We start from the raw sequence: 57,671 nt of genomic DNA on the forward strand, positions 1-57,671 counted from the left end.
TAACTTCTTCCAACTTAAAACCCATAACGCGTCGCACGGTCAGTGCAACCACGGCTTCATTGTGGGCACTTCGTACCCAACGAAGCCTTAGTTGTACCTTGTTTTTTTCTAAATCATTGACCCTACAAGCCTTTGCTTCAGTCCATCTTTGGTAAAAACCCATACGGCCTGATAAGCACCTGCCCCATCGCTGTTCCATTGGTACACGATGTATGAATCACCATTTTTATAGACCTTGAAGGTGTTCGTGCATTCGTAGATGTCGCTGTAGAGAGGCGTGTTTATTTCAACCTTTTTCCCTTCAACTACGGCGTTGACTCCTTTTACTTGTGTTCTTGGGAAGTTTCCGTCCGTTCCCCATACAGGTCTGCCTGCAATTGTTTTTACCCATTTCCCTTCATGCTTTTCAACAATTCGGTTATCGAGCTTAAAAGGCTCCAGAAGATATTCAAATTTAAAATCCGTTCCTTGGTAGGGCTGTAGCTTGTCTAGGGGTTGAAGCCTTGATTTGTGTATGAATCCTTCGATGTAGTCGGGCTGCGTAGAACTGAAGGAGAAAGCATTAATAGGTATAAAGACAGGGACCCATTCGTCCGTATCATGTCCTTCTTCATAGTCATACCAGAAGGCTTCGTTGCTATATAGTTTGTGGATGATTTGCGACTGTCCGTTCGGCTTCTCCCTGACATTGGTGTACCCGTCCTTATCTTGAATGATAGCTACCTGCGCTGTTGCCACAACAGTAATAAGAAACATTGCTATCAGTAATGTCAGGTTTTTCATGTTTTTAAATATGGTACAACGTTATTCGTGCATAGTGTGGGCAAGGCGGCGCCGAAGCATAAACTATGAACTTTGTTGGGTGAAGGTATTTTTATGCTTTGTATCTATCCAGAGAGTTCCAATACTCACCCATCTGACCTCTTTCTTCCATTGCTTTTCTATCTATTTTTTCTGGAAGCATGTCTGGCTTTGCATTTTCCACAAAGGCTTTCAGATTTACAAGTGTTTTGAACCTCTTAAACACGAAATCCCATGTAGCGTAGTAGTTAAGCATCCAATTTAACTCTGGTTCGACCGCATTGCTGCCTATCTTCCCGTCTAAGATGGTAAATACCTTAATTTCTGCTCGTTCATCAATAGTATCAATACCGCTCAAATAATTGGGCTCAGTTAGTGCATACCATTGAATGAAGCGTGCTCTTTTTAATGCTTCAATTTCCCTTTCAGCCATTTCGGAATATTGCTGATGTATTTGCTTGTATGAGGCAAACACTTCTCCAAGATTCTTAGCATTTTCTTCCGTCTGCTTTTGGCTGTACAGCTCAGTTACGATACTGCAAAGGTCCTTTTCTCTTTGAGCTAATTGTTCTAAATTCATAATGTTACTTGCACCCAACTAGCAGATAGCAGGAGTAGGTACTCCCACTATCTGCACTATGTGTGGAGTTGGATGTGTGGATTTATACCTAGTCCTTTCTTTCCAACACGATCAAATCAGCTGATGCCTTATTCAAAGCAATAGGAATGTTGTTGAGTACCGCCGTGCGGATCAGTGTTTGGATGTCGTGCTCGTGGCCGTGTGGGGTTTCTACGTCGATGAAGAAAATCACCTTTTGGATCTGACCCTGAAGTAGACGGGCGGCTAGCAGAATATCACCGCCACTTGGGCCGTGGCCGAAGGGTTCAATGTTCATGTCAAGCAGCTCATTGATCAGCTTGGAAGTGTTAGTCGTCCCAATCAGCTTGTATTGGCGCAGGGCCTGCTGGTTCTCTTTTACCCAGTTGAGTAGTTCCGTCTTCTTGTTGTTGTGGGCAATCAGTGCAATGGTTGTCATAAGGTATGATGTATAGCTAGTGTCAGTAAGGCCTCAGTGCTGTTGCTGTTGAGTTAGTGAAGATAAGCTTTTCACCTTTATAATCTAAATTCTAAACTGAAAGATCATGTCTCTCGTCAAAAGAGCGAGACATCCTACAGCGTCTGATTCAGAAGGAAAGAGAAAAACTACCCATGAAAGTAGATAAAAAGTACAGAAAGATTGCGCAGTGGCTGGCCCGTTACGGTTGTGTATCCATCGGTCTCGTGTATGTACTGCTGGGGGGCATGGCGATACTCTCGCTGTTTGGCAGGTCTGAGGACGATGCCGATGAAGAGCGTGCACTGGGTTATCTGCTTGAGTACACCTTGGGAGAAGTACTGGTCTGGGTAGTGCTGATAGGTATGGTCGGTTATATCGCCTGGCGGGTATTCGAAGCTTTAACGGATCCCTACGAGTTTGGGAAAGACCTGAAAGGTATAGGCAAAAGGGTAGGGGTTGCTCTGAGCGGCGTAGGCTATGGGCTTATTGCCTTCTCAGCATACGAAGTGCTGACCGGAGGCGGCGGAAACAGTGAAGAGGAGCAGCAACTGATGATCGCCAAAATACTGGCCTGGGATGCAGGTCCATGGCTGGTTGGCGCGGCTGGGGTGGTCACTATGTTGACTGGCCTGGTGCAGTTCCAATACGTCATACAGGGAGCCTATAACAAGCGCCTGGATCTGGGCGAACTAGAGCAGTTTAAAAAGCGCATTATTCACGCGCTGGCATGGGCAGGATATTTTGCACGTGGCATCATCCTGCTCGTGCTTGGTTACTTTCTGCTGCGCGGCGCTATCAAGCAAGACGAAAACGCGGTCGGAGATACCGATTCAGCTTTCGATTTTATAGGTGGAGGCACAGTGGGTGACACAGCCTTTTTCCTGGTGGCGCTGGGTACGATCTGCTATGGTTTTTTTATGTTTATCTTCAGTGTGTTTTACAAGTTTAGGAGAGACTGATGGCAAGTTTAGTCCTCCGCAAACACACCAGAAAGGTTCTCCATGTACTTCTGCCCGGAACCGGTGTTGAGCAGGAGAATCTTTTCATCGGGCGAGATACAACCCGTGTCGACCAGCTTGCGTGTGGCCATCCAAACGGCTGCCCCCTCGGGCGCTACAAAAAGCCCTTCGTGGGCGCCCAGTTCTTTCAGCCCTGATATCATTTCCTGCTCGCTGATGCTGATGGCTGTACCGCCGGATTCCTGCAGTGTCTGCAGCATCAGTTGCTCACCCAGTGGACGAGGCACGGCAAGTCCGTTGGCGATAGTTGGTTTGCCCATGTAGTTTTGCGCATTGGCTTGTCTGCCGTAAAAAGTCTCTACCAGCGGACGGCAGTTCTCGGCCTGTACTGCCACCATGCGCGGCAGTTTTATATCCTCCGGCAGCCAGCCAATTTTTTTCATTTCCCTAAACGCTTTCCAGATTCCGATCAGTCCGGTGCCACCGCCGGCAGGGTATAGGATCACGTCAGGCAGTTCCCAGTTCCCCTGTTCGGCAATCTCGTAACCCATCGTTTTTTTTCCTTCGATGCGGTAAGGCTCTTTCAGGGTCGACACGTCTAATAATTCACTTTTGCTGTTAAGCTCCTTCACTCTGGCGGCGCAGTCGTTGATCAGGCCATCCACCAGCACCACCTCAGCGCCATACCAGTAACATTCGTCCCGGAAAGCCTTTGGCGTATGGCGCGGCATCACCACCGTAGCACGCATTCCTGCTTTGGCACAGTAGGCAGCCATGGCAACGCCGGCATTGCCAGCTGTAGGTATAATGCAGCCTTCCACACCATGCTCTTTTGCTTTGGAGATCGCCATACTGAGTCCACGAGCTTTAAAAGAGCCGGTCGGGTTCTGGCCTTCCTCTTTCAGCTGCAGGGAGCGGAGCTCGTACTTTTTAGCGAGGTTGCTTAGCGCCAAGATCGGGGTATAGCCTTCACCGAGGCTCACGATGTTTTCTTCGTGCAGCACGGGTAGCATTTCGAGGTAGCGCCACATGGTGCCTTCCCGCTTTTGCAGTACCTCTTTGCTTAGTGACTCGACAAGATTATACCCAGCCAGCAAAGGTAGCTGGCAGCAAGTCGAAACTGTCTGTTTTTCGAAAGGAGAATATTGTTTGCCACAGCCTGAGCAGGATAATGTGCTGAGGTGGCTTACTAAGGATTGAAGCGTCGTTTCCATATTAGTATTTACGGCAATTAACACTCCTGATATGACCAAACAAAATAGCTTTAAGGAATAGGCTATTCCATTTTGGAATAATATCGCTTCGTAAACTGAATGAAATTTTTGTAAGGGAAATTGTTCTCGGTGCCTTTGCGCTGTATGAAATTGAAGCTCCGTTTTATGGTAAGTCCGTTGATTGGCACCTGCACCAGCTCGCCAGACTGCAGTTCTTTTATTACCGCCTGCCGGGGCAGGAAAGACAGGCAGGTATCCACCCGCACAAAGTTCTTTAGCGCTTCAGTTCCACCGAGTCGTATTTTAATGGGCAGCTCATTTAACTTCACCTGCTTCCGCTCCAGTGCCAGTTCCAGCACGGCCAGTGTGCCTGAACCCCGTTCCCGCAGCGCCAGCGGAATTTCATACAGGTCCCGGATCTCCAGTTGCTGTTTTTTGAGCGGATTGCGGGAAGAACAGACGGCTATCACTTCATCGGTCAGGAAAGGCGTATAAGTCACGTTGCTCACCTTGTTGATGCCCTCCACTATGCCCAGGTCTATTTCGTGGTCGAGCAGGGCTTTGAGGATATTCTCGCTGTTCCGGTTTTTCAGGTCGAGCTGCACATTGGGATTTTGCTGCAGGTAGGCCGAGAGCACCGGCGGAAGGATGTAGAGCGAGATAGTAGTACTCGCCCCCAGTACCATGTTAACCTGCGGAGAAAAGTTCTCACTCAGTTGCTTGAAATTCTGGTAAAGCTCGTGTTGCAGCTGTTTGGCAGACAGTAGTTTTTCATAAAGCAGCTTGCCGGCAGGGGTAAGCACAACGCTGTTACCGAGTCGCTCGAAAAGGCCTGTCTTGTAGAACTCTTCCAGCGCTTTGATGTGCTTGCTAATAGCTGACTGACTGATAAAAAGGGTCTGGCTGGCTTTGGTGAAACTCAGCAGCCGCGCCACTTCCATAAAAATCTCGTGTCGGTGAGAGAGCATGTTATACCTGTTTGTGTAAGTATAACGAAATCGTAACAAAAAAAGAGCTCCTGCCCGGATTTTGGCAGGAGCTCTTTTCTGAATTTGATGGACCTGTTACTGCACTCGGATCATACGCATGTGGTCGATCATGGCCTGGTTGATCTCGCCGTTCATGTTCTCGTTTTGTGGCTCAAAAGTAAGGGTGAGCTGGTTGGTGCCTTTCTCGAGCTGCACCCATACCTTGTTGGTATAGCCCCAGTCGCTCCACTCGCCAATGCCCCGCTGCGGCAGCACGATAGTGCCGGCCATTTCCTTGTCTTTGCGCAGCGTACGGATAGCCGCTTTGTTGTCGGTGTTGATCGGTCCGTTGCCGTTGGCATAGCGGAAGTCAATAGCGTACAAGCCTGCCTGTGGCGCGTTTACTTTGAAATTGATGGTTGTGTTTGTCTTTTTGCTCACTTCCACGAAACCTCTGCCGCTAAAACCTTTGTAGGGTTGCTTCGCTGGCGTAGTCGCTGCCTCAGCTTCGTATACCTGCTCCAGCGCGGCAGGATATACCGACACCGGCTCACTGGCAAAAGAGCCGTAGCCCGCAGCGTCCGTCGCGATCACCTGATACTCGGCATAGTCCTCTGGCTGTACCGCTATACCTGTCTCAGTGGTTTGCTGCAGCGGCTTGCCGTTTTTAAGCACGGTGTAGTTCACCGCGCCTTCTACAGACTGCCAGCTATACCTGCCGTTGGCAAACGTAGCTGTGGGCGAGACAGGCGTTACGTGGTGGGCTACTTTGTTCTGTGTTCCTTTTTCTGATGAGGCATCACCCAGCACGATCTTTACGGTATGGGGGCCTGTGAGCGACGCAGGTATAGCAGCGCCTTCCAGTGGCTGTCCGTCCATTGTGATGCTGCGGATGCTGTTACCGAAGCCCTCCATCTGGATATCAAGCACGGCATTTCTATACCTGAAATTGGTCAGGCTGCGATTGCCTTTATAACTCTCCGGTACGAATGGTTTGAACACTAGCTGATCTGCCTGAAAATCCATACCGAAAAGCAGTTTGTAGGTCATGCCCAGGTAGCCGGCCACGCTCCACAATTGGCGGTCGGAGTTAACCTGCGTGCCTGCGTAGTCACCGTTGCTGGCCACGAAGTTTTCCTTGTTGGTGAGGAACAGCGCAGCAGGTCGGTAGATGGCGTTGAGGCTCTCCTCAGTGGCGGTTTCGTTACCAGCCTTAGCGGCGGCCAGTGTCCAGTAGGCCTGCACAAAAGGCCAGATGCCGTTGTTGTGGTAAGGCGGAATGTTCGGGATCTGCGGGAAAATGCTTGGTACGCCGAAGTCATAAACCGGGGTGTTGGCCACAACTCTTTTTGCTCTGTCGGCATCTGCTATACCAAACAACACTGTGAGTGCCTCACCCAATGCCTCGGCTCTTGGTGACAGCGACAGGTAGTTGCGACCATACAGGTACTGTCCGTAATAGCCTTTGTCTTCCTGCCACAGCTGCTGGTTTATACCTTGCTTAATGCTGTCAGCTACGTATCTATACCTGTCGGACGCCTGTTTGTCGTTTAGCATCATCGCCATCTGGCTTAGCAGCACATTAGCCTGATAGTGCACAGCGTTCGTGCCCAGGTTTCGCGAGGTATAAATATCAGCAGGTTGCATCCATTTCGGGTAGGTCTGATCACGCCAATCGAGGAAAGAGGACTCGCCCCGCATCAGGTTTGTCTTCTGGTCGAAGGCGTTGAGCAGATCATCTTCCATCGAGTTGCGGATGATCTCGTAGGATTCGCGCAGCCAGTTCTGGTCGCCGGTTACGGTGTAGATCTCCCAGGCGGCAGTGGCCCACACAATGCGGTCGGTCGAAACCGGGTAGGCCCCGCCTGTGCCGGTATCCTGAATGATGCGCTTGTTCTTCACTTTGCGCATCAGGCTTTTGCGGGCTATCTCTGGCTCAATGGCAGCCAAACCCAGTATCAGACTATAGCTGATGTCGCGGGTCCAGACGCCAGCCCATTCTTTACCGGTACGGAAAGTACCATCCTCCTCGATGTTCTTCACCACTTCCTCCAGCGTCATGTTGTAGAGTGCATCGGTCAGCACGTAGTCGGATTTGTACTGCGGATATTTGTCGATCGGCAGGCTCAGTTTCCAGTGGGAAGCCGTGAGTTTTTCTTCGCGGTGGGCATTCATGTTGAGCGTCACTTCATAGATGCCATCGCCGTCCGGGTCTTCCAGTTCCATCCCTTCGCGACTCGCCAGATTATCGAAATCCCAGGTGAGGGGTGAGGAGTTGCCGGCAATATAAACGCCTTTGAAATCGTCTTTGTATACCTTGCTGCCATTGTAGGCGGTGTAAAATCCCTGCTTCTCAAAGGCATTCAGCACGTCGCGCATATCCACCCGCACGGTAAGCGGTGTGTTCGGTGGCAGAAATGCCTTGGCTGGTGCCGGCTCAGTAGCCTTCAGCTGCTGCCCGAATTTAATAACAGGTGTTTCGCAACTTCCTCCTTCCTCGGCGAGGCATACGAACTGGTGGTCCATGCCAGACGGCATTTCGTTGTCTTTGCTGTTGATGCTGAACTTGAAGAGCACCTCTGGGGACTGGAATTCATTGGCCGGGCTTTGGTAGCTGGAGGTGATCTCGGTAGGGGATAGTGCCTGTGCTACGTAGTCACCTTGTACGACGCGGTCAGGGTAAATGCTATAGGCTTGGGATTGCCAGATTGCCTGTTCTGTGCTGACTGTTTCGGTGGTTGTACCGGTGTCTGGTTGCGGCGTTTTGCAGGCAGTTGCAGTTAGTACTGCTGCTAAGCTTGCTGCTTTTATGTAAGTGTATTTGGTCATTGGTTAATGTTAATGTGTTTTAGTTTCGCCTGGCCGGCGGGGCCTTACTTTTTTCCTTGATGAAAAAATCGAGGGCCCCTACCCCCAGTAAGCAAAAAAATCAAGACGCTCCAAACTCGCTGAACGCTCGAACAGTGGAGCGTCAAAGGGTGCACCTGGCACCAGTGTTTGCTGCGTAGGCTGCTGAGAGTTACTCCGCAATGCGTGCCAGCGGTCCGTCTAGACTATAACAGAAGCGACATGGCTTATACTTGTGAACCATTAAGGGCAGAAGTCCACATTTGAAGGCAGGGCTATTGAGTTCTTCGAAAACTATCCCCTTGAGGGGATTATAGGGGTATAAATTCGGTGCTAAATTGCCATTAGCGGACTTATTTACGATTCATCCGCAGCCTCAACACCCCTCTGCGCTCCCCTCAAGGGGAGAATCTACTAGAACTTAACGGCCCTACCTCTTGGGAGGGGCAGGGGTGGTTTAATTCTGCAGAAACACATTATGCTTCAGCAACCCCATTGTACCTGCAAATTAATAGGTACCTAAAGTCCCCCTTGGAAGGGGGCAGGGGGATGTAATCATTCCCAAACACTTTTCCTATTTTAGGGGTAGGGGTCCTCGGAAAAAGGACGAGTTAGGAGAGGTCAATCCCCACTTAGAAGGGAGCAGTTGCATTATGCAAATGAATCCTCGCCATTCTTTATCACCTTAAATATTCTTCCTACTCCTTCACCCCAAACTTATACACCGTCGTTTCACTGTACTTTTCGCCGGGCCTGATAATCGTCGAAGGGAAGCTCTCCTGATTCGGGGAATCGGGGTAGTGCTGCGCTTCTAGGCAAAGGCCGGCGTAGCGGTTGTAGGTTGTGTTGTTGTGACCTGTCAGGGTGCCGTCCAGGTGATAGGCCGTGTAGAACTGAATGCCGGGCTGTGTCGTGTGTACTTCCATGACGCGGCCTGTACTTGGGTCTTCTACAGTGGCAGCGTGTACCAGTTTATTGCCTCCATTCCTTACAGCGTAGTTCAGGTCATATCCATAGCCTTGCAGATTCTCGATGCGGTCACCCACTCGCTGCGGTGTGGTAAAATCGTAAGGCGTTCCTTTCACAGAAGCCAGCTCTCCGGTAGGTATAAGCGTTTCGTCGGTGGCCGTAAACTGATCAGCATTGATCGTGACGATGTGGTTGAGAATGTCCTTTTCCTTGCCCGCGCTCAGGTTGAAATAGCTGTGGTTCGTCAGGTTGACTGGCGTGGCTTTGTCGGTGGTGGCTTCGTAATCGATCTTGAGGGCGTTGAAGCCTGTCAGAGTATAAGTGACCACTACCGTTAGATTGCCCGGATAGCCTTCTTCTCCGTCTGTGCTCACGTAGGTCAAGCGTATGGCATTTTGCTTCTGCAATGGCTCTGCCTGCCATACAACTCTGTCGAATCCGGTAATGCCGCCGTGCAGGTGGTTGGGGGCGTTGTTCACAGCCAGGGTGTACTCTTCGCCATCTAAAGTGAATCTGCCTTTGGCGATGCGGTTGGCGTAGCGGCCCACAATGCCACCGAAATGCGGATCGTTGGGCACATAGCCATCTACATTGTCAAACCCAAGCGCTACTTCACCCAGGTTGCCATCTCGATCAGGCGTTTGAATAGACGTCACGATTGCGCCATAATTGGTGATTTTCACGGTCATGCCACTGTCGTTGGTCAGGGTATAGAGCTGTACTTCCTGCCCATCGGGGGCGGTGCCGAAAGGTTCTGATTTTATTTCCATCATACTTGTCTGTTCTGTACTGTTGGTTTGCTCTGTCTGACTGTCGTTGCCCGAACAGCCCATCAGACAGGCGGTGCTCAGACTTCCGAAAAGAGTTAGCATCAGAAAGGTACGGCGGCCGTTATATTTTTGCATATTCTTTTTGCTGTTCGTCTTTTATTTGCTGAGAATGATAGAGCTATAAGCAGGCAGTTGTACTGTGCTGCCATTTAATTTCGCAGCATTGTGCTGATGTACCATTTTACTATGCTCCTGCAGACTGGCGGGTAGGGTAACACTCGTGGTTTTATCGGATAGGTTGTGCAGTACGAGCAGCGACTCATCGGGCATGGTACGGATAAACGCGCTCACGGCCCGGTTGTTCAGGCTCACCGGCTCCAGGTCGCCATGTGTGAGTGCTTTGCTGCTGTTGCGCAACTGGATGTAGGCTTTGTAGTGGTTCAGGAGCGAGTTTGGATCCTGCGCCTGCTGCGCCATTGGCCTAACGTTCTGCTCAGTGCTGTACTCGGGCGTCACCCAGGAAGCGCGGCAATCGTCGTTTGCTTTTGTGTCCCACAGGAACGGCTCCCGTATCTGCTCATCCGGCTTCTTGCCCTGCATCCCGATCTCCTCACCATAGTACACATAAGGAGCGCCCGGCAATGTAAATAGCAATGCAGCCGCTACCTTGGCTTTGTTCAGGTCACCGTTCACCTCACTCATAATGCGGTTCTGATCGTGGTTGCTCAGGATGGTAGCGTCTACAAAATTCGGATTCACCTGCTGATAGGTGTTGATGATGCGGTCATGGTGGATCGCCAGCGAGTCGCCGTTTCCTGTTTTCAGGGCGTCAAGTATTTTCCAGCTCATCTCGAAGTTGAAGAGAGCGGGAAGGCCTTTGGTATAAGGAGCCACGACATCAGCCTCGGCCCATACCTCACCTACCAGGTATACATCCGGTTTCACTTTCTGCATCTCGGCTCTGAACTCCTCCCAGAAAGCGTGATTATCGGCCGGTCTGTCATCCGGGAAAATGTGGCGCGCCGCATCGAGTCGGAAGCCATCCACACCCACTTCCTCCAGCCAGTAGCGACCGATCTTATACACTTCCTGGCGCACCTTCGGATTGTCGAAATTGAGGTCAGGCATACCACCCCAGAAGTAACCAAAGTATTTGTAATCGCTGCCTTTCACCTCATGCCACTGGTGCACGTTGTGCGAGTCATCGCCAGTGGTTTTGCCCTCGCCTTTGGTCTGCGGATCGTCTTTGTGCGCCCATACATAGTAGTCGCGGTAAGGACTGTTCTCGTCCTTGGCAGACTCTACAAACCAGGGATGCTGATTGCTCGAGTGGTTCACCACAAAGTCAATTACGACCTTAATGTTGCGCTTGTGCGCCTCCTCCAGAAAGGTTTTGAAATCTTCCATGGTCCCGTAATCGGGGTGAATGCCAGTATAGTCGGTTACGTCGTATTTGTGGTAGGTAGGCGATGGACTCATCGGCATCAGCCAAATGCCTTCTATACCTAGCTCAGCCAGATAATCTAGTTTGGAAGTCATGCCTTTGATATCGCCGATGCCGTCGTTGTCCGAGTCGCAGAAGGACTGCACAAAGATTTCGTAGCTCACACCATGAGGCCATTCATTGGCAGTAGCAACAGGCTGACTATCCGGTTGGTTTGTCGAGCTGCAGCCCGTCGCCAGGTATAGCGCAGGTATAAGCAGCAGGTGATGCAGGTTTAGTTTTTTCATGGTTGTTTGTTTTGAGGTAGAAAAAGGCCTCCACAGAACCGAGATGCTGAGGAGGCCAAATCAATTAAAAGCCGACTGTAAATCTCCCGTTATCATTCCGCACCACCATGCTGCGTACACCATACCCAATTCTTGGATTAGCAGTACCCTGCGGATCGAAGCGGGAAACCGGGTCGATGAACGAAGCAAAGTCTTCCTGCACCGTGGCACGCTTGCCGTTGAACTGGAATCTGGTCTTCGCATCGAAGCCATGCAGCATCACCTTCACGTGGTTGAACTTGGTTTTGAAATTTCCTTCCACATCGCCAAAGGTGATAGTCTTGCGGCGCGGATCGTAGGTGATGGTGCGTTTGTAAAAAGCACCTTTCTGGTAGTCGTAGCTCTCGCCGTCGTCTTCATAGTACACAAAGCTGTTGGCCACATCGCCGCGATACACATGTATGGTCAGGGTGTCGGTCGGGGTTTCGCCCATGTGCTGCACCAGCGACTGCATCGGGATGATGCTGCTTTCCTTCACATAGATCGGCAGTTTGTTGTACTGCACCCCGATCATCTCCTCTCGGTTGCCCTGCTTCACTTCGCCTGTCCAGAGGTCGTACCACTTACCGCGCGGGAAGTATACCTTGCCATAGTTCTTCGTGCTCTCAAACGGCATGATCAGGAAGGCTTTCCCGAACTGGTACTGCGATTCAAACTCACCGTTGTATACCTGCGGATCATGGGTATAGTCAATGGCCAACGTGCGCATCAGCGGCTGTCCGGACTGCGTAGATTCGTACATGTTGGAGTAGATGTACGGCATCAGGCGGTAGCGCAGGCTAATGAAGTTACGGGCAATCTCGGTTACCTCTTCGCCAAAAGCCCAGGGTTCGGCAGAGCGGGTGTTCACGCCGGTGTGGTTACGGAAGTAAGGGGTGAAGGCACCTAACTGAATCCAGCGGGCAAACAGACCAACCGGTGCATTGCCGGTAAAGCCACCAATATCCATGGCTGAGAAAGAAACGCCAGTTACACCGAGGCTGTTAAGCAGGCGTATACCTAGCAGCATGTGGCTGTCTTCGGCGCGATTGTCGCCTGTCCAGATGGCTGAGTAGCGTTGCGAACCCGAGTAGCCGGCACGTGACAGAATAAACGGACGCTTGTTGGGCATGTGCTGGCGGGCACCTTCGTAGCTGGCGCGGGCCATTTGCAGGCCGTATACGTTGCGACCTTCTTTGTGTGTGGTGATGTTGCCCTCAAAATTGAAGAGCACATTGTTAGGCATTTTCTGACCCCAGGTGGCGATCTCGTTCATGTCGTTCCAGAAACCATCCACATTGGTGTCGGCAAAGAACTTAATCTCCTTTTTCCACCACTCACGGCCTTTTTCGCCCGTGAAATCCGGGAAGTGCGTCCAGCCTGGCCATACCTCGCCGGCATAGTATTTTCCGTCCGGGTACTTCAGGAATACATCCTCTTTCACGCCACGTTCATAAGCACCGTAGCCTTCTTCGATCTTAATGCCCGGGTCCACGATCACAGTCGTTCTAAAGCCCATATCCTTGAGCTTTTTGTTCATAGCAGCAGGATCAGGAAAGCGTGACTTATCCCAGGTGAAAAGCTTGTAGGCATCCATGTAGTGAATATCCAGTGTGATGCCGTCGGCAGGTATACGCTTCTCGCGCAGGGTCTGGGCGATGCGGAAAACCTCCGTTTCCGGGTAGTAGGAGTAGCGGTTTTGCTGGTAGCCTAAGCTCCAAAGCGGCGGCAGCTCCATGCGGCCGGTCAGGAAGGTATAGCTACCAATGATGTCGGCCAATTTGGTGTGGTAAAAGAAGTAATAATCCATCTCGCCACCCTGCGCTCCAAAAGAAGAGAAGCGGTCGTTGCTGGCACCGAAGTTGAAATCACTCTGGTAACTGTTGTCGAAGAAAATGCCGTAGTTGAGACCGTTGTGAATGCCGATGTAAAAAGGGAAAGTGGTGTACAGCGGGTCCTGATTAGTGGTGTAAGCGTAGGCATCGGTGTTCCAGTTGGTATAGCCGCTGCCACGTCTGTCAAGGCCGCCGGTTTTCTCACCTAATCCGATGAAGCGCTCACCCTTCTGCATCTTTTTGTAGGTGGTCACTTCCTCTCCAATCCACGACGTAGTCAGTCCTTCTTCGTCCTGGTTGATCACCTTGCCGTCGCGGGTCAGGAAAGCTACCGAGAACGGGTTCTTGGTGATGCGGGCCTGCAGCGAGTCAGTCACGATCGACACTTCTTTATCGTTCTGCGTGATGTTCACTTTGGTTTGCTGCGGCTGCGTGACCACGGCATAGGAAAAGTCTTTGCCAAGTGGCTGCTTGTCCATGCGCACACGCACCACGGTTGGGGTATAGACCGTCACTTCCACGTGGTTGTTACGGTCGGTGGTCAGATTTACTTTCTGACCGGAGATGCTGACATTGTTCACGGAGCCGACTTCTCTGATCGGGCTGTTCTGCGCCTGAGATGGCAGGTACAGCACTGAAGTCAGCAGGAGGGAGGCTAGTGCTTTGTAGAAAATCTTCATGGAGGGAGATTTTTGCTGAAAGGTTGAAAACAAAAGGTCTGTATATAACAAACCCGGCCAAGCGGAGTAGCCTGCCGGGTTTGCTTAGTTTAAAGGTGCAGTTCGCAGCAGTATGCTTTGGTTAAGTCTGTGCGCGAGCTTCGCATCTTAAAGCTTGATCAAGGAGTAGGTATAGTTACCCGGATTAGCCAGATTCAAAACTACTTCATACTGTCCGGCCTCTTCCACCTGAATGTTGGCTCCGCCATACTCCAGACTGGCGTCGGCATTGTCATCACCAAAGTTGATGTCCCAGGCGTCATTGGCTCTGAACTTGATCTCACCCACTGAGAGGTTAAGCGTGGCTTTCCATACCTGCTCGGTAGCATCGTAGGTCATGTTCTGGTCATTATCCCAGCTGCCGGTCGCGTCACCTATTACACCCCATGTTGTACGGATGGCTTCCCAGGTCATCTGGTTAGTGTTTGCCTTAAGCAAATAATAGCCTGTGCCGTTCACAACTAAATTGTCTCCTTTTTCTGTCAGCGTGCCTTTGTTGCCGCTGCTGGTTCCTCCAAAGTCATTGTCCCAGTTAGGCTCCGGCGTAAACTTGAAGTTTGTCTCCGTCTCCGGGAAGTTCACAAACCCTTCATACACACCGTTATCATTCACAGACGATACCTTTGGTGCCTCGCCTGGGTTCCAGCCCTGATGACTGCCCGGCACCCAAAGCGACACGTACTCGATGATGTCGAGGAACGGGGTTACGTTGAAAGAAATTACGTTAGAATAAGCCGGTGTTACACTCTCTGCCACAGAAGATCGGACACGTGCCTGTATAGTGCCTTCGTTGTTTGGTGCCAGACCCAGCTGCGTGGCCAGGGTGTTCAGCTCCGCTACGGTCAAGGTTCTGCTTGTCGTACCTGGTGTTGCTTCTATTTCTCTGGCAGCCTCAAAGTCACCGCCTTCTGCAATAAACTGCAGGGTATAGGTAACAGCTGCCTGGTAGCCGTAATCAGCGGCTGTCCAGTTCATGGTAATCGCATCTTCCCCCTTTGTTTCTGCTGTCAGCTCCACGCTGCTTTCAGTGGCAGCAAGGGTAGGGACAGCACCAGGGCGCAGTACCAGCCGCTCTTCGTCTTTCTCGCAAGAGAACAGCACCAGCGACATAAGGCACAGGGTAAATAATTTATTTATCGCGCTTTTCATATTTGATGATTTCAAAATGTGATGTATCTATCCGGAAGCTGACCGCAGTAGAGATCAGCTTCCGGTCTGTTCAGATTATCGTGTATAGCCCGGGTTTTGTGTCAGGTTCGGGTTGGCGGTCAGGTCCGTGCTTGGGATTGGGTACAGTCTGCGGAATTCCTCCACGCCTCTGCCCTCCGGAACGGCACCTTTCCATGGCCACACATAAGTAGCAGAAGTGAATCTGTTGAAGCGGATCAGGTCTGTTCTGCGGTGACCTTCCCATTTCAGTTCACGGGCACGCTCGTTGATAATGAAGTCCAGCGTTAACTGTCCCTGGCTGATTGCACCACCATTGCCTCTCACATTGCCAGCTGCATCGGTATAAGCACGACGGCGCAGTTGGTTCACGTAGTCCAGCGCATCAGCAGCAGATCCGCCACCGCCACGCAGTACAGCCTCAGCATACATCAGGTATACATCTGCCAGACGGAACATCGGGAAGTCTGTATCCGGGTGGTTGCCGCTTGGGTCAGAACCTGCCTGGCCAGCTCTGTTCACGTTTTTGAATTTCGTGATCGGGTAGCCGTCAGTGAAAGTGAAAATGTCAGCGATCTCCAGGTTCTGTCCATCGGTATGGAACATGGCACGCTCATCCGGTGTGGCATTGGTGCTCGGGAAAAGCTCCACAATATTCTTAGTAGTGCGCAGACCGCCCCAGCCGCCGTTGATACCAAATGCAGCTGCGTTCATGTTGCCGCCCACTGGTGCGTGTACCAGGTAGGTCATACCGCCCCATGTCGTAGTGCGCAGACCGTCAAACGTGATCGGGAAAATGATCTCACTTGAGGTATTATTATCGGCCAGGAACAGGTGGTTATACTCTGCCTCCAATTGGTAACGTCCCGAATCAATCACGCGGCGGGAGTAGGTTACGGCATCGGCATAGCGGCCCTGGCCGGTGTATACCTCTGCATTCAGGTATAGCTTTGAAAGCAGCGTCCAGGCAGCGGCTTTGTCGGCTCTGCCGTATTCAAATCCGGGTTCGCCCAGTTCACTTTCTATGGCCAGCAGTTCGCTCTCCACATAGCTGAACAGATCGGCACGCGTGGTCTGCTCCGGGAAGAAAGAGCCTACGCGGTCCTGCTCTGTCACGAAAGGCACGTTGCCATACAGGTCAAGCGCATGCCAGTAGCTCAGGGCGCGCAGGAAGCGGGCCTCAGCACGGTAGCGTCTCGCTTCCTCAAGGTTAGCGCCCGTGATGCCACGCTCGCTCAACTGGGCATCCTGCGTTTCGCGGATGAACTCGTTTGTAAGCGATACCTGGTAGAAGATACGGTTATAAAGCGCACGCAGGAATTCGTTGGCAGGTGTCCAGTCCATATCATGGAGGTCACGCAGGTTGCCGTCGTTCCAGGCGATGATCGCCTCGTCAGTCGACAGTTCCTGTGCCTGCCAGTACTGACGCAGGTAGTTCGAGAAGCCCTCGTCGATACCGCTGATGTCAGGCCGGCCGGCAGGACCCTGCTGGCCTGTTACAGCATAACCGGCGTACATTTTAGCCAGGATGCTCTTGTAGTTAGCGAAGTCTCGGTACACGTTGGCCGACACTACATCGTACTTTGGCTCTATGTCCAGACTGTGGTCGCAGGAAGCAGCTGACAGGGAAAGGACGCCTGCCAGTGCTATGTTTCTTATGTTTCTGAAATTCAGAGTTTTCATGGTTGGATGAATTAAAGATTAACAGTCAGACCTAAGGTATAAACACGCGGCCTAGGGTAAAAGTTATTGTCTATACCGCTGGCAATCTCAGGATCAAGACCGTTGTATTTAGTGATCACAAACAGGTTCTGGATGTTGGCATTTACACGCAGATTTGCTTTCTCGTTGAAGATGCGGCCCACGTTGTAACCCAGGTTGATGTTCTCCATGCGCAGGAACGAGGCATTCTCCATGTAATAGTCAGAGAACAGCTGGTAGTTCATGAAGTTGGTCTCCAGTACGTTTGGTGACACGTTGGTCAGGTAGCCCGGGAACATGAAGGAACGGTAAGCGCCGTTGTTCGAATACACGTTGTTATACATGTAGTTGCCCACGCTGCCACGCATCACCATGCCGAAGTCAAAGTTACCGTAAGTCAGGTTAGTGTTGAAGCCCAGGAAGAAATCAGGCTCCGGCTTCTTGTAACGGTAGCGGTCCGCTTCGCTGATCACGCCGTCCTCGTTCAGGTCGGCATACAGACCTTCAATTGGGTTGCCCTGCTCGTCGTATACCTGCTTGTATACATAGAATACATCCGGTGCGTAACCTACCGTTCTGATCTGGATGTTGTTACCCACACCACCGGCAATACCACCTACAGGGTAGCCTTCAAAGTTAGGGTCTTCGATCATGCTCAGGTTCGTGATCTCACGCTTTTGGTAAGTACCGTTGATGCCGATGGTCCAGTTCAGTTTTTCGTTGTCGATCGCCACATAGTTCAAAGCAGCTTCCAGACCTCTTGTTTCCAGGTTACCCACGTTGGTGATCAGTTCGTTCACCAGGTTGGTGCCGGCCGGAATCGATACGAGGGCAAGCAGGTCACGCGTGTCTTTGAAGAAGTAGTCGAGGCTACCATTCACTCTGTTGTTAGCAAATCCGAAGTCTATACCTGCGTTGTAAGTGGTCGTTTCTTCCCACTTAATGTTCGCATCGTAGCCTTCCGGACGAAGCAGGTTGAGGAACTGGTTGCCGAACTGATACTGCGCTGTGTTGTCGCTTATGGTATAGCGTGCCAGGTATGGGAAGAAAGGACCAATGTCCTGCTGACCGGTCACACCCACGCCTAATCTCAGCTTCAGTTCAGACACAGCCGGAGAGTTTCTCAGGAAAGCCTCTTCGTTGATTCTCCAGGCCAGGGCCAGAGCAGGGAAGGTACCCCAACGCACATCATCGCTGAAGCGGGACGTACCGTCACGGCGCACTGTAGCTGTCAGGATATAGCGGTCGAGGAGCACATAGTTCAGTCGGCCGAAGTAAGATTTAAGACGGTAAATATCATTCACCGGAAGTCCTGGCTCCAGATCGTTGAGCGGTGTGCCTTCAGCATCTGTTGGGATAAACTGCGGGCTTTCGTTTTCAAACTCCTGGAACGAGTAACCGGCTGTCGCGTCGATGCGGCTGTTGATGCCAGTCAGGTCTTTCACATAGTTCAGGTAGAAGTCAACCAGGCTGTTTTTCTTCTCCTGCTCGTACTGCGTTCTTCTACCGTTGTTTGGAGCTTCCGGAGCAAAATCTGCTGGATAGAAAGTAGAGCCGTTGCTGTTAGAGCGGTCAAAGCCCAGGTTCAGGTTGGCTCGCAGGTCAGGCAGGAAGTGGAGTTTGTAGTCCAGCTGCACGTTACCGATGTGGCGTTTTACTTCGCCGCGGTCGTCGCGCTGCTCCAGCATACTTATCGGGTTGCGGGTAGCCAGTGGGTTATAGCGTCCGTTGGCATCCAGCCATTGGAAGTAACCGCCAAACTGGTCGCTGCCAGACATGATAGGCTGCGTCGGGTCCATGGCTACGGCTGCTCCAATGGCACCTTCGTCAGCAAATTTGCTCTGGGTCATGGCGCCCTTGTAGTTCAGGTTCACTGTCAGGTGGTCATCCAAAAAGCGTGGGCTTAAGTTCACGCCGATAGAGCCACGCTCAAAGTTACCGGTACGCAGCACACCATCCTGGTTCAGGTAACCCAAGGAAACACGGTAAGGCAGTACGCCTACTGCGCCACTTACGCTTAGGTTATTGTCTGTGGTATAGGCTGTTTGGTAAATCTGGTCCTGCCAGTCTGTGTTGGCATTGCCAAGCAGTGCGATCTGAGAAGGTGTACCCTGCTCGTTCACTACCCGGCGGAATTCATCAGCTGACAATACGTCCACCGTTTGGCCCACTTTGGAAAGGGAGTGCTGTGTTGTAAACGTAACACCTAGCTTCTGGCCGGCTGTGCCTTTCTTCGTGGTGATGATGATCACACCGTTCGAAGCGCGTGAACCGTAGATGGCCGTAGCCGAGGCATCTTTCAGGATGTTGAAGGTCTCAATATCATTTGGATTGAGGAAGCTAAGCGGATTAGCTGCTCCTGATACCCCGGAGTTATCAATCGGCACCCCGTCGATCACGATAAGCGGATCGTTGTTTGCATTGAGGGAGCCACCACCACGAATACGGATACGGCTACCGGAGCCTGGCGCACCGCCGTTTGGAGTGATCTGCACACCAGCTACTTTACCCTGTATCAATTGCTCAGGTGTCGTGATCTGGCCCTGCACAAAGTCCTCAGAAGTTACCTGTGTTACAGCACCCGAAATATCGGTTTTACGCTGGGTACCATAACCAACCACGACTACTTCCTGCAGCGCCTGCGCGTCGGTGCGCATGGTCACATTCACCGTAGACTGATTGTTGATGGCTACTTCCTGTGTGGTATAACCGATGAAGGAAAACACAAGCGAACCACCTGATGCCGGCACAGGCAGGGTGAACTCGCCGTTTGCGTTGGTAGAAGTGCCGCGGGTGGTACCTTTGAGCACAACGGTTACACCTGGCAGTGTATCGCCGTTTTCGTCCACTACGCGGCCACTCACAGTTACATCCTGTCGCACTTCAGTGCGGGGCTTGGCTACGACGGTAGTTGCGGTGGCTGCGGCAGGACGTGCTTTCGAGATGATGTACACGCCTTTTACTTTTTTATAAGCCAGGTTATTGCTAGCCAGGGTAGTGCCCAGGAACTCGTCCACGTTCTGTACGCCGTTCTTTTGCTCCGGCACGATCAGTTGCAGGTCGTCGGCCAGACTTGCCTGGTAAGAGAACTGTATACCGTGCGAATCTTTCAGCTCGCTGAGCAAATCCTTAAGTGACTTGCCCGTCAGGGCCTGTCCGGCGTTATGGTTCACTGCAAGGTTCGGACCTGGGCCCGGATAACCCTGAGCGGTCCCCGGTACCTGGAAGCAGCACAGCGCTACTGCCAGACCCAAGGATCGTAGTCTCTTGGTAGATTTATTTGACATAGATATGAGGTTAATTTATAGTGAGCTTATGTATATAGTTTTCTCTTTTTGGGTCACCTTCAGGTCAAAGGTCTCTGCCAGCGTGTTGACAATGTCTTCCGGGCCTTTTACTTCCAGGAAAGCAGTGACACGCTGCTCTGAGAGGGCCTGGCTGCTAAACTCCACTCTGTAGCCATACTGTTGCTCCACGAGTGTGCCTACTTCACGCAGGGTATAGTTGTCGAAGTATACCTTGTTATGCTGCCAGGCAGTGTACAGTTCCGGATCTACACGCCGATGGCTAAAGCCGTGCGCTGCAGATACTGTTATAAGATCGCCGGGTTGCATCTCCAGCTGTTTTGTTTCGCCATGTAGTGTGGTGCTCAGGTTCACTTTGCCGCTGGCCAGTACAACGCGGTCTTCCTGATCGCGGTCGTATACGTTAAATTCCGTTCCCAGTACATTTATTTCAGTGCCTTTGCTGGTTGTTACGATAAACTGCTGTCTGTTAGCCTGCTGTGTTACCGAGAAAAAAGCCTCGCCGCGCATCTGTACGGTTCGGGGTTCATCATCCTTCCATTTTTCAGGAATAGTTATACTTGAGTTTGCGTTAAGTACTATTACGGATTTGTCAGAAAGTTGGATAATTCGCTTCTCGCCATAGGTGGTGGCGTAAGTCACCGGTTCGGACCTTTGGAGGGTGAAAAACAGGGTGGTAACGGCCAGCAAAACGACGATAACAGCCGCTGCAGACAGCCAGGTTGCGCGGCTGTGGCCCCAGAGGGAGAACACGCGCCCGCTGTCATTTCCATTTTCCCGGTCCTGCTGCATGGCTTTCTGCAACTGCTCCCACACCAACGCTGCATCTTCATCACAGCTGTGGTCAGCGACCTGCTCCTGCGAGAGCAACAGCACCAAACGACGCGCCTCAGCCAGTTCCTGCGCCTTTTCAGGATACTGCTCCGCTACCTGTGTCCAGTGCAAGGTGCTTTTTTGCGTAGGGTATTTTACCCATTGTATAAAGTCATGGTCAGCTGCCAGTTCAGTTGCAGTAGCTGTTGCGTAGTTCATGTTAGGCGTTTATTTGATGCGGTTTCAGCGTTTAGGTGCGCTCTATATACAATAGCCTGCTACTCGTGATATTATCCCTTCCGTGAGCGAAAAAAAATAAAAATAAATTCTAAATGTTTGTGAGTAAGAGAGATAGCTTGTCTTAAAAGAAAAGTGTGAGGAGCAGGAAGGTGCTGTTCTGCAGCAGTTGCTGCAGGCGGGCTATGGCTTTATAGGTAGTCTTGTACACGGAGTCCTGCCCAATGTCCATGATAGCTGCAATCTCCTCGTACTTGAGGTTGGCGTAGTACTTCAGAAAGATGACTTCCCGCTGCCTGGCCGGGAGCTGTGAGAGCAGCTCTGAGATTCGCTCGCGTGTCAGTTCTGCCGTCTGCAGTTGGATCAGGGTCTGCTCGTGGGAGTCCTCAAGCTCGAAGTGGTAGTTTTCGGGTAGGGGGTCGTGCAGTCTGGCGCGGTTGTTTTTTTTGATGATCTCGTTGCGGATGGATTTGAGGAGGTAATGCTGCACATTGGCAGGGTTACCGATAGATTCACGGCTTTTCCAGAGCGAAAAAAACACCTGTTGCAGACAATCGCGTATAAGCTCCTTGTCAGGCGTGATCCGGTTGCCGTAGCGCAGCATGATGGGAGCAAAATGACGGTACAGCAGCGAAAAGTCGTCTTCGCTTCCTGCTTTAAACCTACTCCAAACTTCCTGCTCGTCCATGCGCGATTGCACCGTTTTTGAAACGGAGTACAACAATTATATTAGAATTTAATCGAAAATCATACCTTTAAGCTCTGAAAAATATACAAACTTATCTAGTGTTATAACACTAAAGCCAGGACTAAGGCATATTTTCAGGGAAATGTGAGAACTGTCTCTTGTGTCTCGTGTCTGCTGCTATACTTCTGAATTCCTTTTATCTATAATATCCCCTTTATGGCAAACCAATACCTCTACCGCTTTGTGGTGCTTTTTGTTTTCCTGTCCGGTATAGCCTGGCGGGTACAAGCGCAGGCCGTGCAAACTATACCTGAGTTTCCTAATGGCGACCAGGAGATCACCCTCATATTCGACGTGAAACAGTCCAAAGATGGCCGTGCCACCGGACTGCTGAACAAGATGGACGATGTATACCTGTGGTCAGGCGCAGGAACAGTAGGCTCGACGGATGCTTTTCAGTATCAGCCAGCCGGGCAAACGAATTTCAACCAGCCTTTCAATCCGGGCAAGATGACCTCACTCGGGAACGACCGCTGGCAGATCAAACTTACGCCCCGAACCTACTTTGGAGTGCCTGCTGGTCAGACCATCGATAAGCTGGGACTACTGCTTAAAAACGGCAACGGCACTGCTCAGACCGAAGACTTTATCATCCAGATCTATGACGGAAGCCTGCAGATAGCCTTGCGCGAACCTGAGCAGCGAAACTTCTTCGTCGATGCCAACAGTGCTATACCTGTGCGCGCTGTCATATCGTCGAAAGCCAATGTAACGGTAAAGCTTGACAATATGGTCGTGTATAGCGCCAGCGATGCCGACGAAGTGCAAACCAGTATCAGTGCGGGCAATCAGGCCGGTGTGCAGCGCACTGTAACCGTAGAAGCAAAGCTGGGTGACGCCACAGCCACAGAAAGCTTTACCTTCCGTGTGAAGCCACAACCAACGGTCGCAGCGCTGCCGGCAGGTATGCGGGATGGGGTGAATTATACCAGCGCGACAAGCGCCGTGCTGGTGCTCTATGCGCCGTTTAAGAGTTTCGTGTATGCCATAGGAGAGTTTAACAATTGGGAGAGCTCGCCGGAATACCTGATGAAGCGCACGCCTGACGGCAACCGCTACTGGATCGAGCTGAATAATTTGCCGGCAGGAGCAGAGGTGGCTTACCAGTACCTGGTGGATGGCACTCTGGCCGTGGCCGACCCTTACACTGAAAAAATACTGGACCCGGCTATGGACCAGTACATACCTGCCAGCACTTACCCTAACCTGAAAGCCTATCCCGAGAGAGCGGAAGGAATCGTATCGATCCTGCAGACAAACCAGCAAAGCTATACCTGGAAAGTAACAGACTTCCAGCGGCCTGACCCGGAGAATCTGGTAATCTATGAACTGCACGTGCGCGACTTCATTGCAGCCCGCAACTACCAAACCCTGACCGACACCCTGACCTACCTCAAAAGACTCGGCATAAACGCTATTGAGTTGATGCCAGTCATGGAGTTCTCCGGTAACGATTCCTGGGGCTACAATCCGATCTTCTTTTTTGCGCCTGACAAAGCCTATGGTACCAAAAACGACCTGAAAGCTTTCATTGACAAGGCGCATGAAATGGGTATTGCTGTGATACTGGACATTGTGCTCAACCAGGCCGATTACGAATACCCCTATGTGAAAATGTACTGGGACGGCAACCAACCTGCTGCCAACAATCCGTTTTTTAACCAGCGTGCTACGCATCCTTTCAGTGTGTTCTTCGACTTCAACCATGAGAGCGATGCCACCAAAGCCCTGGTGGAGCGTGTGAACCGTCACTGGATAGAAGAGTATAACATCGACGGTTACCGCTTTGACCTGTCGAAAGGCTTTACGCAGACCAACACTGGCGAGAATGTAAATGCCTGGAGTACCTATGATGCCAGCCGCGTCGCCACCTGGAAGCGCATTTACAACGAGATCAGGAGCTATGATGAAACGGCTTACGTCATACTGGAGCACTTTGCCGATAACCAGGAGGAGAAGGAGCTTTCCAATTACGGCATGATGTTCTGGGGCAATCACAACCACGATTACCGCAATATGGCCAAAGGGGTACAAGCCAACCCGCAGGGCATCTCCTATAAAAACCGCTCCTGGGAAAACCCATACCTGATCGGGTATATGGAAAGTCATGATGAGGAGCGGATCATGTATGACGTGCTCACCAATGGCAACCGAAATGGCAATTATAACACCCGCACCCTGAGCACCGCTCTTGACAGAGCCAAACTGGCGGCTGCTTTCTTTCTACCTATACCTGGACCGAAGATGATCTGGCAGTTTGGAGAGCTGGGCTATGAGGTGCCAATTGATCAGAACGGACGTACCGGTCAAAAACCGATCCGCTGGGAGTATCAGCAGCAGCCTGAACGCCAGAAGCTCTACCAGGTATACGCCGAACTGATTAAGCTGAAACTGAATGAACCGGCTTTCAGCACCGACGATTTTGACCTGCAGCTGAATGGTCACGTAAAGCGCATCTCCCTTTTTCACGAGGACATGCGTGTATTCATAGTCGGTAACTTTGATGTGAAGGTACAGCCGGTCAATGCTAATTTCCCGATCGCCGGGGTGTGGTATGACTACTTTACAGGCAGAGAAAATAACATCACAGATCCCGGGCAGGTGATGGAACTGCAGCCTGGCGAATTTCACATTTATACCACCAAAAAGCTGGAAACACCGCAGCCAGGCCTGGTGCCGTGGCAGGGACTGGTGCTATCAGCAGAGGAGGAATTGGCTGAAAGAGGCCTAAGCGTATACCCGAACCCCATGCAGGAAGCCACTGTGCTGCACCTGGAAGGCGACTACCGCGGACCCGTACAAGTGCAGCTAGTGGATATGACCGGTCGCCAATTGCAGCAGGTTCGTTTCCTAAAGCATCAGCATAGCCACCAGGAGCAGATGAGGCTACAGCGTGTGCCTGCCGGTGTATACTACATGCAGGTAGAGCAAGGCGGTAAAAAGTCGGTGCACAAACTGCTGAAAGTACAAAACTAACCCAGGCTGTGTACACCTGACAGCTACAGCTTTGACCAAAATAAAACGCTCTGCTTCATGATGTGAAGCAGAGCGTTTTTTTATACCTGCGTTTTAGGCTTATTTTCTTACCACTTTGATCATCGTGCCGGCTGGCACCTGGTCATTTAATTGCATGCCGTTTAGCACAGCCAACTCATTGTGGCGGGCGTCGGGCATGTTGTTGCTGCGCAAGGCCTGGGCCAGTGTAGTGGCTTTCGACACGGTTACAATGCTGATGCGCTCCGGCTGTCGGTTCAACTTATCAGGGTCTGACAATTCACGGAAGCTTTGCATACTGCTGCTGAATTGCTGAAAATATGTGTTGAAATTCTGAGCCGTCGTGATTCCCATCAGGCTGTAAATATTGCCCCCATACTGTATAAAGTAGGTGAGCGTGCGCAAAGGCTGCTGTTGCTGTTGTTGCTGTTGCTGCGGAGCAGGATCGGCTACTACCGCGAGGGCTGGTAGTCCGTTCACAGTTACTTCCTTGCTTTCCACGGGCTGCAAATTATAGTTCTGCAGTGTTTGTTGAGCAGCTTCCGTTGGGTTGTTGCCAGGAGCAAGGGTAAGTACCATCACGGCGCTTCCGTCCTTAGGGCCCATCTGTACCTGCTGCGGGGAATTCTGGTAGCCCCAGTTGGCTGGCATGTTGTACTGGAACTTCAGCACAGGATGATAGAATACGTTGTTCTCCACAAAGCCCTGTTTGGGGTCTTCTCCGTAGATAAGCCCGTCAATCATTTTGAGGTAATTGTTGCGGTTAACCTGGGCATTGGTCAGGTTCTGCTTCTTCTTTTCCTCTGCTGCCAGTTGGTGTACCGTGTTGTAACGGTCGCCCGGGTCAGGGTGAGAGGAGAGGAAGGATGGCAGCGCTTGTCCGCTTTCTTCCTGCTTGCGCTGCAGTGTGGTGAAGAAGTCGGCCATTTCAGAAGCGTCGTAGCCGATCTTAGTCGAGTATTCCACACCCAGTCGGTCTGACTCACGCTCCGCATCACGACCGTACTTGAGCATCAATAGCCCGAGTCCCTGCGAAACCTCCTGGCCGTATTGCGCTACCGTAGGCGACAGGATCATGCCGAGCAGCAGGCCGCCCTGTGCGAGGATAGACTTACTTTGTTGCTGGGCGGAGTGGCGTGCAGTGATATGCCCGATCTCGTGACCAAGCACCCCCGCAAACTGCGCCTCGTTGTTGAAATGCGCCATGATGCCACGCGTGAAGTACACGTAGCCACCCGGCACAGCAAAGGCGTTGATTACGGGCGAGTCTACTATTTTGAATTCGTAGTTGAGGTTGCTGCGGTGGGATATTTTGGCCATTTGCTGGCCTTTCTCGCTGATGAAGCGCTGCAGAGCCGGGTCTTCGTATAGTCCAAACTCTGCTACTATTTGTGGGTCGGCTTCCTTCCCAAGGGCAATCTCCTGACTCTCTGACATGAACATCACGTCTTTCTTACCCGTTACCGGGTTGGTCTGGCAGGAGCTGCTTATCAGGAACACGGATGCCAATAATCCGGTTATTATGTTCTTTCTCATTGTGGTATCTTTTTTAAGCCTCCCAATATCACCCAAATTCAGGTATATCGCAGAGACTGAATATGTAACAAGCAACGATAATACAATTTTTAAGTTGCAGCACGGGCCTGTTACGCATTTTTAGGGGTTATTTGTTAGGGTGTATAGTCCGGTATGTTTTGGCCCAAAATGATATCTCTTTCAGCTACCAGCAGTTCACCTTCCCGACCAAGGGTTATGATGCCGTTTCCGCCCCGGTCTTTGCGTGATGCCCGAACTTGCTGTGTGAGCAAAGAGTCGTCTTCAAACAGAAAATCATCCAGGTAGTATTCGTTTTTGTCTGGTTCTTTTACAGTAATGTGTATATGGGCCGGCTCTGAACGGGAAGGGTAGGTACCGGGTTTGATCGTATAAAACGTATACCTGCCATCAGTCCCGGTCTGGATCCAGCCGCGCAGGTAGCCGTGTCGCCTGGCCCAGCCTTTCTCGTCGCCTTTGGTTGGGTATATCCCCGTTTCATCAGTATGGTAAATGTACAGGATGACATCCTGCGCCGGTGTTTTGCCATCGGGCAGGTAGACGGTACCGGTTACTTTGAGCTTGTCTTGTGCCTGAGGATGAAAGCCCGGGAGTGTATCAGTTGGAGAAAGCTGCTTGTCACCATACTCGTGTAGTGCCTCACAGCCTTCGCAAGGGCCTCCTACCTGGCGAGCAGGCTGTTGTCGGCCACGGTCGTCTTGTGCCTGGCAGCTGGTGCTCAGTACAAGTGTTAGCAATATTAGAATCAGCTTTCCCATAGCATCTATACCTTGTTACGCTCCATGTGTAAGATTGGATAAGGTTTACCCATACTATCCTGCTCTGTGCGACCAATGATATGAAAACCCATGTGCTGGTAAAATGTGATGGCCTGTATATTCTGTTCATTTACATCTACCTGCTTTGCATTGCACTCTTCCACAGCATACTGCACCAGCATTTTACCAATGCCTTTGCCTCTATAATCCGGATGGAGAAACAGCATCTCGATTTTACCAGCTGCTATACCTATAAACCCGGTGATGCGGTTTTGAACGTCGCGCGTACAGGCTAGATCTACCGCTTGCAGATACTGGTTCAAGATCAGGGGCCTAAAATATCTAATATCCTCTTCCTGAAGAAAATGATGCGTCGCCCGCACGGAAGCCTCCCACAGATCAGTTAGCTCCAGATAATCCGATTGGGTAACAGCAGTGTCAATCTGAGAACGCATACAGCTTAAAGTTCATGTTTTGATGGATGGGCATTATAAGTTATTTAAAATAAATTATTTATGTTAATCTAATATATAATGTAAATTTTACGTTTAAGTTATGTGATCTGTAAATTTATATAGGAATCTATACTGCATCTTTAACCTTCTGACTATGAGATTAAACTTGTACATTCTGCTGCTATTTTGCCTTTTGTTAAGTGCATGCGATAAAGATCCAATTGTTGAAGAAGAACCGTTAGCCACCGATTGTTTGGTACAGCAGGTGATTAGCTATTATACTTCAAGACCAAACATCCAGCCACAAAGTCGGATGAAGCATGTCTTTTCTTATGATAACCAAAACAGGATTACGCAGGTAGTACGTACCAGTCTGGAGAGCAGCACAGCAGATTATGAGGGTATTACGACTTACCATTATAATGACGAAGGAAGAATTGCTGAGGTAAGACTAACCAGTACCTATTCTCCTGGCCATGAATCGATCTATACTTATGAGTATAATGAACGGGGTCAATTACTTGTGAGGAGACATTTCGATGCGATCGTGAATTGCCCTACCGTTGAACTTGCGAAAGTAGAATATACCTATGGGGCCGCTAATGAGCCAGACTCATCAGCATTTCACTCGATGAGACCTTGGCAAGGCTCTGACTTATTCCATAATTTATCTTACAAATCTACGTATGTCAATGGTTTGATGTCACGTGTAAAGACGTATCCTATTGATCCTGAATTCCAATTTCGGCCTTATGAAGATGATATCAGGTATGATACAAGGAAGGCGCCTTTCTCAGCATCTCCGGTGCAACTTGCCCTTATGCTGGATTATGCCACTGATGGTTTCGTGTTGAATTTGCCTCAGCTTCATAATGTGACGAGCGTAACCAGGTGGAGTGAAAATGGCCAGATAGCTTTTGCATACGATATACAGTACACCTATTCTGACACAGGGTATCCTCTTACAGCACGGCAGAAGTATTCACAAGGAGACTATGTAGAGTATAACTTTGAATACAGCTATACCTGCTCAAATTAAGTTTATGGTTGGTAAGGCAGGTATCTGAAGCCGTACTGTAACTTTCTCCGGCTGTTCGGCTCATCTTTTCGGGGCTATACCTGGCAGGCACTGAGTGTCTGTACTACTGCTCATCGGTACACCTTGCTAATCAGCCGGGCAATCGCCAATTTTGTGTTTATGTACACACGCGAACAAGCTTCAAAACTTAGACAGGCATTCTGGACGGCTTTCGGGCAGTATATGGCGCCAGTGCTTTCGGCAGAGGGCATGCCGACTAACTGGATCAACTATAAGACGGGCTTGAAGAATGTATACTTCCGGATGCAGGCCGACAAAAAGCAAGCCTCTATTTCTATTGAGATGACGCAGCCAGATCCTGAAATTCAGCAAATGTTCTTTGAGCAGTTTGAGGCCCTGAAAGAATTGCTGCACAGTACGGTAGAAGAGGAGTGGACATGGGACCTGCACACCGCTGACGAATACGGAAAGGTTGTAAGTCGCATCTACACTGAGTTGAAAGGGGTGAGCGTCTTTAACCAGGATGACTGGCCGGCGCTAATCTCTTTTTTCAAGCCGCGCATCATGGCGCTAGATGCATTCTGGAGCGACGCCAAATACAGCTTCGACGAGCTGCGGTAGGTATAGCCTATCGCATGCGGGCCTGCCGTTTCAGGGGCTCGAGTAAGTACTCCAGCCCATTGAGTCTTATTTCGTAGAGGGTGGCCAGCAGCATGCCTAACTTGCCGGGCGGAAAGCCTTCACGGGCAAACCACTCCAGGTAGGAGACAGGCAAGTAGCATAGCACCGTGTCCTTGTACTTACCGAAAGGCATTTTCATACGGACCAATTCCGTGAGCATGGAGGAGTCAGGCTGGTTTACTTCCATTCCGGCATGGTGGCGTTGTCAAACAACTTCGTTCTGTTTCTGTCTCTTACATCAGTAGTAGGTTCAAGTTCTACTGTGTATACATCCTGTCTGCTTAACCCGTCGTTATTTGTGTTTACAAAGATCACTCTGGCCCCATCTGGTGAGAAGCGAGGGTATAGGTCATTTGTGCCAGCAGGCTTGTGTGCGGATACATCGAGCACAGTACCTGTACCGTCTATGTTCCGGATATAGATGCGGGAGTCTAATTGGCGACCATCTGCCGACTCAAAGCCCGAGGCGTCTACCGTATACATGATTCGGGTACCATCAATAGAGAAGGATGGACTTTCAACACGGCCTGGCAAATTTCCTACTATCTGCTGCATACCTGAGCCATTTGCATTCATGATGTAAAGCTCCGAATCGTTGATGTTAGAGCCAATGGTCTGCACCAAAATTCTGTTCCCCTGTGCGGTCCAGTCCACCATACGGAAATGGCGGTTGGCAGGGGCTGTGGCAATCAGGGTAAGACCTGAGCCGTCTCTGTTTATGGTATAGAGTTTATCGTAATTGGCGTACAGCAATTTGCCGCCGTCAGGAGACCAGGTGAAGCCAATGCCCTGGTTGTGGTATCCTACTACCGGCAAGGTGGTTACTTGTCTCTTGGAATTACCTTCCAGAGTCATTACAAAAATGTGAGGATCGGTGCCTACGTTAGAGGAGTAAGCAATAAGGTCACGTTGTGGGTTCAGCCGAGGCCACCATTCACGTGCAAAACTGGTTGTCAGACGGAAGGTGTTATCAGTAGTGCCATCAGATGCATATACATCGTAATTGTTATCGATAACACGCGTAAAGAAGTGACGCATGGTTGGTAGCGACGCAGTGGTAAAGCTCCAAACATCACTGTTGCTGATGTTACCTTTAGAATCTTTGGAAACAACTTGCCAAAAGTATGTTGTGTTATACTTCAGCTCCGTTACTTGTACGCTGGTATCCTGAATGGCTTCAGCTACCTTTTTTTTTTGACCGCTCAAAGACTCAAACAGGTATACATCGTAGCTCAGGGTATCATTTCGGTCAAGGTCTCTGCCTTGCCATCTTAGCGTAAGGGCATTTGGTACATTGGTCGCTTCAGTTGCCGGATCGGGATTTGAGGCAGGGTCTGGGATTGCATTTCCTTCTTTCGTGCTTTCGAGGATAATGGTAACGCTTGTCTGCTTATCGTGGCGTACAGCTACATTAACAGCCTCTGATTTATAACCCGATTTTTTAGCGGTGATGCTATAGTCGCCGCTACCAATTCCTTCAATCAAAAATCTGCCCTCTGCATCTGTCACGATGGCCGATGTAGCTGGATTAGTAGAGATGCTGACAGCAACCAGAGAGGTAGATGTGGTTGCATCTAAAACAACGCCTGCAATAGAGCCTTCACCTTCGGGCTCTACGGTGTCTTCATTACAAGACATGAAGCTAATAAACACTAAGAATAGACAAACAAGCCGAAGGGTAGTAGCTGTTTTAAACATGAGCTAGCAAAGATAAATGGATAAAAAGCAACAGAATTCGAAGAGAGTAGATAATAAGAAACATATCACTCAATTCGTGACACAATATAGTATCTCTTGAGCTAAATGTAGGAATAAATTATACTAAATGCTGCTTTTTTTACTTTATTTTTTGATGAGGAAGGAGGGACAGGCTTAGTTACCCTGATACACGATCATATCTTGCGCAACAACTTTGTCTTGGTCGAGTATTTCAAGCACGATGGTATAGGTGTCTTGGGGTGTTACCGAAAAAGAAGATTTGGAGAGGATAATGGTTTGTCCAGCGGCTGCCTGTACCATACCTGACTGGCTATTCACAGATTTGCCAGCTGTGCCAGCACGTTCGCTTTTCATGCGGTAGCTAAAGCTTACATCTGTGTTAGAGTTGTTTGTGAACTGTGAGTTAATAGAAAGCATGTTGCCCTGCTCTTCTGTGACGAGCTGAGCTTTGTATGGTTGCGAAGCAGGCATAGGGTTTTGAGTCGACTGACCAAAAGAAAGTAAGGCAAATAAAGGGAAGAAGAAAATGGCCATAGTCTACATGTTTAATCAGTTTACACGTCCATTTGTAATGGTTACCTGCATACCTTGACCTTGCTGGGTAACTTCAACGGGCACGGCTGGAGTTATGCCAATCTCATTTTTTCTGAGAACGTGCCCATTACCTATCTGGCTGATATTAAATTCCTTGTTATCGGCTCTAACTTGATGCTCAACTAGGTTGTTATCACCTATTTGATTCACCAGGAAAAGGTTATTGTTACCTTCCACTAAGCTTTCATACGTGTTATTAACGCCAGTTTGGTTCAGATTAGTCACGTTGCCAGTGCCGACCTGCTGAATAATGGCAAGGTTGGCATCGCCATTTTGTATGACTACAGCTGCGTTGCCAGCAGTTTGCTGGCTCATTAGCAAAGAGCGCTCTTGGTCCGTTAATCTATTATTTTGCAGTAGATAGTCACGAACTTCACCACCAATTTTACCACCGATTACTCTTTCCTCTACTTCTCCAACCTGAGCGAAGGCAGAAAGACTGGCAAATAATGCCATTGCGAAAGTTACAAATGCGTGTTTCATAGTCGGTTCCTTTAAGATAGCCTAATGTACTAACGATATATGTTAATTCAAAGTTTAGACTGTGTAAAATTTATATTAGTTGCTTTGTATGACGGTTGCTTTGTTATAGTTGCCTGTTTGCGTTACCGTACTGATATGGCCAATGCCAGTCTGATATTGAATAGCTTCGTTGCCTGTGCCGCGCTGCGTTAGTTTGGCAGTAAGATCGGAGCCGCTCAACTGCGACTGTATACCTTCGTTGCCAATGCCATATTGCGTAATACTTGCCAGGCTGTTGCCCGCTATACCTTGTTGTGTTTGGATGGCGCTATTCCGTAGCCCTTCCTGATAAATAAGCGCCTGGTTAGGGCCCGTTATTTCTTTTTGATTTTGACTGGCGATGTTGCCTACTCCTTTTTGCTCAATGGCTGCCGAGTTGGTTGCCGAAATAAATTCCTGCAACTGCACGGCATCGTTGTAAGCGCCAGCCTGTTGTATGGTTGCTATGTTGTTGCCTGTTATCATGGCTTGTCTCTGGCTTGCTGTGTTAACGCCAACGCCAAAAAGAATACTACTTTGCTGCGTAATGCTTGCTTCGTTTTGTGCGTATATACCTGATTGTGTTTGTGATGCCACGTTCAGTGTACCATTCTGTGCAATATATCCTTTGTTACTGCCAGTTACTTGTATCTGAGTTTGTTCTGCTTTGTTCAGGTACCCCTCTTGCAGGATACTGGCTTCGTTTGTCGTATAAATATTTTCTTGTAGCTGTGCCGCCTTGTTTGCCGTACCTGTCTGGCTAATGTAGGCTGTGCTGTGTTTGCTTTCGTATTGTTGGGTTTGTGTTGCCGTGTTCAAATAGCCATCCTGATCTATCTTAGTTTGGTTATGGGCTGCTATACCTGTGCGTCCTTGCTGGGTTTGCGAAGCTGTGTTTAAATTTCCTTTCTGGTTTAACTCAGCTGTGTTGTTTTCAGCGCCTTCGTTTTGTTTTATGTTGGCAATGTTCGACCATCCCTGCTGCGTGGCTTCCGCAGTATTGCTTTTGCCTACCTGATTTATGTTTGCCACATTAAGCCCACCACCTTGTGTAACAGCTGCGCTATTGCTAGTACCATTTTGGTTTACGGTGGCACGATGGCCTACACCCTCCTGTTGTACAGTGCTTGTATTCCCGCCAAGGGTCGCAATAACATCAGGTGTTTTAGGGTCTTTTTCTGCTGGTTTTCCTTTGCCAGGTGTTTCCACTGGCTTTTTTCCATTGTTGCCATAGCTGTGCTCAGGCCGCTTTTCTGGGCTCTTGCCTTGACCAAATGACATACCAGCAACAAGCATAAATAGTGAAGCAGTAAACGTAAACTTTTTCATGATAGGGTGTAATCAGGGTGTGGAAAGAAGGCGCGTTGTGTAAGGAGGTAATTAAAAAAGAGGTTTCTGCAACGGTAAAACCGCCGCAGAAACCTCTAAAAGTTACTTTGTGAACTCAAGCATAATTAGTTGCTCTGTGTTACAGTAGCTATGTTAGAGTTACCGTTTTGCATAACAGTAGCTGTGCTATATCCGCCAGATTGAGTAGTAGTTGACGTGTTAGAATTTCCAAGCTGCGTTACAGAGCTAGAGTGACCGATGCCAGTCTGCTTTTGAGTTGAGGTGTTTCGGTTACCATCTTGCAACAAAGAAGCTTCCATATCTGCGCCAAAGCTCTGTGTTTGGATACCTTCGTTGCGGTTGCCTTCTTGGCGGATACTGGCAGTATTTAAACCACTCAATTCAGTCTGCGTTTGTGTAGCTGAGTTTCTGTCGCCTCTCTGATAGATAGAAGCTTGATTAAAGCCACTTAGACCAGCTTGAAGTTGTGTAGCTTCATTACCATCTCCACGCTGCTCTATTTCAGCTGAGTTGTCAGCAGAAACCAACGACTGCACTTGGGTTGCTAAGTTAGCAGCACCTCTTTGATAAATGTCAGCAGAGTTAGCGCCTGAAATTAAAGACTGTGTTTGAGTAGCTACGTTAGCACCTATCCCTAAAAACCCTGTTCCTTCTTGATCAATTGAAGCAGAGTTGCCAACACTTACACCAGCTTGTGTTTGGAGTGCAATGTTACCGCTACCTGATTGCTCGATATAAGCTGCGTTAAAGCCACTTACGTTTGTTTGTATCTGAGTTGCAGAGTTTAAGCGGCCGTCTTGGTATATCTCGGCTTCATTAAAGCCTGAACCAACATCTTGGGTTTGGCTTGCAACGTTGCCTATCAGGCCAGAAGATTGCTCAATGTAAGCTGTGTTAAAACCGCTCGCATTGCTTTGGCTTTGTGTGGCAACGTTTGAATTACCCTTCTGCTTAACTTCAGCTTCGTTGCTTACAGAAGGACCCATAGAGCCGCCTTGCTGTGTTTGGGCAGCTTCGTTGTAGTTACCTTTTTGTGTTGCTTTAGCGAAGTTGTTGTAAGAACCGTTTGTCTGGGTAATAACAGACTCGTTTTCTCTGCCGTCCTGATCAACAACAGCGTCATTCCATGCATTTGCCTGTGTAACGGTAGATTCGTTTTCTCTACCTGTTTGCTTTACATCTGCATCGTTGCTAAGGCCAGTCTGAACAACAGACGATTCATTTTCTCTGCCATCTTGATTTACAACAGCGCCATGACTTGTACCAGTTTGCGTAACAACAGAAACGTTATCTCTATTAGATTGCGTTACTTCAGCTTCGTTAGAAGTACCTGTTTGTGTTACAGTAGCTTTTTGTCTGAGGTCATTCTGTGTTACTTTAGCATTATTACCCTGTGCAAATGAAGCACCAGCGATTAGCATAAATGCAGAAGCTAAAAAAGTAAATTTTTTCATGATATAAGGGTTTAGGGTGAAGGTGCTTAATCAAGTATGAAACTCAAAAGAATTTACAGTTCATAAAATGAAGCCTCCATAGTAAAATTTCTTTCACTATGGAGGCTTTCAAGTGTTTTAACTAAGGCTATTTGTTGTTTTGGTTTACGGTTGCTTGGTTAAATGCTCCCATTTGAGTAACATTTGCTCCGTTACCAACACCATTCTGCTTCATGTAAGCTTCATTTGAGTTACCTACAGACTGGCTTATTGAACCTACGTTAGAGTTTCCATCTTGCCAGATAAGTGCAGCGTTATCGCTTGATAACTGAGAAACTGTAGCCGCGTTATCATTACCAATCTGTCTAACACCTAAATCAGCAGCAGCCCACTTACCGTTACCAACGTTGTTTCTATCACCTTCCTGCGTAACAGTAGCGTTATTACGCATACCATCCTGCTTCACATAAGCTTCATTAAGATCCCCTACTTGAGAAATCGTAGCAGTGTTTGAACCCATTCTTTGCTCTATAAACGCAGTATTCTGATTCCCGTCTTGAGTAGTTGTAGCAGAATGATTGCCATATCCAGACTGAATAAGTTTGGAATCGTTTTTATCGCCTAATTGAGTTTGAACACCTGTGTTACCACTGTTATAAACAGAAGCTTCGGCTTTATTATCATCCCCATTTTGAGTTTGTGTATGATTATTAAAGTTTGACGGTGCCCCATTCTTTGAATTTTGAGGATTGATACTGGCTCTGTTTCTGTCTCCAGTTTGAGTTTGAGCTGCTAGGTTACCATTGCCTACCTGAATTGTTGTGGCGGCATTTGAGTTACCTACTTGATCAATAGCAGCCGCATTCTTGTGTGTTTCTGTTCCACCAGTTTGAGTAACTAATGCTGAGTTTCCTGTACCTGTGCTACCTGTAGTTTGTGCCATTGCACCGCCAGCGATTAACATGAAGGCTGCTGCGAAAAATACATTCTTTTTCATTTTGTTTGGGTTTTGGGTTTTAGATTATTAATTATTTGGGTTTATTTTTTTGTTTATATTTTATGTTAGCAAAGTTATTGATAAGTTTTTAAAAACAAAATCAAACTTATTTTTTTTTTAAATATTTTGATTTTTGAAATGATAAAGTACTGTTTCAATATTTAGATATCATTTGTTGATTAAATTCATATTAGTCTTTTACCAATAATTATTACAAAAGTTACATTAAAAATTAAAAATAAAAATATTATTTTAAATAATATGCTTTTAACAATTTGATAATATTGGTAAGTGTATAATTTTAGTACAAAATAAAAGGGCTCCTTCACCTAGAAGGAGCCCTTTTATGGCATTTTCACTATGTTTCGGATCCTATTTTTTGTACAAATTAAAATACCAATTAACACCTAGCTTAGCTGTCCAGAAATAATCGTTGAAACGACCTTGCTGCACACCATCAAAGTTATCGCTTAAGAAATAGGAGCTGGAAGCATTTACGTCTATACCTAACCGAGGAGTAGCCAGGTATTCCAAGCCAACACTACCTTTTAAATAAGGAAAGAGATTGTCGGAGTTAAGGTCCGTTCCGAAATCGCCGATGCGGTTATTTGCCTGGGCCACACCGCCACCTACCTGTACATAGGGTGTGTATTGCAGCTTTGGGAAAAAGAAGTAGTTGGCGTTTACTTCAGCATAGTTTATACCTGTGCTAAAGTTGCGGGCAGTAGCCAGCGAACCTCTTCCCAGCTTCAGGTCAAAAGCCAAGCTATTACGGGTGCTATACCTGATGCCTACATCTGCCATCCCTCTGATGGCTGGATTGGAATAGTCGCCATTGTAGCGCATAGCACCAGCTGCTGCGCTTATACCTATGCGACCACGCCTGTCAGTCATCAGCTGGCCGTGAATGTCATTGTTCGGTAGGTCTTCTTTCTCTTTAAAGTAGCTCTGTATAACTGGCGATTCCAAATCCTTCTGATCTTTCAGACTCCATAGGCCCGCTGTTATACCTTCAATGATCATGCTCTGCACTGCCTTGTCTATAGCTTCTTTCACAGCAATTTCTGAAGGCTCATTGTATGTAAAGCCTGTCTCGGCTTCGAGTAATCGCTTAAACTTCACATAGCGGAACATGCCAAAGTCTATGGATTGGGAAAGAATAGTCTTGGAGGTATAAACTGTTTTCAGGATCTCACCCGTACTTGTAGAGATCGCTCGGAGGTATACCGTTACCTTGTCTTCGCGGTATTGGCTGGAGCCCCCAGCTGCAAAGTAGCGCAAACCTGCACCACCTGTTATAACATTGGCGTCATAGGAGATAATACCACCTTCCAATATTATACCTGCAAATAGCAAGCCCGGTAGTATAGGTTCTGGTCTGCCGGTTATGGCTTCAGCCTCGGCTCGGGTGGAACGCACGATCTTTCGCTCGTTCAGGAGGTTGCCTAAGTTCTCACGCTCAATAGGGGTAAACCAGCCTGATTCTTCTAATGACTTGAGCAGGATAGTGGTTGTTCCCTGTGTTACGGCTGTAGACCAGTTGGCGCCATTCACCGAAGGTTTGTACTGTCCTGTCTGGTCTCTGAATTTGTAGACTGCAGCTACTACCTTTTGCTGAGGAGCGGGTAGGTTTACCAACAGATCCTGGTTGCCCGGAGCAGAAACCCCTAGCATGGCTCTGGATGTACCGGTAGGTTGATTGAAATAAGGTGAGCAGGAATTTAGCGCGATGGCTAAGACAAAGCAAAGCGCGTAACAAATCTGCTGAAAGCTAATTTTAAGCATACAAAGGGTATTATGCGTGAAGATGTAATATTGAGCGTGGGTGAAGAATAAATGTTAAGCCCTTTATTAATAATAAGGTACCGTCACAGTTGTCTGGTTGCCATTCGAAATATCCGTAATCACGATGTTGATACCGCTTCTTCCCTCTGTCACTTCAATCTGATAGTTGCCTACCGTATACTCGCCCGGAGCTAAAGTGCCTTCGCCAAACTGCGATACCACCAACTGTCTGGAAAGCTGGCTAAGAATCTGGCGATTCAGGCTCTCCTGGAAATCCTGGAGCGGGTCGCGGTTGAGCATGCTGGATGACGAGGTAGCAGAAGGGTCCTTGAGCTTATCCTGTGCCTGCGCTGAGGACTGTAACCATTGGTAGTTAAAGGTGTCGCCACCAAAAGCAGGGTTCTTAGGTTGGTATACCATATCCTGTGCCTGCGAGTCGAGGGTGCCAGCCACGAATAGGGCTGACGTGAAGCATACTAGTAGAAGTAACTTGCGCATAATAAGTAGGGTTAAAATGGCTATTTAGGGTGTTTTAGAATTTTTCTATTGCTCGTTTTCCGTCTGCATCCAACTGCTGCCGGAGCCGGTCGTTTTCCAGGTACTCAATAGCGACTGCTACGCCATAGCCTGCCAACTCTTCTATAACATCGTAACGCGGCTGTAACTGCTGTTCAAAAATCAATTCCTCGTTCACCTGAATCTGCACCAAAGCTCCATTGCCTCTGGTGGGGAATTCCTTTATCAGGATCGTGAAGTTCTTGGCAAACAGAGGGGGCTCCCACTTGTTATGAAATATTTCGTAAAAGTCGCGTCCCACTTTGGTTATTGTTTCGTCTACGATCAGGCCATCTACTTCCAATTGAGAGGAATGCCGGATGATCTGCTCAATGGGTTTTTTCTCTTCTATACGCTCGCCTTTATTTTCAATACCACCGCTACGGAGTGTGTCTTGCGCGGCAGATTTGGGAGCTGTAGATGTTTTGGGAGGTATCTTACCTTTTTGAGCACAAACATTCACAAAGGGAATGCATATGAACAACACGCAGCATATAAAGAAAAGGTAAGCTGGCTTCACATCTATTTGTATTAAGTAATCAAAACTTAGGATCCCTTAAGTCAAATATAGAAAATATACTTCATAAAAATAATTAAGTTTATAAATAATAGCAGAAGATTATAACAGGAACAGGTAAACAATTTTATTGAATAGGACAGATGGAGGTTCAAGTGGGTATATAGTAGCGAAGGGGTAGAAAAAATTGCATAAAAAAGTCTTCGAAACGGAAGGCTTTTTTATGCAATTATGGCAGGGTGATATTACATTTTGCTGTATTCATAAGTCTCTACTGCTCTGCTGGATGTTACATCATTGCTTTATCAGTGGTGATGGCCTTTAACTTAATGGCCAGGTTACGGGAACTGTTGGTGATACCGCCCCATATCTTGCGGCCTTCCCACCAGCGGTCGTAGGCGGTGTTGGTGCGGAACACCAGCAAAAGCGAGATCACAAAACCCAGCACGCTATGCATCATGCCTACGTTCCGGAGGTACTGCGTCTCAGAAAGGTTAAGGAAGTTCAACTCCAGGTAGGCAACCAGACCGGCATAGACGCCCACACCCAGCATAAGTGGCAGGAGTTTCCTGAAGGTGTCGGCCTTCGAGAAACGGAATATGAAAACGAACCAGTCTTTGGGGTTGTAGTTGATCATAAAAAAAGAATCCGCTTAGCCCGTCCCTAAGTGAGCGGGCAGGCTAAGCGGGGTTCAGCTCGGCTAAAAGTTGAGCCTAAAGATAAGTACATTTTTTTTTAATGCGCAAGCGTCTGCTCCAAAAATAAATATGGGACTTTATTTATGTGTTTGATTATCAGTTGTATATACTAATGTTGGGCTCTCCAAACTGCAGGGGACTAAAAATGAGCCTCTTTCAGCACATTTTAGCCTATACCTTTGTTCTAACTATATGGAATACTTTGTAAAGCAGGGCAGTGTGGTGCGTGAGATCTGGGGAAAGGGCGATACCATCCTCTTCATTTTCGCGGGCGCCTCAGCCGAATTTGCACTCAACAAAGCGGTGGACTGGCTCTACTTCACCGGCCGGCTTCCCGCTGACCCGCTGGGACGCTTGTTCTCAACGGTAGGCTATGCCCGCCAGATCGTGTTCTCCAGTCTTGATGGGGCCCACAAAGCGATCGATACGATGGCGAAGATACATGCCGGAGTAGAGTCAAAACGCGGGATGTCTATACCTGACTGGGCGTATCGGGATGTGCTGTTTATGCTGATCGACTATTCCATCCGCTCTTTTGAGTTACTGGAGCGGAAGCTTTCTGATGCCGAGAAAGAAAGTGTGTTTGAAGTGTTCTGGCGGGTAGGTACACGCATGGGGCTTCAAGGGCTGCCGGAGACGTACCAGGACTGGCTCCACATGCGGCAGCGCCACTTAGAGGAAAATCTGGCAGCAAGCCACTTTACCACCGATCTGTACAAACAGTACCGCAAGCACCTGGGGCCTATCCGGTATAAGCTGTTGCTGGAGGGGCAGAAACTGATCGTGCCGACGATAGTGCGCAAGCAGCTTGCATTGGGTAAGTGGTCCGTTCTGAAACCAGTGCTTTCTGTCTACAAACTCAGCCGCCGGTTGCGTGCCGACTGGTTGATCAAGTCCCTGATCCTGCCCCCGGCCTATAAGAGCGAAATAAAGGAACTCGATGTGCACCCAGCCTAAAGGTTTGTTGTTGATTATCTGGTTGCCTTTTTATGTTAAATAAGCATCTTTTTTAGTCAGCTATACCTGAAGTGGTCTATACCTGCTCCAGGTGTTTTTGAATTTCCGCAACAGTTTGCCGGGCGCTTCTGCCCACTCCGATGAGGGTGGCGGAGGCGAAGCCGGTCCAGTTGCCATAGCCTACCAGCCATAGCCCCGGCTGTTGTGTTGACCTGGTGCCCTCGACTGCTACACTTCCTTTTTCGTCACGCTGCAACTGCAGGCAGGCGAGGTGGTCCAACGCAAAGCGGTAGCCCGTGCACCAGATCACGGTATCGATCTTCTCTTGTTTACCGTTTGGCCAGATAACTCCCTGCTCGTAGAAGCGCTCGAAAGGACGCATCGTATGCAATGCTCCCCGATCACGGGCTTTTTTCACCGGCGGCACCATCACAATGTTGCCGACATGAAACTGCGAGCTGTTCAACTCCCGACCATGCTGCATGGCATAGTAACGCGCCGACGCCTGGTCAAAGAGCACACGCCCGTCCACATCGTCCGGCAGAAAGGTTACTTCCTCCAGTGTTACCCAGCCTGTATCCGCCACTTCCGATACCTCAGCCAGAATCTGCGCACCAGAGTTACCGCCGCCTACGATCAGCACCCGCTTTCCGGAGAATGGCTCCGGTTTTTTGTAGGCAGCCGAGTGTAACTGCTTTCCTTTGAATTTATCAGCGTCTGGGAAGTCAGGTATAAAAGGCTTCCGGAAGGAACCGGTGGCACTAATGACGGTGCGGGCAAAGTAAGTCTTCTTCTTCGTTTTAATCTCGTAAATGCCATCCTCAAAACAGACATCCTGTACACGTACAGGCCTTTCTACCGGTACTTTATACCTGTTTTCGTACTGCGTCAGATAAGCGATCACCTCGTCGCGGGAAGGGTACTCGTCCTTGCTCTCCGGCATCAACCAGCCAGGCAGGCTGCTGAAGGCAGCCGGGGAGAAGAGGGTGAGAGATTCCCAGTAGTGTCGCCAGGAAGCGCCGGGAGCCTGCTGGTCATCCAGTAAAAGGTAATTGAGATTTGCCCGGTTCAGGTAGTAGGCACAGGCCAGCGCACTTTGTCCACCGCCAATCACGATGGTGTCGTAGATTTTTTGCATGTCAGGTAAGCTGTTGGTGTGGGAAGATACGATAATTGTGCTTTTTCTGTCATTTCGAGCAGAGCGAGAAATCTGGAGTATTGCTCAGGCTTTAGAAATGATCCAGATCTCTCCTAACGTCGAGATGACAGACTTAATCGGTTGCTGCAACAGGTATAGCCCCGGCAAAAAAAACGCCCCGACCAGAGTCGGGGCGTTTCCTATACCTAAGAGTCGCTTATTTCTGAGCGCTTCCCTGCGTTTCTATATCTTTCAGCAGTTCGCGAACGGCTGCCTCCAGTTGCTGGTCTTTGCCTTTGCTTACCAGTTCGTATTCGTTCGCCACTTTCACGTCCGGCTCGGTTTGCAGGTTCTCCAGGTACTGTCCCTGCACATCCTTCACGCCTAGTGGCGGCACACCCCAACGCACCGATCCGTTTTGCAGCATTTCCCAGCCGGCGAAGGTACAGGTGCCCGGTACTGGCATACCAACCAGCTTGCCTAGCTTCAGGTCAGCATAGCTGAAAGCGAAGCAGTGGCCGTCGCTGTAGTTGGCTTCGTTGGCCAGCGCAATACTCGGCTTGGTCCAGCGGAACGAAGGCTCAATACCCATGGAGCGGGTATCGGTGGTGTAGTCTAGGAACTTCTTGCCGCTTAGGAACATGGCCAAGTCTGCTACCAGGTCACCACCGCCGTTGTTGCGGGTGTCTACTACCATACCTTTGCGATTGGCGTATTTGCCCATTACCTCTTCGTACACGGTGCGGTAGCTTGGGTCGTTCATACCCGGTATGTGCACGTAACCCAGTTGTCCGTTGCTCAGGCGATCAACTTCCTCGGCGTTACGGCGCACCCAGCGCTTGTAAAGCAGGGCATTTTCTTCGCCTTGCGAGATAGGCTTCACGGTGATATCTCTTCTGTTTTTGCCATTGGCATCTGTCACAGTAAGTAGGGTGTTCTTGCCTGCTTTGCGGTTCAGGAATTGTGCCAGATCCTTGTCTGGTGTAATGGTTTCGCCATCGATCTTTTCGATGATCATACCTGCCTGCAGGTTCATACCCGCCTTGTTCAGCGGACCACCCACGATCACTTCGTCCAGTTTGATGCCGTTGCCGGTATAGGTCTGGTCGTAGAAGATGCCCAATGAGGCTGTAGCGTCGCCGTTCGGATCATTTTTGCTGTAGCTGGCGCCGGAGTGCGATACGTTCAGCTCGCCCAGCAGTTCGCTCAGCATTTCAGTGAATTCATGGTCGTTGCTGATGTGCGGCAGGTAAGCTTCGTAGTCGGCTTTCAGTTCATCCCATTTGGCACCGTGGTAACCGGCGGTGTAGAAGGTCTGCTTCGTGCGGCGCCACACGTGCTCGAACATAAAGGCACGCTCTGCGGCGGCATCCAGGTTCATCTCACCGTCGATCTTCACGGTTTCCTGCTTCGTGCTGTTACTTGGGTCCAGCTTCACGATCTTACCATCCGACTCCAGGAAAATATTCTTCTGCTCCTTGTCCCATACCATGCTGGCGCGGTTGGCATTGAGGGTCACCAGCATTTTGGTTTCCTTGCTGCGCAGGCTCGTCGACCACAGGTTGTAGCCTTTCTCGAACTTAGCGAGGTAGTAAAGCGTTTCTCCGTCTTTTGACACCAACGCGTCCGACAGGTTGGAAGAGTGCAGCGTCAGTTTCGCTTTGCGGTAGTTCAGGCCTTCCCAATCAATCTGCAGCTCTTCTTTTTTGGCAGACTCGTCTTTTTTAGCTTTCTTTTTATTTTTCTCCTGCTCTTTTTCCTTCTCCTTTTCTTTGGCGGCTTTTTCTTCCTGTTCCTTCAGCAGGGCATAATCTTCTTTGCTGAGTCTGAACTTGTCGAAGGCGTCATGTGTGAAGAACATGGCGTATACGTCGGCCTGTGCGCCACCGCTGTTGGCCTGGCTGCGCATGCCGTCACGGGTGCTGTTCCAGATCATCATCTTGCCGCCCTGCATCCATTTCGGAGCAAAGTCATTGTAGCCGCTTTCGGTCAGGTTGATTTTCTTGCCTTTGCCGTCTGCCGAAATAATGCCTACCTCACCATTAGCGAAGCCGGGCTCAGAGTACTCGAACAGTAGCCATTTGCCATCCGGGCTCCAGGTATAGTACTGGTCGTTGTCGCGCATTGAGAAGAGCTCCTGCGTAGTCAGCAGCGTGCGTACCTGCTTGCTGGCCAGGTTGAGCACTTTCAGGGTCATGCGGTCTTCCAGGAAAGCCACTTCTTTTCCGTCCGGGGAATAAAGTGGGGAGTAGTTCTCCTTGTCGTTTTCGATCAGTGGCGTTTCCTTTAGCAGGGTAGAGGCATAGAAGTAAGGCTCCTCCTCGCGTACGATATCCGTCTTGTAGATCTTCCAGCTCTTGCCGCGCTCGCTGGCGTAAAGCAGGGACTTACCGTCAGGGGAGAAGCTTACGCTGCGCTCCTGCTCCGGCGTGTTGGTGATGCGCTTGGTCACAGAACCCTCCACGGCGCTCACAAACACCTCTCCACGGTAAATGAAGGCAACCTCTTTGCCGTTAGGTGACACTGCCAGATCACGTATGCCATTGCCCACCGAAAGGATGCTCTCGTTATTACTCTTGGCATCTGTCGCGATACGAACGCTCACTTTCTGTGCCTGACCGTTCGGTTTGCGGGTATAGAGTTCGCCGTTCTGGCTGAAGGAAAGCGTACCGTCCTTGGCAGCGGTCAGGAAGCGAACCGGATGCTTCTCAAACTTGGTCACCTGCTCTGGTTTGGCAGGGCCCTTGGCAGCCATACTGTACACGTTGAAGGTACCGTTAGCCTCGCTCAGGAAGTAGATGGTTTTGTCATTATCCGCAAAAACCGGGTTGCGGTCCTCGCCTTCGTAGGTTGTCAGCTTGGTGTGCTTGCCGGATTTGGTGTCGTAGGACCAGATATCACGTGCTACAGAGGATACGTGGTGTTTGCGCCAGGTATTCTCGCCGCCTTTTCTGTCGTGGTAGAGCATGGTACTGCCATCGCGACTCAGCTTCACGTCCTCGGCTGGCGTGGTAAGTACCTGCTGCACGCGACCACCCGCAACGGCCACCTGGTACAGCTCCGAATGATAAGCGGTTGGGTACTGGCGGTTGCTGGCTGCGTCGAGGCGGCTGGAGCCGAAGTATACCGTTTTGTTGTCGTGGCTGAACTCGTAGGGGAATTCGTTTGCTGAGTGGTAGGTAATGCGCTGGGCTGTACCACCAGTGGCCGGCATCACAAAGATGTCGAAATTGCCGTAGCGGTCGCTGGCGAAGGCGATGGACTTGCCATCGTGGCTCCACACTGGCATGTAGTCATGCGCCTCGTGCAGGGTGAGTGGAACGGCTGTGCCACCCGCTGCCGGGACAGTATAAAGGTCACCTTTGTACGTGAAAACGATGGTTTTGCCATCAGGGGAAATAGCCGGGTAGCGCATCCAGGAAGGTGCGTCTTGCGCAGCAACTGAAAGCGCCGATCCGGCGGCCAGCAGTGCTGCTAAAGCATACTTTTTGATCATAGGGTTCGGATTGAAAGCCCCTAAGTTAAGGAAGATGTTGGAAAGATGATAAGTTTTTGAGGGGAGCGATGTTATACCTTTAGTTGGGGAAGCGGGATATCGGAACCGGATTATCATCTCACCTCAGCCCTCAATTTGTGTCAGGACAAATAACGAGGTGCTACCAGCCAAAGCAAACAATGAAACAATAAAGTTTGCCATACCTAAAAGTCCCGGTTACCCTAGTAAAATAAATTCCTCTAATGTGACTGCATCACGAGCGCCAGCACACTAAATGCGACAATCACCCACAGCGTAGGCGATATGGTTCTGGCGTTTCCGGTGGCAACTTTGAGTACAGCCCAGCTCAGAAAGCCCCAGATGATACCCTGTGAAATAGAGTAGGTAAAGGGGATCAGCACCATGGCCAGAAAGGCAGGTATGGCTTCATCCATTTTCAGCCAGTTGATTTTGACAACCGGCCTTACCATAAAGGCACCAACCAAAACCAGGGCAGGAGCAGTCGCGATGGCCGGAATCATGGAGAGGAGCGGAGCCAGAAAGAGGAAAGGTAAAAACAACAAACCTCCTACCACCGCAGTCAATCCGGATCGGCCGCCGGCCTCGATTCCTACAGCTGACTCTACATAAGCTGTGCCGGGGCTGGAGCCAAGCAAACCTGCAATGGTAGTAGACATGGCATCGGCTGTTAGAGAACGGGCTACATTGCGTGGCTCCCCGTGCTCATCTGTTAGGTTGGCGGCTTCGGCCAGACCTACAAAGGTGGAAAGGCTATCGAACAAATCAGTGAAGACGAAAGCGAAGATCACTGGAAAAACAGCAAACTGCAGCGAATTGATCAGATCCAATTGTAGGACCAAACTGAAGTCAGGCGTAGAAAAGAGTCCCTGCCAGCTGATAACCGGATCAGCCTCCATGGCCCACCAGCGGCCCAGCGGATATGCTGCCAAAGTAGTGAGCACGATGCCAATCAGGATGGCTCCCGTTACGTTGCGCGTGATCAGGATCGCCATCAGAAACAAGCCACCCAGAAAAGTAAGGACTGACGGCGAGAGCGGACCCAAACCAACCGTGGTAGCCGGATTGGAAACAATGAAGCCGGCATTGGCAAACCCGATCAGGGTAATGAACAGTCCTATACCTGCGGCAATGGCATAGCGCAAAGGGCGGGGGATGGCCTTGACAATCAGGGTGCGCACATTGAATATAGAGAGCAGCAGGAAGATAATACCCGACCAGAAAACAGCTCCCAAAGCCACCTGCCACGTGATGCCCATGCCCATCACAGCAGAAAAAGTGAAGAAAGCGTTCAGCCCCATGCCTGGCGCCACAATAATCGGATTTCGGGCATAGATACCCATCATCACGCTGCTGAAGAAAGACACCAAAACCGTCGCCGTCAGTGCCCCCGAAAAAGGCATTCCCGCCTGGCTCAGGATCGATGGGTTTACAACGACAATATAAGCAGTGGCCAGAAAAGAGGTCAGGCCGGCGAGTACCTCAGTCCTAACGTTTGTGTTGTTTTTCTTCAGTTCAAAGTATGACTCCATGCCTGTGATTAGGGTTGAAGATGGATGGGAGTATAATATTAGGCAATTTATACGGAGATGCCCCAAAAACTTATCGATGTTATTTCAGTGATCAGCGCTGTATCACCCTCCCGTGATTTTTTACCTGCCTGTAAGCAACCCTTCGCCTGCTGCACTTCTCTATTGCTTTAAACATACCTGCTCTGATTGTCCATTTTAAAACACAAGTGTTCATTATCAGACACTTGGATAGAGCATTTATTCAAAAAATATAGCGTAACGGGCTGGAATAAAGCCTTTTAGGATGTTGGCATGCAATTAGAATAAACACAATTAAACTATGAAAAATATTTAATCCTGTCCACATGAAAAATCCTCTATCTCTCCAGTCCAAACTTAATGGCAAGGTGCTGTTGCTGATGCCATTGTTATGCTTCATTTTCACAGCTGCCTCGGCACAGCAGGCTACCATATCAGGCAAAGTGCTGGAAACAGCTGACAAGCCGATGGGCTACGCCAACGTGCTCCTGCTCCATGCAACAGACTCCTCTCTCGTTAAAGGGACACTCTCTGACGAAAGCGGTGCTTTCCTGTTCGAAGGTATAGCCGTTGGCAGGTATAAGGTCGTGGCGAGTATGGTAGGCTTCGGTAAGTCGGAGCCCGTGGAAGCGAATGTAAGCTCTGAAGCAGAGGCGCTGAAACTGAATCCGATTATGATGAGCCAGTCTGCCACGGCGCTGAAGGAAGTCGTGATCGAAGCACAGAAACCGCTGCTCGAGCAGCACCTCGACAAAACGGTGTTGAATGTGGAGAACAGCATTGTTTCAGCTGGTAACACAGCCCTGGAAGTACTGGAGAAGGCACCGGGCGTGGTGATCGACCAGAATGACAACATCAGCATGCGCGGGCGCCAGGGTGTGATCGTGATGGTGGACGGAAAGCAGGTGCCAATGTCGGGTGCTGAACTGGCTAACATGCTGCGCGGCATGTCAGCCAGCAGCGTGGAGAAGATCGAGCTCATCACTAACCCATCGGCGAAATATGATGCGGCCGGCAACTCTGGCATCATCGACATCCGCCTGAAGCGTGACAAGAGCCTGGGCACCAACGGAACATTCAACGCGTCCTACGGACAGGGCCGCTTCGCCAAGTCAAACCAGGGAGTGCAACTGAACCATCGCACGAAGAAGTTCAACCTCTTCGGCAGCTATAATTATGTGTTGCGCAAAGATTTCAATGACCTGGATATCTACCGCCGCTTCCTGGACGAGAACGGCAGCTTTATCGGTGCTTATGATCAGCAGAACAGGTTTGACTTTACGCTGAACAATCACACCGGCAGAGTAGGAGCTGATTACTTTTTGTCTCCTAAAACAGTGTTGGGCGTAATTGCCAGTGGATTCGTGTCGGACTTAGACCGCGGAACAAACAACCGCTCCAGTGTGATCAATGCAGCGGGCGTGCCCGAATCGTCTTTTATCACCACTGCCGATGTAGAGCATGGACGCCGCAACCAGGCCTATAATTTCAACCTGAAGCACACGATCGACAGTGTAGGTCGTGAGATCACGGCCGATGTGGATTATATCGCGTACCGCAACACGGATGTGCAGAACTTCATTACCAACTATTATAACCTGAGCAATGAGCAGATCCGCAGCCCCTACCTGCTGTACGGTACCCTGGACGGTGAGCTGACCATCAAATCAGCACGCGCAGACTACCGCCAGCCACTGGCTGCGATCGGGGGCAATTTTGAGGCTGGTGTGAAGAGTAGTCTCGTGACAGCCGACAACAACCTGGCCTTTTTTGATCGCAGTAATGGTGGCAATGTGCCGGATACCGACAAGAGTAACCACTTCCTGTATGACGAGAACATCAACGCGGCATACGTCAATGCAAATAAGAAATGGGCGAAGGCTGGTTTGCAGCTGGGGCTCCGTCTCGAAAACACGATTGCCAAGGGCAGACAAGTTGTAGGTGATGATGGCTTTAAGCGCAACTATACCCAGCTGTTTCCGAGTGCGGCAGTTAACTATAGCCTGAGCAAGAAGCATGACCTGGGGATGTCTGTGAGTCGCCGCATCAACCGGCCTTCTTACAACCAGCTCAACCCCTTCAAGAACTTCCTGGACCCAAGCACTTACGCAGCGGGAAATCCTTCCCTGAAGCCGGAGCTTTCCTACTCCTTCGAACTGACCCATACCTTTGATCAGCGTTTCATCACCAAACTGAGTTACAGCCACACCACCGATGTGATGGTGAACGTGCTCTCGCCAGACCCGAATGCTGAGAAGCTGGTGGTGCAAACCTTCCGCAACCTGGCTACGCTCGACTACTACGGCCTGACCTTGACTGCGCCTTTCTCGATCGGGAACTGGTTCAACAGTGTGAATAACGGCACATTCTACTATGGTCACTACAAAGGTTTTTTGGCTGGAACAGACCTGAGCAACGGTCGTCCTACTTTCAACTTCAACTCAAACAACACCATCAAACTGCCTAACAACTGGTCAGCCGAATTGGTGGGTGTTTACCGCAGCCGCGAAGTGTATGGCTTCCTGGAAGTAGACCCGATCTGGTTTATGTCGGCGGGTGTGCAGAAGCAGTTCTGGGACAGAAAGGCCAGCGTGAAACTTAATGTGTCAGACATATTCTTTACCAACAAAGCCAACGGCTATACCGCCCTGGCCCGCTATGAAGAGAACTTCTACCAGCGCCGCGACACGCAGGTAGCCACCCTGAGCTTTAACTACCGCTTTGGTCAGGCGCAGTCTGGTCCGTCTCGCCGCCGCACCGGCAGTGCCGAAGAAGAAACGCGCAGAGCAAACTAAGTAATTGTGAAAGAGTAAAGACTGGTTTTTGTTAATTGTTAAACCGCCCGGGCCTTGTCCGGGCGGTTTTGCTTTAGGGTGCGTATACCTGGGTTATACCTGTTGCGCCATGTCCCAGACTGCCTTTTTCAAGTTTCACGGCTCTTTGAACGACTTTTTGCGCCCACGTCAACGCAACACGAGCATCCGCTATACCTATGCTGTGCACCAGACGGTGAAGGATGTGATCGAGGCCATCGGTGTGCCCCATGTAGAGGTGCGGGAGGTGCTGGTGAATGGAGCGAAAGCAGCATGGACTCAGCGACTTCAGGAGAATGATCAGGTGGAGGTATATCCATTTGAGGGAGGGGAGGAAGAGCTTCTGGCAGATAAAGGAGAACGACGTTTCGTGCTGGATGTGCACTTGGGCACGCTGGCCCGATCGCTGCGCATGCTGGGCTTCGACACGGTATACCGGAACGACCTGCACGACACAGAGCTGGTGCAGCTGGCCGATGAATCGCAACGCATTCTGCTCACGCGGGATGTGAACCTGCTCAAGCACAAGGATATACCTGCAGGCTACTGGCTGCGCTCGCAGCACACAGAGGAGCAGCTAAAAGAGGTAGTCATCAGGTACAAACTGCATGACCAGCTCCGGCCATTTACACGCTGCATGGTTTGTAACGGAAACATTGTGGCAGTGGATAAACAGGAAGTGCTGGAACAGCTGCCACCTAAAACGAAGCAGTACTTTGACGAATTTTACCAATGCCAGCAATGTAAACAAGTATACTGGAAAGGCTCTCACTATGAGCGGATGATGGAGTTGGTCCATAAGATAGAGCGTATGGATGGCTAGCCTGCAGGTTTAAATTTCGTGTATGCCTTCTTTCCAGGATATGAGCTGGACGCGGAAGAATTTAAAATTAATATGGAAAGGTATTGGCAAAATTTTACCTTTGCTTTCCTGACGTAGACAAACCTACAACTCATAGACTACGAGAATTTGTATAGCTTCCGTACCTATATCGCTTTTGTTTTTCTGATGCTGTTCACGCGCGTGATGGTGCCAGACGAGATGGTATTGGCTATGCACTTTCACGATCACACCGAGCATGCGCTTCCTGATGCAGATCAAAAAGTAGATACGAGGCATCAGCACTGCCACGTCGATGAGGTATACAACTCAGATTTCTCTTCTCCAGAGTTTTCATTTGAGTTGATCAAATACAGGGCAGAAGTTTGCTATTTGCAGCCTTATAGCTTCGCCTGGAAGTTTACTTATCCGAACAACACGTACCTGCGGGGGCCACCCATCGCCTAGGCGCTTATCTTCAAACTTTAAGGTTCATTTGTTATACGCTGTGCTGCAGGCATAAAGCTGTGCTCCCATACCTGGGAATAGCAGTTTTCAAATCCTGTGCAACAGCTGCCGTTCTCGCCTTGCCTTTAGTTGAAGGTATAGGTGCGCCGATCAAATGCCAGCATTCATTTGGGATAAGCACCTGGTATAATCCACTACTTCCTGGTTTTAGCTGAACAGACCTTCGCACTGCAAATTCATTGTAGTTCGATTGGGGTATCTGTTTATACCTGCTTTCGTGAGAGTTGGGCAGCGATGTTTGTTAGCATCTACACTGCCTGGCAGGTATAAGCATACCAGCTGTTTGACTGTGCCCTTTAGTAGCGGGTCACCTTCCTTTACTCACCCTTCCTGATCAGTCATTCTTTCCAAATAACATTTCATTTAGATCAAATGAAGAATTCAGTTTTATACCTGTTTATAGTATTCCTATTGTGCACAGCAGTTTCTGTGCAAGCCAAAGTCAAGCCATTTACTTTCGCCGGGCAAGCGATAAAGGCTGGCACAAAGCATTCTGTCTTATTGCCTGTCATTAGCGGGAAAGACAGTACCGTTATACCTGTCACTGTTTTTCATGGCGCCAAAAAAGGTCCGGTGCTAGGTATAACCGCAGGGGTTCACGGACTGGAGTATGCGCCCATCATGGCTGCCCAGCAGTTATCAAAGCACCTCGACCCGGCTAACATGAGCGGCACCGTGATAATGGTGCACATGGCCAATGTACCTGCTTTCCTGGAAAGGTCGCTGATGGTGAACCCCGTGGACGGCAAGAACCTGAACCGCGTTTTTCCGGGCAGACCGGACGGCACCCTGACGGAACACATCGCGCATATTATTTCCAATGAAGTCATTGCCCGCAGCGACTATTTTATTGATGTGCATGCCGGCGATGCCAATAATGACTTGCGCCCATACGCGGGCTACTACAACTACTTCGATATGCCGGAAGTGTCAGAAAAGGCCAGGCAAATGGCAATGGCGCTGGGCTTCGACTTTATCGTGCAGTTTGGCAATGAACAGAGTCTGACGGAAGAAGCTATTTACTGCTCCCGCGAAGCAACCAAACGCAACATTCCTGCCGTGGATATTGAGTGCGGCCGCATGGGTATAGTAGAGGAAAAGCCGGTTCTGCAGATACAGGAGGCTTTGCTCAGCCTGATGCGCCACCTGCAGATACTGGAAGGGAAACCTAACACGGTACAGAACCCAGTTATGGTGGCGCAACGCACTACAGTCAGCAGTCAGCACGAAGGCTTTTTCTACAGCGACCTCACCAGCGGCGACTATGTGAAGAAAGGCATGAAACTCGGTTACATCACCGATTTATTCGGTAATCACCTTGCCGATGTAACCTGCCCAACGGATGGAGTTATTCTCTACAAAACATTCAACCCGCCCATTAAGAAAGGGGACGGCCTGTTCAACATTGGGCATATCAACTAATTCTTAGGCAAAAAAAATGTAGCAGCCAACAGCTGAGTTTCAGTTGGCATGGCACCTCACTAGCATCAAAGACTTTTATGAAAAGACATGTAAGTATATTGTTCCTGTTCCTCTTCCAGTTCGCAGCAGTAGCCCAAAACACAGGTTCCATCAACGGAAATGTAACAGATGGAAACGGAAAGGGGATTGAAAGCATCACCATTCTGCTAAAGGAAAGTAACCAGGTGGCTATTACACAGCCCAATGGAAGTTTCGTTCTCAACGATTTGAGCTTGGGAGAATTTACTGTTATCGCCAGAGGCCTGGGCTACAAAGAAGTAGTTCGGCAGGTGGTATTACAGAAGGAAGCCCCTTATGCTCACATTGACTTTCAACTCAAAACTATCTCCAATGCCCTGCAGGAGGTGGAGGTACTGGGTCGCAAAGAAACCACTTACAAAAGTGAGTACAGCTTTATCGGGACCAAAACATCCAGCCTGGTCATCGATGTGCCGCAGTCCATTTCTTCAGTTACAAAAGAGTTGATGGACGACCAGCAGGCTTTCACACTCAACGATGTGGTGCAGAATGTGGCGGGTGTAAACCAGTACTCAGGTTACGATGACCTGACCGTACGCGGCTTCCGCAATGGCTACGAAAGCGGCTTCCGACTCGTGAATGGCCTGCGCTCCGGGTATAGCTACGGCAACGGATTTTTTCGGGTACCGCTTGTAACCAACCTGGAGCGGGTGGAGGTGCTCAAAGGCCCGGGTGCGGCTCTGTTTGGCGACATCAATCCGGGAGGAACCGTGAACATGGTGACGAAGAAACCGCTGGAAGAAGAGCGCAAAGCTGTGAGTTTCTCTGTCGGGAGTTTCCAGACCATGCGTACCGCGCTGGACTTTACGGGTCCGCTGAACGAAGACAAAACGTTGCTCTACCGTATGAACATCGGCTTTGAAGATACCAAAACGTTTCGGGACGTGAACGACCGCAAATCCCTGATGATTGCGCCTACAGTGACCTTCCGTCCGACTGCCAATACGACCCTGAATGCGGAGGTGGTTTACAGCAACTTCAACGGCTACCTGGACCGCGGCCTACCTATACAAGGCGGGGACCTGTTTGCGTTGCCTTTCTCTTTTGCCGTCAACCAGCCCAACGACCACTTCAAGGTAACGGATCTGTCGCTGAACGCCTCGCTCAACCACAAAATAAATGATGGGCTGTCCTTCAACATGGCTTACATGAAGTTTGCTTACTCTGAAGACATTCGGGAGCACCGTACCCTGAATACCTTTGCTGATGCACCGCAGAACACGGTAATGAACATCCGCTACTTCGAGCGCCTGGCCAAAGAGTATACTGATAACCTCTCAGCTTACTTCTCACTGACCCGTAACACAGGTAGCATCAACCATAAAATAGTGCTGGGAGCCGATTATGTGAAATTTGATACCGACAGGAACAGCACCATGTTCGAAGCGCGGCAACAGCTGGTGAATGGCGCGGCCATACCCTTGACTTTCGACCTGAAGAACCCGGTGTACGAAGTGAAGAACTCCAGCAATTACATTCGTCGTCCGCTGCCGCAGTTCTTTATCGACTACCTCAATAACGTGTTTCATACCACGGGGCTTTACGTGCAGGACCAGGTGGAGCTGACAGACCGTTTGGGGCTGTTGGTAGGACTACGCTACGAGATGTTCCGTGACAGACGCGACTATGGCGACGGGGAAGAGAACATAGAGCAAAATGTGCTGCTGCCACGAGCCGGCCTTACCTATTCGCTACACAATAACCTGAACTTCTTTGCCAGTTATAGCCAGGGGTTCCGACCTATTGGTCCGCAGTACATCAAGTATCCGGAGCGCTACGGACGAAGCGAGCCCTTCCGAAACGAAACTAGTTACCAGGTGGAGACAGGCCTGAAAGGAGAGTTCTTCCAAAAAGCGCTGTTTGCCACGCTCTCACTGTATCAGGTAGAGAAGCGCAATACATTGGTGAACACCTTTCAGTTGACAGAAGAGGGGAATCCGATTTACAGGCAAAACGGCAAAACACTGTCACAAGGGGCAGAGCTAGAACTAACGGGTAACATTACACCAAACTTCAACCTGAATGCCAACTATGCCTATAACCACACCGAAGTGCAGGGCGCTGACCTGAGTGCAGAGAACGGCATGATGGCTCCCAATGCACCAAGACACTCGGCAGGGTTGTGGGCCAAGTATAATTTTGCCAACTCCGCCTTAAGAGGAATTGGTATAGCGGTGGGCGGTAACTACATGGATAGCCGACGCATGGAAGTGCAGGTAAACCAGGTAAACACCGGCGAACTGATATGGGACTATTGGCCATCTTATGCTGTAGCCAATGCTGCCCTTTTCTACAATGTGAACAAGTTCAAGTTCGCACTCAATCTGAATAACCTGCTCAACGAGCGCTACTTTGTCGGCGGCTATGATTACTTCCGTGCCAGCCCAGGAGCGCCCAGAAATTACATGGCTACAATCGGCTATACCTTTTAATGGATGGGAGAACATTGTCGTCAGAAGCATTATGCATCCCGAGAGTTAAGAAAGATTATTGAAGCAACATATCAAAAGACATCAACCATCATCATCTAAGAATATGGAATACATATTAGAAGCGAAGCAACTCAGGAAAGAGTACCAGGATAAAGTGGCGCTCAAAGGCCTGGACCTCCAGATAAGTGCCGGCGAAATTTTCTGTCTGTTGGGGCAGAACGGCGCGGGCAAATCTACGACCATCAACCTGTTCTTGGGCTTTATACAGCCCTCTTCTGGTGCCGCTTACATCAACGGATACGAGGTGGCCAGCAACGTGACGCAGGTAAAAGAATACCTGGCTTATATACCCGAGAACGTGATGCTGTACCCTAACCTGACAGGTATGGAGAACCTGGCGCTGTTCAGTAGTCTGGCCGGATTCGACTATTCGAAAGAAGAATTAATGCACTACCTGGTGCAGGCAGGTTTGCCGGCCGATGCTGTCAGCCGCAGGGTAGGCGGCTACTCCAAGGGGATGCGCCAGAAGGTAGGTATAGCCATTGCGGTAGCCAAGCATGCCAAGGTACTCCTGCTCGACGAACCGACTTCCGGCCTCGACCCGAAAGCCAGCAACGAGTTTTCGGAGCTGTTGCTGAATCTCAGCCAACAGGGCACCGCCATTTTTATGGCGACGCACGATATTTTCCGGTCTAAGGAAGTGGGCACGCGCATCGGCATTATGCGGGAAGGTGAACTCGTGGATGTGCAGCCTGCTGCCAACCTCAACGCCAACGAACTAGAAAATCTATACCTGAACTACATGCACGTGGCAAGATGATAAAGAGCATAGCAAAGAAAGAATTCATCAGCACCTTGCGAGACCGCCGCTTTATGGCGCTTAGCATCATTGTGCTGTTACTGTTGTTGGCTGCTACCGTCGTAGGGCTGCACAGTTATAACACGCTGCAAGCTGAGCGGGATGCAGCGCAACAAACGGTGAACGACCAGTTTGCCAACTCGGAAGACCGTCACCCGCACCGCATGGCGCATTACGGCTCCTACGCCTTCCGTCCCAAGTCCAGCATCAGCTTCCTGGATTTTGGCATGGACTCCTATACCGGCGCCTCCGTGTTTATGGAGGCACACAAGCAGAACAGCGCCAACTTCAGTCAGGCGCAGCAATCTTCTTCGTTAATTCGCTTCGGTGAGATGACGGTAGCATTCGTGCTGCAAATGCTTATTCCGTTACTTATCATCTTTTTGTGTTTTGGAGCTTTTACCCAAGAGAAGGAAACGGGCACGCTGAAGATACTGCTTAGCCAGGGCGTATCGCTTAGGCAGGTGGCCTGGGCCAAGGTAGCTGGTTACAGCAAAGTGGTAGCGCTCGTGGTGGCACCAGCCATGCTACTCGCCAGTGCGCTTCTGTTCGGTAAAGGCGGGTTTGACTTGAGTGGCGATGTACTGGTGAGGTTGCTGTTGTTCATAGGCTCTTACCTGGTCTACTTTTTTATCTTTATTGTGCTGTCGGTGGTGGTATCGGCTTTGCACCAACGGTCAAGCACGGCACTGGTTATGCTATTGGGCATCTGGATTTTATGCTGCGTTATTATACCGAAGGCATCTGCCAACCTGGGCGCAACACTCTACACGACCCCAACCAAAGCACAAATGGATGCTGATGTGCATGAAGAGGTAGCCAAAGGTATAGACGGCCACGGCAGCGGACAGGACGAGCGTACGGAGGCCCTCAAGCAGGAGTTGTTTAAGAAGTACAAGGTCTCCTCCATTGAAAAGCTGCCTGTTAATTTCGATGGTATACGCATGGCGGCAGGAGAGGAGCACAGCACGCAGGTCTACCAGGAGCACTTCGACGAGCTGACCGACATCTTCCGAAAGCAAAACCGAATTTCAGAATATGCCAGTTTTCTGAACCCCTACCTGGCGGTGCGCCACCTGTCTATGGGGATGGCAGGCGCGGACTTCGATCACTATGTGCACTTCCAAAACGAGGCGGAGCAATACCGTTACAACCTGGCGCAGGGACTCAATAACATACAGACAACCCGACTAAAGTACGGCGACAAAGAAACACGTCTGAGCTCAGATACCTGGAAGGAGTTTCAGCCATTTGTGTATGAAACGCCCCAAGCCGGGTGGGCATTAACAAATCACATCGTGTCTTTTATCGCGCTGTTCATGTGGCTGGCATTGGTCAGCCTGGTGGGTATGCAGCTGATAGACAAAACTAAAATTGCTTAAGCGATGAAGAAATTCTGGATACTGATAAAATTCGAATGGCTCAATTTCAGGGCCGATAAAGGGTTACTTATACTCACTATACTGACCCTTTTTGCAGGCTTGTATGGCATTTACTACGGCACCACGGAAATAAACCGGCAGCAGGAAAACATTGCTGCTTTGGATGTGCTGACGGAGCAGAACATTGAAGAGTTGAAAGCTAAGTACCCCAACGGGACCGATGCTGGCGATATTGGCTATTACCACACCACCTTCGCCGTCAACCACCCGGACTCCTGGGCCAGTCTGTCGCTGGGGCAGCGCGATGTGAACCCGTATTACATCAAACTCCGCCTGCTCAACTTGCAGTCACAGCTCTACGACACCGAGAATATCAACCCCCTCAAAGTCTTGTCAGGCAATTTCGACTTGGCCTTTGTGCTGGTATACCTGTTTCCGCTGCTTATCATAGGCCTGTGCTTCAATATCCTGTCAGTGGAAAAAGAGCAGGGCACGCTGCCTTTGCTGCTCTCGCAACCCATCGGTCTGCCTCTGATTGTCGGTGCCAAGCTGACTTTCCGGATGATGCTGGTTTTGGGGATGGCCTTGTTGCTTTCCGTGGTGGCCATGGTCTGGGGGCAGGTGTCGCCGGATATGCGGGTGGCATTTTGGCTGAGCGTGGTCGTGCTTTACTGCCTTTTCTGGTTTG

General features: G+C 49.8%; 44 protein-coding genes (1 of these 44 running past the window's edge). 13 read left to right on the plus strand and 31 right to left on the minus strand.

All coding sequences use genetic code 11. From position 1 onward, the window contains the following. Positions 1 to 108: 108 nt before the first annotated feature. The 3 genes from I0P70_RS16855 to I0P70_RS16865 all read right to left on the minus strand — a co-directional run bounded on the left by I0P70_RS16855 (position 109) and on the right by I0P70_RS16865 (position 1,838). On the minus strand, positions 109 to 783 hold the full coding sequence (locus I0P70_RS16855; protein ID WP_196120249.1) for a hypothetical protein: 675 nt from the start codon (positions 781 to 783) through the stop codon (positions 109 to 111). 91 nt (positions 784 to 874) lie between these two features. Beyond that, positions 875 to 1,381, minus strand: a complete 507-nt coding sequence (locus I0P70_RS16860) for a hypothetical protein (protein WP_196120251.1) — start codon at positions 1,379 to 1,381, stop codon at positions 875 to 877. An 88-nt stretch (positions 1,382 to 1,469) separates the two neighbouring features. Then, positions 1,470 to 1,838 carry a methylglyoxal synthase gene (locus tag I0P70_RS16865; RefSeq protein WP_076422669.1) on the minus strand — a complete coding sequence of 123 codons (369 nt, stop codon included), beginning with the start codon at positions 1,836 to 1,838 and terminating at the stop codon, positions 1,470 to 1,472. 173 nt (positions 1,839 to 2,011) lie between these two features. Here I0P70_RS16865 and I0P70_RS16870 point away from each other — a divergent pair, with 173 nt between their 5' ends. Beyond that, the gene (locus I0P70_RS16870) at positions 2,012 to 2,818 is read left to right on the plus strand and encodes a DUF1206 domain-containing protein (protein WP_196120253.1); all 807 of its coding nucleotides are present in this window, start codon (positions 2,012 to 2,014) and stop codon (positions 2,816 to 2,818) included. 8 nt (positions 2,819 to 2,826) lie between these two features. Here the strand turns inward: I0P70_RS16870 and I0P70_RS16875 are convergent, their stop codons facing one another. The 11 genes from I0P70_RS16875 to I0P70_RS16925 all read right to left on the minus strand — a co-directional run bounded on the left by I0P70_RS16875 (position 2,827) and on the right by I0P70_RS16925 (position 21,800). Beyond that, positions 2,827 to 4,032 (minus strand): threonine synthase, encoded by a 1,206-nt coding sequence (locus I0P70_RS16875; protein WP_196120255.1) that lies wholly within the window; start codon positions 4,030 to 4,032, stop codon positions 2,827 to 2,829. Between the two features lie 62 nt (positions 4,033 to 4,094). Then, a complete protein-coding gene (locus I0P70_RS16880; protein ID WP_196120257.1) occupies positions 4,095 to 5,000 on the minus strand; it encodes a LysR family transcriptional regulator in 906 nt (301 codons plus the stop codon). A gap of 96 nt (positions 5,001 to 5,096) precedes the next feature. After that, positions 5,097 to 7,829: a glycogen debranching protein gene (locus tag I0P70_RS16885; RefSeq protein WP_196120259.1), complete on the minus strand. Its 2,733-nt coding sequence runs from the start codon at positions 7,827 to 7,829 to the stop codon at positions 5,097 to 5,099. Between the two features lie 716 nt (positions 7,830 to 8,545). Then, positions 8,546 to 9,721, minus strand: coding sequence for an aldose epimerase family protein (locus I0P70_RS16890; protein ID WP_196120261.1), 1,176 nt, complete (start codon positions 9,719 to 9,721; stop codon positions 8,546 to 8,548). 21 nt (positions 9,722 to 9,742) lie between these two features. Then, entirely contained in the window at positions 9,743 to 11,317 is a 1,575-nt protein-coding gene (locus I0P70_RS16895) for an alpha-amylase family glycosyl hydrolase (RefSeq protein WP_196120263.1), read from the minus strand. 64 nt (positions 11,318 to 11,381) lie between these two features. Beyond that, on the minus strand, positions 11,382 to 13,850 hold the full coding sequence (locus tag I0P70_RS16900; protein ID WP_196120265.1) for a TIM-barrel domain-containing protein: 2,469 nt from the start codon (positions 13,848 to 13,850) through the stop codon (positions 11,382 to 11,384). A 147-nt stretch (positions 13,851 to 13,997) separates the two neighbouring features. Beyond that, complete coding sequence (locus I0P70_RS16905; protein ID WP_196120267.1) at positions 13,998 to 14,999, minus strand: SusE domain-containing protein; 1,002 nt, start codon at positions 14,997 to 14,999, stop codon at positions 13,998 to 14,000. A gap of 114 nt (positions 15,000 to 15,113) precedes the next feature. Then, positions 15,114 to 16,739 carry a RagB/SusD family nutrient uptake outer membrane protein gene (locus I0P70_RS16910; RefSeq protein WP_196120269.1) on the minus strand — a complete coding sequence of 542 codons (1,626 nt, stop codon included), beginning with the start codon at positions 16,737 to 16,739 and terminating at the stop codon, positions 15,114 to 15,116. A gap of 11 nt (positions 16,740 to 16,750) precedes the next feature. Beyond that, complete coding sequence (locus tag I0P70_RS16915) at positions 16,751 to 20,044, minus strand: TonB-dependent receptor (RefSeq protein WP_196120271.1); 3,294 nt, start codon at positions 20,042 to 20,044, stop codon at positions 16,751 to 16,753. 15 nt (positions 20,045 to 20,059) lie between these two features. Next, positions 20,060 to 21,094, minus strand: a complete 1,035-nt coding sequence (locus I0P70_RS16920; RefSeq protein WP_196120273.1) for a FecR family protein — start codon at positions 21,092 to 21,094, stop codon at positions 20,060 to 20,062. Positions 21,095 to 21,236: 142 nt separating this feature from the next. Continuing rightward, complete coding sequence (locus I0P70_RS16925) at positions 21,237 to 21,800, minus strand: RNA polymerase sigma factor (protein WP_196120275.1); 564 nt, start codon at positions 21,798 to 21,800, stop codon at positions 21,237 to 21,239. A 216-nt stretch (positions 21,801 to 22,016) separates the two neighbouring features. Between I0P70_RS16925 and I0P70_RS16930 the strand changes: the two genes are divergently transcribed. Continuing rightward, entirely contained in the window at positions 22,017 to 24,836 is a 2,820-nt protein-coding gene (locus tag I0P70_RS16930; protein ID WP_196120277.1) for an alpha-amylase family glycosyl hydrolase, read from the plus strand. Positions 24,837 to 24,935: 99 nt separating this feature from the next. Here the strand turns inward: I0P70_RS16930 and I0P70_RS16935 are convergent, their stop codons facing one another. The 3 genes from I0P70_RS16935 to I0P70_RS16945 all read right to left on the minus strand — a co-directional run bounded on the left by I0P70_RS16935 (position 24,936) and on the right by I0P70_RS16945 (position 27,621). Continuing rightward, positions 24,936 to 26,390 carry a M48 family metalloprotease gene (locus I0P70_RS16935; RefSeq protein WP_196120279.1) on the minus strand — a complete coding sequence of 485 codons (1,455 nt, stop codon included), beginning with the start codon at positions 26,388 to 26,390 and terminating at the stop codon, positions 24,936 to 24,938. Between the two features lie 134 nt (positions 26,391 to 26,524). Further along, entirely contained in the window at positions 26,525 to 27,166 is a 642-nt protein-coding gene (locus tag I0P70_RS16940; protein ID WP_196120281.1) for an intradiol ring-cleavage dioxygenase, read from the minus strand. A gap of 5 nt (positions 27,167 to 27,171) precedes the next feature. Next, a complete protein-coding gene (locus I0P70_RS16945) occupies positions 27,172 to 27,621 on the minus strand; it encodes a GNAT family N-acetyltransferase (RefSeq protein ID WP_196120283.1) in 450 nt (149 codons plus the stop codon). A gap of 154 nt (positions 27,622 to 27,775) precedes the next feature. Between I0P70_RS16945 and I0P70_RS16950 the strand changes: the two genes are divergently transcribed. Both I0P70_RS16950 and I0P70_RS16955 read left to right on the plus strand, forming a co-directional pair. After that, positions 27,776 to 28,660 (plus strand): hypothetical protein, encoded by an 885-nt coding sequence (locus I0P70_RS16950; protein WP_196120285.1) that lies wholly within the window; start codon positions 27,776 to 27,778, stop codon positions 28,658 to 28,660. 159 nt (positions 28,661 to 28,819) lie between these two features. Next, entirely contained in the window at positions 28,820 to 29,281 is a 462-nt protein-coding gene (locus I0P70_RS16955; protein ID WP_196120287.1) for a DUF4268 domain-containing protein, read from the plus strand. Between the two features lie 7 nt (positions 29,282 to 29,288). On the opposite strand, the gene I0P70_RS16960 is transcribed toward I0P70_RS16955, so the two are convergent. From I0P70_RS16960 to I0P70_RS17010, 11 genes are all read right to left on the minus strand, one after another. Beyond that, a complete protein-coding gene (locus tag I0P70_RS16960; RefSeq protein ID WP_196120289.1) occupies positions 29,289 to 29,528 on the minus strand; it encodes a DUF3820 family protein in 240 nt (79 codons plus the stop codon). Further along, a complete protein-coding gene (locus tag I0P70_RS16965) occupies positions 29,519 to 30,979 on the minus strand; it encodes a carboxypeptidase-like regulatory domain-containing protein (protein WP_196120291.1) in 1,461 nt (486 codons plus the stop codon). The genes I0P70_RS16960 and I0P70_RS16965 overlap by 10 nt, the downstream gene beginning before the upstream one ends. 234 nt (positions 30,980 to 31,213) lie before the next feature. Then, entirely contained in the window at positions 31,214 to 31,594 is a 381-nt protein-coding gene (gene csgH / locus I0P70_RS16970; protein ID WP_196120293.1) for a curli-like amyloid fiber formation chaperone CsgH, read from the minus strand. 15 nt (positions 31,595 to 31,609) lie between these two features. Next, the gene (locus I0P70_RS16975) at positions 31,610 to 32,137 is read right to left on the minus strand and encodes a hypothetical protein (RefSeq protein ID WP_196120295.1); all 528 of its coding nucleotides are present in this window, start codon (positions 32,135 to 32,137) and stop codon (positions 31,610 to 31,612) included. Positions 32,138 to 32,212: 75 nt separating this feature from the next. Further along, the gene (locus tag I0P70_RS16980) at positions 32,213 to 33,484 is read right to left on the minus strand and encodes a hypothetical protein (protein WP_196120297.1); all 1,272 of its coding nucleotides are present in this window, start codon (positions 33,482 to 33,484) and stop codon (positions 32,213 to 32,215) included. 125 nt (positions 33,485 to 33,609) lie between these two features. Beyond that, positions 33,610 to 34,959, minus strand: a complete 1,350-nt coding sequence (locus I0P70_RS16985; RefSeq protein ID WP_196120299.1) for a hypothetical protein — start codon at positions 34,957 to 34,959, stop codon at positions 33,610 to 33,612. A gap of 127 nt (positions 34,960 to 35,086) precedes the next feature. Beyond that, entirely contained in the window at positions 35,087 to 35,935 is an 849-nt protein-coding gene (locus tag I0P70_RS16990) for a hypothetical protein (RefSeq protein ID WP_196120301.1), read from the minus strand. 372 nt (positions 35,936 to 36,307) lie between these two features. Beyond that, positions 36,308 to 37,609 carry a CsgG/HfaB family protein gene (locus tag I0P70_RS16995; protein ID WP_230392265.1) on the minus strand — a complete coding sequence of 434 codons (1,302 nt, stop codon included), beginning with the start codon at positions 37,607 to 37,609 and terminating at the stop codon, positions 36,308 to 36,310. Between the two features lie 177 nt (positions 37,610 to 37,786). Beyond that, positions 37,787 to 38,218, minus strand: coding sequence for a curli production assembly/transport component CsgF (locus I0P70_RS17000; protein WP_196120305.1), 432 nt, complete (start codon positions 38,216 to 38,218; stop codon positions 37,787 to 37,789). A gap of 34 nt (positions 38,219 to 38,252) precedes the next feature. Next, positions 38,253 to 38,795: a CsgE family curli-type amyloid fiber assembly protein gene (locus I0P70_RS21620; protein ID WP_196120307.1), complete on the minus strand. Its 543-nt coding sequence runs from the start codon at positions 38,793 to 38,795 to the stop codon at positions 38,253 to 38,255. A 286-nt stretch (positions 38,796 to 39,081) separates the two neighbouring features. Further along, entirely contained in the window at positions 39,082 to 39,429 is a 348-nt protein-coding gene (locus I0P70_RS17010; protein ID WP_230392266.1) for a bestrophin family ion channel, read from the minus strand. Between the two features lie 253 nt (positions 39,430 to 39,682). On the opposite strand from I0P70_RS17010, the gene I0P70_RS17015 reads away from it, so the two are divergent. Further along, on the plus strand, positions 39,683 to 40,447 hold the full coding sequence (locus tag I0P70_RS17015) for an oxygenase MpaB family protein (RefSeq protein WP_196120309.1): 765 nt from the start codon (positions 39,683 to 39,685) through the stop codon (positions 40,445 to 40,447). 76 nt (positions 40,448 to 40,523) lie between these two features. On the opposite strand, the gene I0P70_RS17020 is transcribed toward I0P70_RS17015, so the two are convergent. From I0P70_RS17020 to I0P70_RS17030, 3 genes are all read right to left on the minus strand, one after another. Beyond that, complete coding sequence (locus tag I0P70_RS17020; RefSeq protein WP_196120311.1) at positions 40,524 to 41,585, minus strand: ArsO family NAD(P)H-dependent flavin-containing monooxygenase; 1,062 nt, start codon at positions 41,583 to 41,585, stop codon at positions 40,524 to 40,526. Between the two features lie 217 nt (positions 41,586 to 41,802). Beyond that, the gene (locus I0P70_RS17025; RefSeq protein ID WP_196120313.1) at positions 41,803 to 45,081 is read right to left on the minus strand and encodes a S41 family peptidase; all 3,279 of its coding nucleotides are present in this window, start codon (positions 45,079 to 45,081) and stop codon (positions 41,803 to 41,805) included. A 239-nt stretch (positions 45,082 to 45,320) separates the two neighbouring features. Continuing rightward, a complete protein-coding gene (locus I0P70_RS17030) occupies positions 45,321 to 46,631 on the minus strand; it encodes an NCS2 family permease (RefSeq protein ID WP_196120315.1) in 1,311 nt (436 codons plus the stop codon). Between the two features lie 344 nt (positions 46,632 to 46,975). Here I0P70_RS17030 and I0P70_RS17035 point away from each other — a divergent pair, with 344 nt between their 5' ends. From I0P70_RS17035 to I0P70_RS17070, 8 genes are all read left to right on the plus strand, one after another. Further along, complete coding sequence (locus I0P70_RS17035) at positions 46,976 to 49,444, plus strand: outer membrane beta-barrel family protein (protein WP_196120317.1); 2,469 nt, start codon at positions 46,976 to 46,978, stop codon at positions 49,442 to 49,444. Positions 49,445 to 49,553: 109 nt separating this feature from the next. Next, a complete protein-coding gene (locus I0P70_RS17040) occupies positions 49,554 to 50,285 on the plus strand; it encodes a Mut7-C RNAse domain-containing protein (protein WP_196120319.1) in 732 nt (243 codons plus the stop codon). 186 nt (positions 50,286 to 50,471) lie between these two features. Continuing rightward, positions 50,472 to 50,750, plus strand: coding sequence for a hypothetical protein (locus I0P70_RS17045; RefSeq protein WP_196120321.1), 279 nt, complete (start codon positions 50,472 to 50,474; stop codon positions 50,748 to 50,750). A gap of 489 nt (positions 50,751 to 51,239) precedes the next feature. Continuing rightward, the gene (locus tag I0P70_RS17050; protein ID WP_370583247.1) at positions 51,240 to 52,232 is read left to right on the plus strand and encodes a succinylglutamate desuccinylase/aspartoacylase family protein; all 993 of its coding nucleotides are present in this window, start codon (positions 51,240 to 51,242) and stop codon (positions 52,230 to 52,232) included. A 77-nt stretch (positions 52,233 to 52,309) separates the two neighbouring features. Next, positions 52,310 to 54,742, plus strand: a complete 2,433-nt coding sequence (locus tag I0P70_RS17055; protein WP_196120325.1) for a TonB-dependent receptor — start codon at positions 52,310 to 52,312, stop codon at positions 54,740 to 54,742. 103 nt (positions 54,743 to 54,845) lie between these two features. Continuing rightward, positions 54,846 to 55,562 (plus strand): ABC transporter ATP-binding protein, encoded by a 717-nt coding sequence (locus tag I0P70_RS17060; protein WP_230392267.1) that lies wholly within the window; start codon positions 54,846 to 54,848, stop codon positions 55,560 to 55,562. Next, positions 55,559 to 56,983, plus strand: a complete 1,425-nt coding sequence (locus I0P70_RS17065) for a DUF3526 domain-containing protein (protein ID WP_196120327.1) — start codon at positions 55,559 to 55,561, stop codon at positions 56,981 to 56,983. The genes I0P70_RS17060 and I0P70_RS17065 overlap by 4 nt, the downstream gene beginning before the upstream one ends. Before the next feature lie 3 nt (positions 56,984 to 56,986). Then, a protein-coding gene (locus I0P70_RS17070) for a DUF3526 domain-containing protein (protein ID WP_196120329.1) crosses the window boundary here: on the plus strand, positions 56,987 to 57,671 show its beginning. Its footprint extends 698 nt past the window's final position; 685 of the gene's 1,383 nt are visible here — the first part of the coding sequence; the start codon lies at positions 56,987 to 56,989; the stop codon falls past the right edge of the window.

It is taken from the genome of Pontibacter sp. FD36, from assembly GCF_015686655.1.
Classification (GTDB): domain Bacteria; phylum Bacteroidota; class Bacteroidia; order Cytophagales; family Hymenobacteraceae; genus Pontibacter.

Excerpts from the sequence above, each read along its gene's own strand:
- I0P70_RS16855 (WP_196120249.1), bottom strand. The coding sequence starts at position 783 with ATGAAAAACCTGACATTACTGATAGCAATGTTTCTTATTACTGTTGTG.
- I0P70_RS16860 (WP_196120251.1), bottom strand. The coding sequence starts at position 1,381 with ATGAATTTAGAACAATTAGCTCAAAGAGAAAAGGACCTTTGCAGTATC.
- I0P70_RS16865 (WP_076422669.1), bottom strand. The coding sequence starts at position 1,838 with ATGACAACCATTGCACTGATTGCCCACAACAACAAGAAGACGGAACTA.
- I0P70_RS16870 (WP_196120253.1), top strand. The coding sequence starts at position 2,012 with ATGAAAGTAGATAAAAAGTACAGAAAGATTGCGCAGTGGCTGGCCCGT.
- I0P70_RS16875 (WP_196120255.1), bottom strand. The coding sequence starts at position 4,032 with ATGGAAACGACGCTTCAATCCTTAGTAAGCCACCTCAGCACATTATCC.
- I0P70_RS16880 (WP_196120257.1), bottom strand. The coding sequence starts at position 5,000 with ATGCTCTCTCACCGACACGAGATTTTTATGGAAGTGGCGCGGCTGCTG.
- I0P70_RS16885 (WP_196120259.1), bottom strand. The coding sequence starts at position 7,829 with ATGACCAAATACACTTACATAAAAGCAGCAAGCTTAGCAGCAGTACTA.
- I0P70_RS16890 (WP_196120261.1), bottom strand. The coding sequence starts at position 9,721 with ATGCAAAAATATAACGGCCGCCGTACCTTTCTGATGCTAACTCTTTTC.
- I0P70_RS16895 (WP_196120263.1), bottom strand. The coding sequence starts at position 11,317 with ATGAAAAAACTAAACCTGCATCACCTGCTGCTTATACCTGCGCTATAC.
- I0P70_RS16900 (WP_196120265.1), bottom strand. The coding sequence starts at position 13,850 with ATGAAGATTTTCTACAAAGCACTAGCCTCCCTCCTGCTGACTTCAGTG.
- I0P70_RS16905 (WP_196120267.1), bottom strand. The coding sequence starts at position 14,999 with ATGTCGCTGGTGCTGTTCTCTTGCGAGAAAGACGAAGAGCGGCTGGTA.
- I0P70_RS16910 (WP_196120269.1), bottom strand. The coding sequence starts at position 16,739 with ATGAAAACTCTGAATTTCAGAAACATAAGAAACATAGCACTGGCAGGC.
- I0P70_RS16915 (WP_196120271.1), bottom strand. The coding sequence starts at position 20,044 with ATGTCAAATAAATCTACCAAGAGACTACGATCCTTGGGTCTGGCAGTA.
- I0P70_RS16920 (WP_196120273.1), bottom strand. The coding sequence starts at position 21,094 with ATGAACTACGCAACAGCTACTGCAACTGAACTGGCAGCTGACCATGAC.
- I0P70_RS16925 (WP_196120275.1), bottom strand. The coding sequence starts at position 21,800 with ATGGACGAGCAGGAAGTTTGGAGTAGGTTTAAAGCAGGAAGCGAAGAC.
- I0P70_RS16930 (WP_196120277.1), top strand. The coding sequence starts at position 22,017 with ATGGCAAACCAATACCTCTACCGCTTTGTGGTGCTTTTTGTTTTCCTG.
- I0P70_RS16935 (WP_196120279.1), bottom strand. The coding sequence starts at position 26,390 with ATGAGAAAGAACATAATAACCGGATTATTGGCATCCGTGTTCCTGATA.
- I0P70_RS16940 (WP_196120281.1), bottom strand. The coding sequence starts at position 27,166 with ATGGGAAAGCTGATTCTAATATTGCTAACACTTGTACTGAGCACCAGC.
- I0P70_RS16945 (WP_196120283.1), bottom strand. The coding sequence starts at position 27,621 with ATGCGTTCTCAGATTGACACTGCTGTTACCCAATCGGATTATCTGGAG.
- I0P70_RS16950 (WP_196120285.1), top strand. The coding sequence starts at position 27,776 with ATGAGATTAAACTTGTACATTCTGCTGCTATTTTGCCTTTTGTTAAGT.
- I0P70_RS16955 (WP_196120287.1), top strand. The coding sequence starts at position 28,820 with ATGTACACACGCGAACAAGCTTCAAAACTTAGACAGGCATTCTGGACG.
- I0P70_RS16960 (WP_196120289.1), bottom strand. The coding sequence starts at position 29,528 with ATGGAAGTAAACCAGCCTGACTCCTCCATGCTCACGGAATTGGTCCGT.
- I0P70_RS16965 (WP_196120291.1), bottom strand. The coding sequence starts at position 30,979 with ATGTCTTGTAATGAAGACACCGTAGAGCCCGAAGGTGAAGGCTCTATT.
- csgH (WP_196120293.1), bottom strand. The coding sequence starts at position 31,594 with ATGGCCATTTTCTTCTTCCCTTTATTTGCCTTACTTTCTTTTGGTCAG.
- I0P70_RS16975 (WP_196120295.1), bottom strand. The coding sequence starts at position 32,137 with ATGAAACACGCATTTGTAACTTTCGCAATGGCATTATTTGCCAGTCTT.
- I0P70_RS16980 (WP_196120297.1), bottom strand. The coding sequence starts at position 33,484 with ATGAAAAAGTTTACGTTTACTGCTTCACTATTTATGCTTGTTGCTGGT.
- I0P70_RS16985 (WP_196120299.1), bottom strand. The coding sequence starts at position 34,959 with ATGAAAAAATTTACTTTTTTAGCTTCTGCATTTATGCTAATCGCTGGT.
- I0P70_RS16990 (WP_196120301.1), bottom strand. The coding sequence starts at position 35,935 with ATGAAAAAGAATGTATTTTTCGCAGCAGCCTTCATGTTAATCGCTGGC.
- I0P70_RS16995 (WP_230392265.1), bottom strand. The coding sequence starts at position 37,609 with ATGCTAGGGGTTTCTGCTCCGGGCAACCAGGATCTGTTGGTAAACCTA.
- I0P70_RS17000 (WP_196120305.1), bottom strand. The coding sequence starts at position 38,218 with ATGCGCAAGTTACTTCTACTAGTATGCTTCACGTCAGCCCTATTCGTG.
- I0P70_RS17010 (WP_230392266.1), bottom strand. The coding sequence starts at position 39,429 with ATGATCAACTACAACCCCAAAGACTGGTTCGTTTTCATATTCCGTTTC.
- I0P70_RS17015 (WP_196120309.1), top strand. The coding sequence starts at position 39,683 with ATGGAATACTTTGTAAAGCAGGGCAGTGTGGTGCGTGAGATCTGGGGA.
- I0P70_RS17020 (WP_196120311.1), bottom strand. The coding sequence starts at position 41,585 with ATGCAAAAAATCTACGACACCATCGTGATTGGCGGTGGACAAAGTGCG.
- I0P70_RS17025 (WP_196120313.1), bottom strand. The coding sequence starts at position 45,081 with ATGATCAAAAAGTATGCTTTAGCAGCACTGCTGGCCGCCGGATCGGCG.
- I0P70_RS17030 (WP_196120315.1), bottom strand. The coding sequence starts at position 46,631 with ATGGAGTCATACTTTGAACTGAAGAAAAACAACACAAACGTTAGGACT.
- I0P70_RS17035 (WP_196120317.1), top strand. The coding sequence starts at position 46,976 with ATGAAAAATCCTCTATCTCTCCAGTCCAAACTTAATGGCAAGGTGCTG.
- I0P70_RS17040 (WP_196120319.1), top strand. The coding sequence starts at position 49,554 with ATGTCCCAGACTGCCTTTTTCAAGTTTCACGGCTCTTTGAACGACTTT.
- I0P70_RS17045 (WP_196120321.1), top strand. The coding sequence starts at position 50,472 with ATGCTGTTCACGCGCGTGATGGTGCCAGACGAGATGGTATTGGCTATG.
- I0P70_RS17055 (WP_196120325.1), top strand. The coding sequence starts at position 52,310 with ATGAAAAGACATGTAAGTATATTGTTCCTGTTCCTCTTCCAGTTCGCA.
- I0P70_RS17060 (WP_230392267.1), top strand. The coding sequence starts at position 54,846 with ATGGAATACATATTAGAAGCGAAGCAACTCAGGAAAGAGTACCAGGAT.
- I0P70_RS17065 (WP_196120327.1), top strand. The coding sequence starts at position 55,559 with ATGATAAAGAGCATAGCAAAGAAAGAATTCATCAGCACCTTGCGAGAC.